This window comes from Spirillospora sp. NPDC048911, assembly GCF_043198015.1.
GTDB lineage: Bacteria > Actinomycetota > Actinomycetes > Streptosporangiales > Streptosporangiaceae > Spirillospora.
Map to the genome: position 1 here is coordinate 112,834 of NZ_JBICUD010000009.1, position 56,977 is coordinate 169,810.

Sequence of the window (56,977 nt, forward strand, 5' to 3'; positions counted from 1 at the left end):
GCGGCGTCGTCGAGCTCCTGCTCCCAGATGCCGACGTCGATCTCGGTGAGGTAGTCGACGCCGGTGTCCGCGCTGGTGTAGAAGAACATCCCCCAGTCGTCGAAGACCGGGTGTCGCTCGCGCAGCCGGGTGATGATGCCGTGCCAGTGCACCCGGACCTCGGGCAGGTCGGTGTAGGCGATCGCGGCGTCCTCGCAGTGCCACGACATCGGCGCGACCTGCCCGTCCACGGTCCGCCCGTGCAGCGGCGTCGCGTACCGGTCGTGCCTGGCGGCCCAGTCGCCCTGGGAGATCTCGTCGCCGAGGTAGCGCGCGCCCGCGTCGCGCGCGACGCGCATCAGCCGCTTGCCGCCCGCGCGCACCTCGTCCTCGTTGCCGTACGCGGCGGCGCAGACGAGCGCCCGCACGTCGGCGGGCTGCGGGATGTACGCCTCGTCGTCGCGGCGCAGGTAGTCGACCTTCCACTCGTCGAACAGGACGGCGCCCGCGAACGTCGCCACCCCGGCGCGGGCGAGCTTCCCGACGCAGGCGTAGGCGGAGTCGAAGTCGGCGAACGCCCAGAACGGCGAGAACTCCGCCTCCGGCTTGGGATACAGCTTCAACGTCGCCTCGGTCGCGATGCCCAGCGTGCCCTGGTGGCCCATGAACAGGTGCTTGAGCTGGTAGCCGCTGGAGCTCTTGGACACCTTGCGCCCGCCGCCGTCGCCGACCCGGATCACCCGCCCGGTCGGGAGCACCATCTCGAAGCTCAGCACCAGGTCCCGGGTGTGCCCGTACCGGGAGCCGACGAGCGACCAGCCGCTGGTGCCGATCCGCCCGCCGACGAGCGAGCACGGGTAGGAGGCCGGGTCGTCGGGGTAGATCAGGCCGTGCCGGGCCAGGACCTCGTTGAGCTTGAGCATGTTGATGCCGGGCCCGACCGTGCAGGTCCGGTTGTCGAGGTCGATCTCCTTGATCTCGTTCATCCGCTTGACGTCCACGACGATGCCGCGCCGCTCGGGCACCGCCCCGTCGGTGAGCCCGGTGCCGCCGTCCCTCGGCACGATGGGGATCCGGTGCGCGTTCGCGATGCGCACCACCTCGGCGACCTCCGCGGTGGTGGCCGGCATGACGACCAGGTCCGGGATCCGCTCGCGCCACCGGTGCACGGGGAACGGCGCGGGCACGCGGGCCCGGTTCATCCGCGCGGTCTTGGACGTCAGCACGTACTCGCCGCCCAGGGCGTCGACCAGCTCGCCGAGCACCTGGTCGCTCAGCTGCGCGGTCTGCTGCCCGGTCATCGGCCCGTGCTCCCGTCCGCTCGGCCCGTGCTCCCGCCCACCTCGATGCCGCAGGACTCGGCGAGCAGCTCGTGCAGGTCGACGACGTCGATGGCGCGTGCCTCGCCCGCCTCGGCGAGCGGCCGCTCCGACCACGGGCAGGCCGAGACGAGCGTGTCGACCTCGAGCTCAGCGGCCTTCTCCAGCCGGGCGGCGCTGATCTTCGCGGTGAGCTCCGGCTTCTCGACCGGGAGCCCGCCCCCGCCGCCGGAGCAGTAGGACCACTGGGTGACGCGGTCGACGTCGTGGAAGGTCAGCCCGGGGATCGCGCGCAGGATCCGCCGCGGCTCCTGCCAGACGCCCTTGCGCTTGTTGAGCCGGCACGGGTCGTGGTAAGTGATCGTGCGCTCGATCGGCACGGTCGGCGTCAGCCTGCCCTCGTCGAGGAACCGCGCGAGCAGCTCGACGACGAGCACGATCTCGATGTCGAAGCCGGCGCCGAAGTAGCCCGGATAGTCCTCGGTGAACGTGATGTAGTCGTGCGGGTCGAGCACCAGCACCCGCCGGACGCCGCTCGCGCGCCAGTCGGCGAGGTTGTGCTCGGCGAAGCGCCGCGCCTGGTCGCGGTAGCCCATCTCGGCCGCGGGCCCGCCGCAGCACCACTGCTCGCGCATGAGGCCGAAGTCGTGGCCCGCGCGCTGGAGCAGCTGGGCGACCGCGCGCGGCACCGAGGTCCGGTGGAACGCGGCCTCGCAGTCGACGAACAGGATCGTCTCCCCGCCGATCGGGAGGCCGAGGCCGTCCGCCCAGTCGCGGACGCGGTCCTGGCTGACCGGGACCTCGCCGAGCACGGGTTCGTGGGAGCGCTCGTCGGTGCGCTCGTTCCAGCTCCGGTAACCGGGCTGGTGGACGTCGTTGTCGACGGCCAGCGCGCGCATCTGCTTGACGAGGTCGACGGTGCGGGTGCGGAAGCGGTAGAAGTCGCCGGTGAACAGGGTGTTGGGGCAGCGCAGCTCGCAGGCGCCGCACTGGGTGCAGTTGACGTAGTCCTCGGCCACGTCCTCGACGGTCAGCTCGCCCTGCTCCATCGCGACGACGTTGGCGTGGAAGGCGGTCGGCGTCCACGACTCGTTGCGGGTCACCTGCATGACCGGGCAGACCTCGCGGCAGAACTTGTGGCCGGACGAGAAGCAGTTGTAGGCCGCGTCGCGCCAGCCGGACAGGAACTCCATGGTCACCGGCGCGTGATCCGAGGTGGGGGGCTCGGTTTCCGTCATGTGTTTCCTCCACATGTGACCCTGGTCACGGTAAACTTAACCTATGACTTCATATTTCAAATGACAAGACCCGGCGGCCCGCGGGCTAGGCTCCGCGTGAGCCCCTGAGGAGGAGACACGCGTGACGGACGTCGGTGCTCGGCATGTCGTCTTCGCGCCGCTGCAGGACGGCGGCCGGGTGGAGGTCGTCGCCCGGCGGATCAGCGAGGCCATCGGCCTGGGCCTGATCGCCGACGGCGAGCAGCTGCCGAGCGAGGTGGAGCTGGCCGCCGCCCTGAACGTCTCGACCGTGACCCTCCGCGAAGCGCTGATGCTGCTCCGCCAGCGCGGCCTGGTCGAGACACGGCGCGGGCGCGGCGGCGGCTCGTTCGTCCGCGCGCCCGTCGACGCGTCGGTGTCCCGCCTCCGCACCACGCTGCGGGAGACCGGCGTCCACGAGCTGCGCGAGATCGGCGACCACCTGCTGGCGGTGTCCGCCACCGCCGCCCAGCTGGCCGCCTCGCGCGCGTCCGCCGACCAGATCGCCGTCCTCGCCGGGCTGGTCGACCAGCTGGCCACCGCGGGGACGGCGGGCGAACGGCGTCGCGCCGACGGCCGCTTCCACATCGAGCTCGCCGCCGCCGCCCAGTCCACCCGCCTGACCCGCCAGTCGATCGACCTGCAGGGCGAGGTGGGCGAGCTGCTGTGGATCCCGCTGGGCGAGGCCGTCGAGCGCGACGAGCGGGTGGCCCAGCACCGGGCCGTCGTCGCCGCGATCGAGGCGAGGGACGGCCGGCGCGCGCGCCTGCTGGTCGAGGAGCACGTGGAACTGGCCGTCTCCAGGCTGATCGAGTTCCACCTGCAGCTGGTGCATTAGATTGACGTCCTCCCCCTCGTGGACGAGGGGGATTCCAACCCGCGTCTCTCAGCAGAGGAGGGCAGGTTGAGGTTCGCGGTTCGTTCGTCCCGGCGATCCGGGGCGTCCCCGCGCAGCGACCGCCCGTCCGGCGGCCGTTCCGCACGCGAGCGTGCGGATGTTGATCGCGGCGTTCACATCAGCGTGCCCGCTGAAAGTGCAGGACCGGCACCGGAAGACCGCTTGGCTCTCACGCGCCCTCCGATCCCCGGCCCCACACCGCGAACACGTCTGACTCGTGTACGCCGCCCGTACCTTGACCACCCGCCCAGGTGCCTTGTGCTCCAGCCCGGCCACCACCGACAAAACCCTGAGACCACCATGCAGCATCGCGCCGCGTCTCCTCCTCGCCCGGAAGAACGGGCCATCCACGCTTAAGGTGTTCGGTGAGGCCCGACGTCGACCGTGGAGCAGCCATGGAAGCGATCACGTATGCCCCGGTGGAAGCCCTGGTCCGGGAGACGTTCGACGGCCTGGACACGCTCCGGTCACTGATCGTCGACGTCCACCGCCGGGCCGTGACCGAGGGCCGCGCCCCGACCACCTCGGACCTGGCGTCCATCCGCCCCACGGTGCTCGAGCACCTGGCGAGCCGGCGCCTGTGCGCGGGCACCGGCGTGATCGCGGCGCCCGGAACGCTGGCCGACCAGCCGAGATGGCTCGAATGGTGGCGCCGGCCCACCACGGCCGGCGACCTGTGCCCCCTCGCGGTCGACCTCGACCCGGACAGCATCGGCAGCTACGAGTACCCGCTGGCGCCATGGTTCGACGTCCCCTACCGCACCGGCCGCCGCGCCGTCGTCGGCCCGTACGTCGACTACGCGGGCACCGACGAGTACATCCTCACGTTCTCCGCCCCGATCACGTGCGACGAGGGCTTCTTCGGCGTCGCGGCGGCCGACATCCGCGCGACCGACTTCGAACGCCTGATGCTCCCCCTCCTCAACACCGAGGGCCCGGCCACCCTCCTGATCAACTCGACGGGCCGCGTCCTGGCCTCGAACACCCCCGCCACCATCGTGGGCTCGATCATCCGCCCCGACGGCCGTCCCCGCCGCGAACTCCCGCACGGCCCCCACTGGGCCGACTACGTGGGCCTCCCGTGGTTCCTCGTCCGTACCTGACCCGCTCACGGCACCAGCAGCCACCGGCCGCGCTGGCCGCCGCCGGCGACCTTGCCGTAGGCCGTCGCGGCCTCGGTCAGCGGTACCCGGCCGGCCACCCGTAGCTCCAGGACGCCGGAGGCGGCGAGGCCGAGCAACTCGGCGAGCCTGGCACCGTCGGGCTCGACACTCACGATGCCGATCTCGATGCCCCGCTCCGGCGTGGCGGGAAACTCCGCGGGTACTCCAGCGAACGCGCCGCCGTCGCGGATGGAGACCAGGGCGGCCGCGTGCAGCACGGCTCCGTCGACGACGGCGTCGAACGACGGTCCGGGCAGCTTCGTGACGAGCTCACGAGCCCCGGCTCTCAGCACGAAGTCGCGGTCGGACTCGCGTGCCAGTCCGGTCACGTTCCAGCCGGCGTGGGCGGCCAGCGCGACGGCGTAGCCGCCGACGGCGCCGGCGGCTCCGGTGACCAGCAGGGTGCGCCCGTCGGCCGGGCCGAGCCGGTCCAGCAGCTGTGCCGCGGTCAAGGCGTTGAGCGGGAGGGACGCCGCGTCGACCGGGTCGAGACCGCGGGGCAGCAGCGCGGCGGCCGCAGCCGGCACGACGGTCTCCTCGGCATGCGCGCGGACCGGTGCCGTGAGGTCGCCATGCAGGGCGGCGACCGGGTCCCCGACCGAGAAGCCGGTGACCTGGGCGCCGCCGACCTCAGCGACCACACCGGTGAGGGACAGGCCGAGACCGACCGTGCCGGTGAGCCCGAAGATCGCCCGAGCCGGTCCGCCGGCGACGAGGGTGTCGATGAGATCGACTGAGGCGGCCGTCACCCGGACGCGGAGGTCGCCGGGCCCCAGCGGGGGCGGCGCCACCTCTTCGAGGGTGACAGCGGAATTGTCGGCCTTGGATACGAGCGCGAGCGGCATGGCATTCCTTCTGATATGTGGACTGCACCACCATCGGTGACTTACTCTCCTTTCGGAAGTAGGCACTTTGAAGTGGCGACGGCACCCCGAGGTATGCCATGGACGTGACCGGGTCGGCGCGGTTCGACGCGTTCGCCGTCTCCTGCCCCAGCAGGCGGCTGCTCGACACGATCGGCAACAAGTGGGTGAGCCTCGTGGTCGTGGCGCTGGGCCTGGAGGGTCCGATGCGCTACTCCGAGCTCGCCGCGCGGATCGACGGGGTGAGCCAGAAGATGCTGACCCAGACGTTGCGGGGCCTCGAACGAGACGGACTGCTGACCCGCACGGTCACCCCATCGGTCCCCGTCCGCGTCGACTACGAACTCACGCCGCTGGGCCTGTCCCTGCTCGACACCATCCGCCACCTCAAGGAGTGGGCCGAAACGCACATGCCCGAGGTGGACAGAGCGCGCGAGAAATACGACGAGAGAAGCACCTGACCTCTCATTCGCTGCGGAGGGCGGTGGCGGTTTTGAGGCTGCCGGCCCAGCCTGCGGGGATCATGGCGCCGAAGGCGCCGATGGCCGCGCCGGCTGAGATCAGGACCGCTGTTGCGAGCGGGCCGTATACCTGGAGGTAGGCGTCGGGGAGGTGGACGCCCGCGCCTCCGGCGGTGATCGGCATGACGATGCGGTGGGCCAGCCAGCCCAGGGGGAGGCCGATCAGGCCGCCGAGCAGGCCCAGGGCCACCATCGAGGTGACCACCATGGCCACGATCTGCTTGGGGGTCGAGCCCAGGGACTTGATGATGCCGAAGTCGCGGATGCGGTCGCGGGTGTTGAGCACCACGGTGTTGAAGACGCCCAGGGCCGCGACGATCGTCAGGCCGGCGGTGAGCAGGGCGATGAGCCCCGTCACGACCAGCGGGATGCCCTGGTCGCCGGACTCGATGGCGAGCCGGCCGCCGAGCGCCCGCGTCAGACCGTCGACGTAGGTGCCGAGATCCACGTCCCGCACCTTGATCTCGAAGTAGCTCACCCGGAGGCCGGGTTCGAGTGTCGCCAGCGTTCCCCAGCCGGTGATGATCTGATCGTCCTCGCCGACCGCCTCGCCGACGATCCGCAGCGTCGCCTTGCGGTCGCCGGACTCGGCCGTCACGGTGTCGCCGATCTTTTTTCCCGACTTGCTGAGGAACGCGCTGGGCACCACGGCCTCGTCGCCCCCGCGTAGCCATCGGCCGCTGACCAGGTCGTAGCCGTGCCGGGACAGGCCGTCCTGGTAGGCCTTGAGGTTCGTGGGGCCGCTGACGCCGGCCATCCGCACGGCCACGAGCGAGCCGGAGACCACCTTCCCGGTGCCCGGGAGCGCCTTGATCGCGGCCAAGGCCCGATCACCGGTGAGCGCGGGCTCCCTTTCGCCGGGGGGGATGGGTCCGTCTTCCGGAGTGGTGTTGACGCCCACCGACATGACGTCCGCCCGGCCTTCACCCAGTTGGTAGGCGTGAAGCGTCCACAGCAGGCCGCAGGCGAAGGTCACCGCCGCGACCCCGAACGCGATCCCGGCCAGGGTGAGCGCGCTCCGGCCGGGCCGCGCGAACGGCAGGCCCAGGCCGAGGCTGACCGGGCGCGGCAGCGCGGACCTGGACAGGACGCGCTGGATCCGCAGGGCCCTGCCCCGGCGCGGCGCGGCCCCGGCGCTGATCGCCTGGGCGGCGGACAGCCGGCCGGCGCGCAGGGCGGGCGCCAGGGCGGTGATCGCGACCACGGCGAGCACTCCGAGGAAGGCCGTCACGTCCACCCAGAGGGCGAAGCCGTCGGGTGCGGGCAGGTCGAGCGACTCGCCCAGGCTTGTCATGATCAGCTTGGCGAGCAGGTTCCCGGCGACCACCCCGAGCGTGCAGCCGGCCAGTCCGGGCGCCGCGATCATCACGACGTAGGCCGCGGTGACCTGCGCCGGGGTGAACCCGAGGGTCTTCAGCACCCCGATGTGACGGAAGCCGGAGACGACCGCGCCGCTCACCACGTTCCCGATGATCAGCATCGCGGCGAGCAGCCCGAGCACGCCGAAGGTCATCAGGAAGGGGACCGTCGTCCTGGCGTTGTCCGTCGCGTCGGCCCGGGCCACCTGGTAGGACCGGCTGCCCGTCACCGCGTCCCGCGGCAGGCCCGAGGTGACGGCGGCGGCCCCGGTCGAGGAGTCGGCGAACCGGTACAGCATCTGGTAGCCCGCCGGCCGGAGGGCGGCGATCTGGGCCGGGTCGACCCAGGCGTCCGCGGTGTCGGTCACCGAGCGGGCCATGCCGACGACGGTGAGGGTCAGGCCGCCCGTGACCTTGATGGTGGAGCCGACGGCGCCGCAGTCGCCGCCGAGGCAGTGCACACGGGGATCCTTCCTGATCACGATCTCGCCGGGCCTGGCGTGCCAGCGGCCCTCGGTCAGGACGAGCCGGTCGACGGGACCGTCCTGCCCGGCCCGGCCGACCACGGTGAGCGGGCCGGGCGGCAGGCTCCTGACCTGCGCGTCGTTCAGGACCGCGGTGGCGAAGGGGCCGGCCGCGGCGGTGACGCCGGGACGGCGCGCGGTGGCGCTCAGCTGCTCCGCCGTGACCTTCCCGGCGTCGTACGACACGGTCAGATGCGCTCCCCGCACCCGGTCGAAGGCCTGGTCGAACGGTCTGTCCACGGTCGCGAGGATGCCGGTGGCGAGCACGACCGTGGCCGTGCAGACCAGCACGACCACGCCGATGATCAGTGTCTGGAGCTTGCGCCGTCCGGCCGCCGCGGCGGCCACCCGCCAGGTCGCCCTCATCGCACGGCCTCGGTGACGCGGCCGTCCTCGAACTCGATGACGCGGTCGGCGCAGCGGGCCGCCAGGCGCTGGTCGTGGGTGACCATCAGCAGTGTCTGGCCGATCTGGTTGAGGTCCTGCAGGAGATCCATCACCTGCTCGCCGGAGCGGCGGTCCAGGGCCCCGGTGGGCTCGTCGGCGAGCAGCAGCGCGGGACGGTTCATCAGCGCGCGGGCGACGCCGACCCGCTGCCGCTCACCCCCGCTCAGCACGGCGGGATAGGCGTTGCGGCGATCGGCGATGTCGAGTTCCTCCAGCAGGTCCATGGCCCTGGCCCGGGCCTGCTTGCGGGGGGTTCCGATCAGCTGCGCGGAGAGGAGCACGTTCTCCAGGACGGGCAGGTCGTCGAGCAGGTAGAAGAACTGGAACACCATGCCGATCCTGCGGCGGCGGAACTTCGCCAGCGCCGCCTCGTTCAGCCTGGACAGGTCCTCGCCCTGGACGACGATCGATCCCGAGGTGGGCCGGTCCAGGCCCGCCACCATGTTCAGCAGGGTCGACTTGCCGCTGCCGGAAGGCCCCATCACCGCGACGGCCTCGCCCTGCCCGATGTCCAGGGTGACGCCGGCCAGCGCGGCCGTCTCCCCGTACTCCTTGCGGACGTCTGTGAGCTGTACCAGATGTTCCATGCCGCGACGCTAGTTCTCCGCGCGCCGCCGGGACATCGGGCTCCGGATGTAATGCGGGCGGGCGGTCATCCGCGGGATGTACGGGAGTCGCCCGCTGGGTGGAGGCACTCCGCCCGCGCCTGCGGCCAGAATGGACGGATGCTGATACGCCTGGCCTGGCTTCTCGCGGTCTCAGGCGCCTCGGTGTCCCTCGCCGTCGTGGGCGGCACGCTGCCGCTGCCCGCCTGGACGGTCCCTTGGATCCTCGCGGCGATCCTCGCCCCGGCGTGGTTCGCGGCCAGGATCCGCCGGACGCGCGACCGGGAGCTGGGCGAACGTACCTGGCTGCTGGAGAAGGAACGCGAGACGGCCGCCAGGCTCGCCGTCGAAGGCGAGCGGACCAGGGTCGCGCGGGAGCTCCACGACATCGTGAGCCACAGCGTCAGCGTGATGCTCATCCAGGCCGGGGCCGCGCGCCACGCCGTGGAGGAGGGCGAGACCGCCGACGCGCTCGCCGCCGTCGAGAAGACCGGGCGGGACGCGATGACCGAGCTCAGGCATCTGCTGGGAGTGCTCGCCCCCGACGCCGAGGGCCAGGACGCGCTGGCCCCGCAGCCCGGACTGTCCAGGCTCGGCACGCTGGTGGACCGGATCGCCTTCGCCGGGCTCCCGGTCGACGTCGCGATCCACGGGGAGCCCAGGCCGCTGCCCAACGGGATCGACGTCACCGCGTACCGGGTCGTGCAGGAGGCGCTCACCAACGCGCTCAAGCACGCCCCGGGCTCCCGGGCCGAGGTCATGGTCGGGTACGGCACGCGGAACCTGCGGCTGGAGATCCTCAACACCGCGTCCCCGTCCGGTGCGCAGCCGCGGGCCCGGGACGGCCGCGGCCTGGTCGGCCTCCGCGAGCGCGTCGCCCTGTACGGCGGCGACCTGGACGCGCGGCGCCGGTTCGGCGGCGGCTACCGGGTCCGGGTCCGGATCCCGCTGGAGCGCCCATGACGTGTTCATCGCCGCGCCTTCGGCGCGGTGGGTCATGGCGCTTTGTCGCCTGGTCTTCCCTCGTCGGTCGTTCCTCCCTCCTCAGTCCAGACCAGGCGGCGCCATGACGTGTTCGTTGCCGCGCCTTCGGCGCGGTGGGTCATGGCGCTTTGTCGCCTGGTCTTCCCTCGTCGGTCGTTCCTCCCTCCTCAGTCCAGACCAGGCGGCGCCATGACCCGGGTGATGATCGTCGACGACCAGACGCTGGTGCGGTCCGGGTTCCGGATGATCCTCACCAGGGGCGGCATCGAGGTCGTCGGCGAGGCCGCGGACGGGGCCGAGGCCGTCGCGCTGGCCCGGCGGCTCGGCCCGGACGTCGTGCTGATGGACGTCCGGATGCCGGAGATGGACGGGCTGGAGGCCACCCGCAGGATCCTGGCGGCCGACCCGTCCTGCCGGGTGCTCATGCTGACCACGTTCGACCTGGACAAGTACGTCTACGCGGCGCTGTCCGCCGGGGCCAGCGGATTTCTGCTGAAGGACGTCACGGCCGAGCACCTCATCGCCTCGGTGCGGCTGGTCGCGACCGGGGACGCGCTGCTGGCCCCGTCGATCACCCGCCGGCTGGTGGAACGCTTCGCCCGCGCCGACCCGAACCCCGAGGTCCACCACGACCTCGCCGCGCTCACCCCTCGCGAGCTCGAGGTCCTGCGGCTCCTCGGACGAGGGATGTCCAACACCGAGCTGGCGAGAGAGCTGCACCTCAGCGAGGCCACCGTGAAGACCCACGTGGCCAGGATCTTCGCCAAGCTGAACCTGCGGGACCGGGCCCAGGCCGTCGTCGTGGCCTACGAGACCGGCCTTGTCGCTCCCAGAGGCACGGGAGACTAGCCGGAGGCGATCGGTCGTGCCGCCATGTGATCCATGCGCGGCTCCTCGTGCGTACACCCCGTTGAACGCGTTGACGGTTGAGGAGTCGTGGAGTGACCACCGCTGAAGCGGGCCCGCCCCGGGTCGATCGCCGCCGGGGTGGCGACGCGAGCGGCGATCCCAAGGGCCGCCGGTTCGACTCGCCCGTCGGCCTGGCCATGGTGCTGCTGCTGGTGGTCGCGGCGCAGGGGCCGATCCGCCGGGAGTTGTCGGCGCCGGTGATGCAGAGCTGGATGACCGTGTTCGTCGCCGTGGTCGTCCAGGCCCTGCCCTTCCTCGTTCTCGGCGTGCTGCTGTCGGCGGTCATCGCGGTGTTCGTCCCGACCTCGTTCTTCGCAAAGGCGCTGCCGAGACGGCCCGCCTTGGCGGTGCCGGCGGCGGGGATGGCGGGGGTGGTGCTACCTGGTTGTGAGTGCGCCTCCGTTCCGGTGGCCGGGGCGCTGGTGCGCCGGGGCGTCACCCCCGCGGCGGCGCTGGCGTTCCTGCTGTCCGCTCCGGCGATCAATCCGATCGTGCTGACCGCCACCGCCGTCGCGTTCCCGGGGGAGCCGCGGATGGTGCTCGCCCGGTTCGTGGCGAGCCTGCTGGTGGCGTGCGTGATGGGCTGGCTGTGGCAGCGGCTGGGACGCGCCGATTGGCTGCGCCCATCGGCCCGCCCGTCGTTCGACGGGCTGGGCAAGGGCGCGGCGTTCTGGGGATCGGTGCGGCATGACGTGATGCACGCCGGCGGTTTCCTCGCCGTCGGCGCGATGGCCGCGGCCACCCTGCGGGCCGTGGTGCCGGCGAGCTGGCTGCACACCGCGGCCGGCGACCCGGTGGTGTCGGTCCTCACCCTGGCGATCCTGGCGGTGCTGCTGTCGATCTGCTCCGAGGCCGACGCGTTCGTGGCCGCGTCGCTGTCGGAGTTCTCCCTCACCGCCCGGCTGGCGTTCCTCGTCGTCGGGCCGATGATCGACCTGAAACTGTTCGCCATGCAGGCCGGCACGTTCGGCCGCGGCTTCGCGCTGCGGTTCGCCCCCGCCACCTTCATCCTGGCCGTCCTGGTGTCGGCCCTGGCCGGGAAGGTTCTGCTGTGAACCGGCAAGCGCAGGCGATCGTCCTGTTCCTCATCGGGGTGGCGGTGCTGCATGCGGGCTTCACCGACATCTACCTGCGTTACGTCAAGGCCGGGCTGCGCCCGCTGCTGCTCATGGCCGGCATCGCCCTGATCGTCACGGCCGTCGCCACCGTCTGGTACGAATGGCGACGCTCTCGCGAGCCCCGTGACGACCGGCCTGATCACCACCACGAGCCACGAATCTCCTGGCTTCTGGTGCTGCCCTTCATGGCGCTCATCCTGGTCGCCCCTCCCGCGCTCGGCTCCTACAGCGCCGACCGCACCGGCACGGCCCTGCGATCGCCTCCGGGTTTCACCGAACTCCCCGCCGGTGACCCCCTCCAGCTCAGCGTCATCGACTACGCCGGCCGAGCGGTCTACGACCACGGACGTTCGCTCGGCGATCGGCGCGTCAGAATCACCGGCTTCGTCACCCTCGACCGCGGCGGGGCGTCCTACCTCACCCGCATGACCCTCAACTGCTGCGCGGCCGACGCCCAGCCCATCAAGGTCGGCATGGCCGGACGGGTCCCGCCCGTCCTGCAGCCCGACGCCTGGCTCGAAGTCGTGGGCACCTACACCGGCCGGCAGACGAGAGACCCCATCAACAGCGGCGTCATCCCGTTCATCGACATCACCCAGGCGAAACCCGTCCAGGCTCCGGCCGACCCGTACGAAGACTGAGGCCCCTCGCCCACGCCGTCAGGCATCGGGGGTTTGCCTCGTGCTCACGATCTGGGTCATGCCCTCGTCCTGGATCGCCTGCGGGGCGGGTTTGCGAGCGTCATTGCTCATCCGGACCAGGATGGCGATCAGGATCCAGTTCGCCATCAGCGAGGAGCCGCCCTGCGACAGGAACGGTGTCGTCAGGCCCGTGAGCGGGATGAGCCTGGTGACGCCTCCGACGATGACGAACACCTGGAGCGCCAGGACGAGCGACACGCCGCCCGCGAACAGTTTCAGGAACGGATCTCGTGCCGTGATGGCGGTCTTGATCCCGCGTTGCGTGATTAACGCGTATATCAGGAGCACCGCCATCAACCCGGTGAGCCCGAGTTCCTCCCCGAGCGAGTCGAAGATGAAGTCGCTGAAGGACAGGGGAGTGCGCCAGGGTTCGCCCTGGCCGAGGCCCGTGCCCAGTACCCCGCCCTGGCCGAGCGAGAACAGGCCCTTCATCAGCTGCGCGCTGTCGGAGTACTCGCCCTTCAGTTGCTTGCAGGCGCGGGGCCCCGCGCCGAGCGTCCTGCCGGAACGGGCGGCCTCCTGCTTGAAGAGGTCGGTGTCGGGGTTGACCGGCACGACCTTGCCGTTGACCAGGCAGCCGCCGTCGAAGTACGGGCCGGGGTCGCGCCAGATGTCGATCCGCTGGTTGACGTGTTCCATGCCGGGCAGCAGCGTGGCGAGGAAGATGCCCGCGGCCAGCAGGCCGACGCCGATCATGACCCAGGAGACCCGCTGGGTGGCGATGTAGAGCATCGACACGAACAGGCCGAAGTACAGCAGCGCGGTGCCGAGGTCCTTCTGGACGAACAGCACGCCCAGCGCGAAGATCCAGATCACCATGATCGGGCCGAGGTCGCGGCCGCGCGGCACGCTCAAGCGCCCGATCTTTCTGCCGATCAGCGACATCGCCTGCCGCTTGTTGACCAGATAGCCGGCGAAGAAGACGACCAGCATCAGCTTGGCGAACTCGCCCGGCTGCACCGAGACGTTGCCGATCCGGATCCACACCCGGGCGCCGTTGATCGATCTGCCGATGACCGGCGCGATCGGCAGCAGCAGCAGGATGATCGCGCCGAGACCGAACAGGTAGGTGTAGCGCTGCGCGATCTTGGGAGTGAACGACAGCCGGGCGTCCTCGTCGTCGGTGTCCCGCATGATGAACACGGCCGCGACGAAGAGGGCAATCCCGACGAACGTCCACATCAGCTGGTCGGACGCCTCGGCGGCGTCCTTGGCCGCCTCGCCGGTGCTCAGCGCCGCCTGCTTGTCCTTGCTGGTGTCCAGGTCCAGCCGGTAGATCATCGCCAGGCCGACCCCGTTCAGCGCCACCGCCAGCGGCAGCAGCAACGGGTCGGCGTACGGGGCGAATCTGGCCTGCGCCACGTAGGCGATCAGGGCGAACACGACCAGCCCGCCGCCGTAGAGCGGCAGGCCGAGCGGGAGCCGCCCGTCGCGCGCCAGCCCGACCTCGGCGAAGCCCGCGAGGGTCAGCGCCATCGCGAAGATGAGCAAGGTCAGCGACGCGGCGTTGCGTCTCTCGAACGGCAGTTGCGCCCTGATCTGCTCCCCGATGTTGTTCACCGACGACCGTCCTCCCCGAGGCCCCCGTAGCATTCTGCGCCGCCCGCCGGCCTGCCCCGAAGAATTGCCCGAAATAGGCCTAGATCACCCGTAAGGGGACATGGTCGCGCTCGCGGTTGGGCCCGCGCCGCGCGGCCCGCCGGCGATTCCGGATGTAGATGTGGACATACCGAAAGGCCACACTTAATTAGCCCGAACTCCTCTAAGCCGCCGAATACGCTAAGTTCACGAGATCGTTGAATACGAGTGCGGCGCCGGAGGCCTCGCACTGTCATGGCCGCTGGCGGGGAGTTGAGGCGATCGTGGCCGAGTTCGCTGTGCGCCGGAGGGGCAACCTGGCCCTCCGGCCGACCGCTCTTGTCGGCCGGCGGGCCGAGCTGACCGAGCTCCGGCGGCTGTGCCGGCCGGGGCGCATGGTGACGGTGACGGGCGTCGGCGGCGTCGGCAAGACACGGCTGGCCCTGGAGGCCGCGCGGGAGATCCAGGACGACTTCCCCGACGGCGTCTGGGTGGTCGACCTGTCCGCCCTGCGGGACGCCGCGCTGGTGGGCCACGCGATCGCCCGCACGCTGCGGGTCGTCGACCAGACCGCGCGCCCGCAGCTCGACGTCCTGGCCGATCATCTGGCCGGCCGGCGGCTGCTGCTGGTGCTCGACACGTGCGAGCACCTCCGGGAGACCGCCGCCGGGGTGGCCGAGGTGCTGCTCGCGGCCGCTCCCGGGCTGTGCGTTCTGGCCACCAGCCGGCAGGCTCTCGGCCTCGGCCGCGAGCAGGTGCTCCCGGTCGCTCCGCTGGCCACGGCGGACCCCGGGACGGCTCCCTTCGACACGGCCGCCCGGCCCCCGGCGTTCGACCTGTTCGAGCAGCGCGCCGCGACCGTCCTGGGCGGCTTCGAGCTCGACGCGCGAAACTGGCACACCGTGGCACGCCTGTGCCGGCGCTTGGAAGGGCTCCCGCTGGCGTTGGAGCTCGCCGCCGGGCAACTGCGGCATCTTCCCCTGGACGACCTGCTGGAACGGCTGGACGACCGGTTCCAGGTGCTGGTCGACGAGGACATGGCGACCACCCCCGCCGACACGTCCCGCCACGACGCGCTGCGTACGACCGTCGGCTGGAGCCACGAACTCTGCACGCGGCAGGAGCGGCTGCTGTGGGCCCGGCTGTCGGTGTTCGCCGGCGACTTCACCCCGGAGACCGCCGCGCACGTCTGCAGCGACAGCGTGCTGCTGGTGGGCGACGTGACCACGACCCTGGCGAGGCTGGCCGACAAGTCGATCCTGACGCGCACCGAGGACGAATCGGGCACCCGCTACCGGCTGCTGGACACCCTGCGCGAGTACGGCGCGGAATGGCTCCGCGAACTGGGCGAGAAGGACGACCTGCGGCGCCGACACCGCGACTGGTGCCTGGAGCTGGTCGAACGGCGCGCGCGGGAATGGTTCGGCCCCGGGCAGGCGGAGATCTTCCAGCACCTGCGCAGCGTCCACGCCGACCTGAGCGCCGCGCTCGAATACTGCCTCACCACTCCGGGCCAGGCGCAGACCGGGCTGCGCATGGCCGGCGCGATGTTCTTCTACTGGGTGGGCTGCGGCTTCCTCGACGAGGGACGCACCTGGCTGGACCGGGCGCTCGCGCTCGACCCCGAGCCCACCCCGGCACGGGCCGCGGCGCTCTGGATCAACGGCTACATCGCCATCAAGCAGGGCGACACCGACAGGGCCTCCGCGCTACTGGAGGCGAGCCAGGCCCAGGCGCAGCGGACCGGCGACCGGGTGGCGCTGGCGAACGCCATCCACCGGCTGGGCTGCGTCGCCCTGGTGACCGACGACCACGCTCGGGCCGCCGTGCTGTTCAAGGACGCGCTCGCCCGGTACGAGTCCCTCGGCGAGCTGAACACCACCGTGATCATGGCCCGGGTCGAGTTCGCCATGACGAACGCGTTCCAGGGCGACCTGCCGTTCGCCGTCGAGCTGTGCGAGAGCGTCCGCGCCATCTGCGAGGAGCACGGCGAGGGGTGGGTCAAGGCCTACGCGCTCTACGTCCTGGCCTTCGCGCGCTGGACCGAGGGCCGGACCGAGGAGGCGACCGCCCTCGCGCGGGAGAGCCTGACGCTCAGCCGCACCTTCCACGACCTGGTGTGCGCGGTCCTGGCCATCGAGCTGCTCGCCCTCTTCCAGACGGCCGGCGGCAGTGCCGAGGACGCCTCGGCGCTGCAGGGCGCGGCCAAGCGGATCTGGCGGACCGTCGGGCTCCCGCTCTTCGGCTCCGCGTACTTCAACGCCCCGCACATCCAGGGCGAGGCGCTCGCCCGCCGGTCACTGGGCGACGCGGCCTACGACCAGTTCTTCGAGGACGGCACGCACCTCGATCTCGATCAGGCGGTCGCCTTCGCCATGGGCGCCCGCACCGGTCACGTGCCGTCCCCCGACAGCTCCCACCACCGTTGACACCCATGGAACGAGCGTTCCGCACCCGCCCGGACTGTGAGGGAGCACCGTGAACGAGGGAGCACTGTGAACGAGTCCCGCGAGCATGCCATCGTCATCGGCGGAAGCATGGCCGGGCTGCTGGCGGCCAGGGTTCTGGGCGACCACTTCGACCGCGTCACGGTGGTCGAGCGGGACAGGTTCCCGGACGCGGCCGCCTTCCGGCCGGGCCTCGGCCAGGCCCGGCACCTGCACGTGCTCTGGAGCCGCGGCCTGGAGATCGCCGAGCAGCTGTTCCCGGGCCTCGAGGACGAGCTGCGCACCGCCGGCGTGCCCGACATCCGGGTCCCCGCCGACCTGCTGTGGCTGACGCCGGCGGGATGGCGCCGCCGGTTCGAGTCGACCCGCCTGCTGACGTTCAGCCGCGACCTGCTCGACTGGACCATCCGGTCCCGGCTGGCCAAGAACGGCGACCTCCAGGTGCTCGACGGCAAGGAGGCCATCGGCCTGGTCGCCGACAACGGGACCGTCACCGGGCTCAGGGTGCGCGAGCGCGGGACCACCGAACCGGGCGAGCCGCTGACCGCCGATCTGATCATCGACGCCACCGGGCGGAGCTCGAAGACTCCCGAATGGCTGGAGGATCTCGGCTACCCCGCCCCCCGGCGAACCCTGATCGATCCTCAGCTGGGGTACGCGAGCCGCAACTATGCGATCCCGGCGGGGTTCGACCCCGGCTGGAAGGCGCTCTATCTCCAGGCCAGGGCCCCGGGCACGCGCACCGGGGCGCTGTTCCCCCAGGAAGGGGGACGCTGGATCGTCAGCCTGTTCGGGTGCGGACGCGACTTCCCGCCCACCGACGAGGACGGCTTCCTGGAGTTCGCCAAGAGCCTGCGCAGCCCGCTGCTCTACGAGGCGATCCGCGAGGCCGAGCCGCTCACGCCGATCGTCAGCTACCGGCGCACCTCCAACGTCCGCCATCACTACGAGCGGATGTCGCGCTGGCCGGAGCGCTTCATGACCATGGGCGACTCGCTGTGCGCCTTCAACCCGCTCTACGGCCAGGGGATGAGCGTCGCGGCCAAGTCCGCGCTGACGCTGGACGCGTGCCTGCGCGACGCGGGCGACCTCGACGGGCTGGCACGGCGCTTCCACCGGCGCGTGGTCAAGAACGCCGCGGGCCCCTGGCTGGTGGCCACCGGCGAGGATCTCCGCTACGACACCACGCAGGGCGCGTCGGCCGGGCTCCAGACCCGGATCCTCAACCGTTACGTCGACCGCGTCCAGGCCCTCGCCAACGTCGACCAGCGCGTGTGCGACCGGCTCATCAGCGTGCTGTCGCTGCACGCGCAACCCCAGTCACTGTTCATGCCGGACGTGCTCTGGCGCGCCGCCACCATGCGCGCCCGGCAGCCCGCCGGCCCCGACGCGCTCTCGCCTTGAGCGGGGGTGCCGGCCGATGAGGGAAAGTGATGCCGCCGCACGTGCCCGGGGAGGTGGGAGATGACCGTTGAACGGCCCGGTTCGGGCTCGACGGTGCTCCGCATGCTCCTCGGGGCACAGCTGCGCCGGCTGCGCGAGGCCGCCGGGCTGACGCGCCAGCAGGCCGGCTACACCATCCGGTCGTCCGAGTCGAAGATCAGCCGGCTGGAGCTGGGCCGCGTCAGCTTCAAGGAGCGCGACGTGGCCGACCTGCTCACGCTCTACGCCGTCACCGACGAGGGACAGCGGGAACTGCTGCTGAGGTGGGCGCGCGAGGCCAACACGCCCGGCTGGTGGCACAGCTACAACGACGTGCTGCCCAGCTGGTTCCAGAACTACCTGGGCCTGGAGGAATCGGCGTCCCTCATCCGGACGTACGAGATCCAGTTCATTCCCGGGCTGCTGCAGACCCCCGAGTACGCCCGCGCGATCATCGAGCTCGGGAAGCCCGGCGCCACCGCCGCGGAGCTGGACCACCGGGTCGAGCTGCGGCTGCAGCGCCAGGAGCGGCTCGCCGGTCCCGGGGTGCCGCTGCTGTGGGCCGTCATCGACGAGGCGGCGCTGCGCCGCCCGATCGGCGGTCCCGAGGTGATGCGCGGCCAGATCGAGCACCTCATCGCCCTGTGCCGCAGGCCCCGCACCACGATCCAGGTGATGCCGTTCCGCTCGGGAGGCCACCGCGCGGAGGCCGGCGCGTTCACCATCCTGCGCTTTCCCGAAGGCGACGTGCCCGACGTGGTCTACCTGGAGAACCTCACCGGCGCGCTGTATCTGGACAGGTCCGACGAGGTCGACCGCTACCTCAGGGTGATGGAGCAGCTGTGCGTGCAGAGCACGACACCGGAGTCCACCCCTGACACCCTCCTGGAGATCCTCCGCGAGGACTACGGCACGAAGCCGGTCGCGGCGGCGCCCGGCCCTCGAACCGAGGCGCCCGACCCCCGGGGCACTGAGGCCGGCCCTCGGGCGGCCCGCACCGAGGTCCGCCGGCTCCTGCCGACGGCCCAGGCCGAGGGCGACTTTCACGCGGTCGTGCCGACGCCTTACGGGACCCGGATCCTGGTCGGCGACGTCCTCGGGGCGGCGGGGCCGGACGGAGAGACGGCGTCCGGCGTGCTCGAGGCGTTCCGGCAGCTGGCGGTCCACGAGCGGACCCTGTCGGGAGTGGCCGAGCGGATGAACGCGGCGCTCGCCCCGAAGGCGAAGGCCGAGGAGTTCGTCACCGCCGTCCTGATCGCGCTCCACGAGGAGGACGAGCGCGCCGAGGTGGTGTGCTGCGGGAACCCTCCACCCCTTCTGCTGCGTGAGAACGGGGCGTTCCCCGTCGAGTCCCTGCCGGAATACCCGCCGCTGAGCCTGCTCGACCTCACCGGGCACTGGTGCGAGACGACCACCGTTCCATTCCATCCCGGCGACCGGCTCCTGCTGTGCACTCACGGCGCGAGCGAGGCGGGCGGCAAGCGGGGGTATCCGCTCACGGAACGGATCTCCGCCCTGAAGGCGGACGAGCCCGCGGCGATACTGGACGGCATCCAGAGCGACCTGCTCAGGCACGCCGGTGACAACGTCCCGCTCCAGACGACGTTCCTGCTGGCGCACCTCGATCGCGTCCCCGCCCGCACCACCACGGGCCAGGCCCGCACATGACCGGCTGATACCGGAACCCGCCGGTGTGGGGTTTTCGGCAGAGGCCCCACACCGGCGGGCGATGGTGTCAGGAGGTGCAGGCCGCGCCGTTCAGGGTGAAAAGGTCGGGCACCGGGTTGGCGCCGGGGGCGCTCGTCCCGTTGAACCCGAGGGTCACCGTCTTTCCGGGAGCGATCTTCTTGTTCCACGAGAGGTTCTTCGCCGTCACGGTCGCACCCACCTGGGACAGATCCGCGTTCCAGCCGTGGCCGGCTTTCTGACCGCCGAGGAAGGACCAGCGCAGTGACCAGCCGTCGACTGCCTTGGTGCCGGTGTTCTTCACCGTGATCTGGGCGGTGAATCCGTCCCGCCAAGAGCCGTGCACGGTGTAGGCGACCTCGCAGCGGCCCGCCGTGGGGGCGGTGCCGTCACCCTGGTCGGCGATGAACGCCGACGCCCAGGCCAGCGGCGCGTTCCAGTTGATGGTCAGCTCGTTGGTCGACCACGACTCGATGTCGTCGATGTAGCAGAACTGCGGCTTGCAGTCTCGGAGCTTCGCCTGGGCGATGGGATCCTGGATGCCGGAGTTCGGGCCGCCGGACAGGGTCCCGGCCGGTGGGTTGGGCAGGTCGGCGTCGAGCTGGTGGGCGTACCAGCGGCTGTGCTGGTTGTGCGAGTTCACCTCGCCGTAGCCCGTCACGTAGGACATGTTGAGGGCGTTGCGGCCGAACAGGTAGTCGGCACCTTGCAGCACGCCGTCGCGGTACTTCGCCGCACCCGAGATGTCATAGGCGGCGCCCAGCACGACCATGTTGTTGGCCACCTGGCTGTTGGAGCCCCATTCGTAGGTCGAGGGGTTGTACGGCGAGCCGTAGGCGAAGCCGGCGATGATGCCCAGGTACTTGTCGGCGCCGTCCAGCACCGACTGTCGCACCGCGTCGCGACCGGGCAGGGCGTTGGGAACGGTCGCCAGGTCGAGCCGGCCGAGGGCGGCCACCGAACCCCAGTTGAAGCCGCGCTCGTTGAAGACGTCGTCGGTGTGCGTGGACGAGGTGAGCACACTCTCCTTGAACTCCGTTTCTCCGGTGGAGATGTAGAGCTCGGCGGCGGCCCAGTAGAACTCGTCGGTGACGTTGTCGTCGGAGTAGGTGCCCCCGCCGGTGCCGTCGTTGGGCGAGGCGTACACGGCGGGGTTGGCCTTCGCGGCCTTCCAGGCCTTGCGCGCCGCGGCGAGGTTCTTGGCCGCGAACGCCGCGTCGTACGGGGCGAACACCCGGGCGGCCTGCGCGGCGGTGGCCGCGAGGTTCAGCGTGGCGGCCGTGGAGACCGGATGCAGCTCGCGCTTCTGCGGGTCGAGGTGGGGCAGGAGCGGGAGGCCGGTCCAGTTCTCGTCGTGGATCTTGTGATGGGCCATCCCGTCCGGCCGTTGCATCTTGAGCAGGAACTCCTGTTCCCAGCGCGCCTCGTTCAGGATGTCGGGAACGTGGTCGGCGCTCTCGGGGATCGCCAGGGCGGGTGCCGGCTTGGCGGTGGCGGCGTTCTTTGTCCGCTCGAACTCGCTCATCAGCTGGGCCACGGAGATGCCGCCGTTGACGACGTACTTGCCGTGGTCGCCGGCGTCGTACCATCCGCCGGAGACGTCCAAGGAGTAGTCACAGACGCCGGGCTGGCACGGCACGTTCGTGTCGCCCTGGTTGGGGCCGACCCCGACATGGCCGGCGGGCCTGGCGTACCCGGGCCGCAGCGCGCCGTCGATGGCCGTGCCGCTCCGCTGGGGATAGAAGAACTTCAGCGCGTCGGCCTTCAGCGCCGTGTACGCCGAGGCGGAGATGTCGAACGGGCGGCTGGTCTCGCCGTCGGCGGTCAGCGTCAGGCCGCTCCCGGCTCGGCGGTACGAGCCGAAGTCGATGGTGTGCACGTTCTGCCCGGACGTGGCGTCCACGCCGCGCGGGGTCGTGGTTCCTTCGCGGACGACGGAGTCGCCGTCCTTGAGCGTCCACGGCAGCGGGGTCGTCGAGTCGGTGACCAGGGTGGCGTTCTTCGGACCCTTCGGCAGGTAGGCGACCTGGTTCACGCGCACGCGCGGGCCGGTGTCGGGTTCGTAGACGTCCGGCTTCGCGCCGCCCTTGAGGGAGACGTCGTCCATGCAGAACCGCCACGCGGTCGCACTGCCGCCGAGTTGGAAGGCGACCTGCGCGTTCGGGATGTCCACCGGCGAGGTGAACGTGTAGCGGTAGGTGTTGCCCGAGACGCTGAGCTCCGGGGTGGCGGACAGGTACTGGGTCCAGGGGTCCACCGGGAGCTGGATCAGCGCTTTGGCCACCTTCCCCGGGGAGGCGGTCGCGAAGAAGCTGAACGCGTAGGTCTCGTCCTTCTTCAGCGGGATGCCGTCGAGCCCGATGATGGCGTCCCAGGGCTGGGCCGTCCCGGCGGGCACGTCGGAGCAGAGCCGCCCACTGGAGATGTCGAAGCCCAGGTTGCCGGTGTGCCACCACGGGTCGGCGGTGGTGTCGAAGGTGCCGTTGCCGATCTGTTCCGGCCCCTCGGCCCGGGCCGTCCCCGGGATGACGATCGTTCCTGCGAGGAGGGCGATCGCGAACACGCTCAGTCGTCTGCTCACTGGACTCCTGCTCTCCGGATCCGAGGGTTGGGAGCGCTCCCATATGCGTCGCGGGCCTCCGATGGTTCCCCGCATCCCGCCGCGCGTCAACGAGTCGGTGGCGCCGCCCGCCTTCTTTCATGACGCGGATCCATCGCGGAAGGGATCCTGCCGCGATCGCTGCCACGGTGGGGGCTCAGGGCGCTCGTCGCGTCTTCATCAGCCATTACGGAGGACCTCATGACCATTCTCGTGACCGGAGCGACCGGCGCCATCGGACGTCTCGTCGTCGAGCAGCTCGTCGACCGGCAGGTGCCCGTCCGTGCTCTGTCGCGTTCGCCCCACAAGGCGGCCCTGCCCGCGGCGGTGGACGTCGTGGCCGGTGACCTGGCCGACCCCGGCTCGCTGACCGGCCCGCTGTTCGACCAGGTGAGCGGCGTGTTCGTGTTCCCCGCCGAGACCGGCGTCGAAGCGCTGGCCGAACGTGCCGCCCGGGCAGGAGCCGACCACCTGGTCGTGCTGTCCTCGTTGGCCGCCGCCGGCGAACATGCCCGTGATCTCCGCTCACCCAGTTACGCGCACCATCGGGCCGTGGAAGAGTCCGTCAGCGCCAGCGGGATCCCCGCGACGGTCCTACGGCCTGGTCCCTTCGCCAACAACCTTCTCGCCTGGTCCCACGCGATCCGTTCCGGCGACACCGTTCAGGGCCCGTACGCCAAGTCCGCGCAAGCTCCCATCCACGAGGCCGACATAGCGGCGGTCGCCGTCGAGGCGCTGACCACCGACACGTACCGCGGAGCCACCCTGCACCTGACCGGGCCTGAAGCGCTGACCCGCGCGGAGCAACTGCGGACCATCGGCAACGCCCTCGGCCGCACGCTGACCTACCAGGAGATCTCGCCCGGGGAATTCCGGTCGGCCATGAGCCGGTTCATGCCCGAGCCGATCATCACGATGCTGCTCGACCACTGGTCCGACACCGTCGACCGGCCCGACACCGCCCTGAACACCGTCCAGGACGTCACCGGCCGCCCCGCCCGGACCCTCGCCCAATGGGCGGCCGACCACGCCGCCGACTTCGGCGGCTGACCGTCAAGCGTCGCGGACGGCCGCCCGGCACCGGTCCGACAGCCTCCGCAACGCTTCGATCAGCTCTGGCGGCCCGCCGACCTCGTAGTCCGCGTCGAGCATCGCGATGTGGGCGGCGAGCAGGTGCGGGGTGTCCGCACCGGCGTGCACCAGGCAGGTCCGGTCGTCGAGCGGCTCGACGACGACGGCTTCGGGCAGCCTTGGGACGATCCGGCTCGCGGGGGCGTGCACGGTCACGCGGGCGCGGTGCCGGAAGAGCGCGGTGTCCAACCCGCGTTCGACGAACGCCGCCACGTCCTGGGGCGGTCTCCGAGGGGTGAAACGGGGGCCGGTGGGGGACCGCAGCCGCATCCGGTCGACGCGGAACGTTCGCCAGTCCGCCCGGTCGCTGTCCCAAGCGAGGAGGTACCAGCGGCGCCGGGTGTGGACCAGGCGGTGGGGTTCGGCACAGCGCACGCCGCCCGTTCCCTCATGGGTGCGGTAGTCGAAGCGGATCCGCCGCCGGTCGCGGCAGGCGGCGGCGATGGCGGCGAGGGCCTCGGGCTCGACGCCGGGTCCGCCGGCCGGCGGCACGACCGTGTAGGCGTGCAGGGCGTCGACGCGTTCGCGCACGCGGGAGGGCAGCAGCGGATCGAGCTTGGCCAGGGTGCGCGCGGAGGTCTCCTCGATCCCGGCCACGGTGCCGCCCGCCGCCGTGCGCAGGCCCACCGCGACGGCCACGGCCTCGTCGTCGTCCAGCAGCAGCGGTGGCAGCGCCGCGCCCGCGCCCAGCCGGTATCCACCGGCCACACCCGGGGTGGCGTGCACCGGGTAGCCGAGGCCGCGAAGCTTGTCCACGTCGCTGCGGATCGTGCGCGTGCTGACGCCGAGCCGCTCGGCGAGCGCCGGCCCCGTCCAGTCCGAACGGGCCTGCAGCAACCCCAGCAGGCGCAGCAGACGCGCCGAAGTCTCCAGCATGACCCGAGTGTCCCAGCGATCGCGGAAGCCCTCCTTCCGCGATCGCGTACACCATGGCCGCCTGAGGCCAACCCGCTCCCGGACCGGCGCCTTATTGCGGCTCGGGCTTGCCGTGTGTGGTGGTGGCTCGTACGGCCAGGTAGACGGCGCGGACCGCCAGGGTGCGCTCGATCCTGTCGATGATCGGTGCGAAGAATCGCTTCCTGTGGTCGGTGTCGCTCATCGAGGTCACCGCGAAGTACATGCTGCCGAACCCGGCGAAGAGCGTGGCGGTGCGCAGCATCGCGACCGGCACCTCGGGCACCAGGACGGTGTGCACGGGGGCGGAGCCGATCCACTGCTCGGCGGTGTCGGGGGTGACGACGAGCAGTCCCAGGACGAGGAAGAACGCGAACAGCGCCAGGCCGACCACGGCCGCCTGTACGAGCTGGCGGGTGGCGAGCATCAGGAGCAGGTTGCGGACCTGACGTCCGTTCAGCGGGACCGCGCGCAGGGGGCCGTCGCGGGTCAGGTCCTCGATCGGCGCGTCGGCCAAGGGCGTGCGCCGGCACGCTGAGGTGAGCCGGTCTGGGCTGAGGTCCTGCTCGACCCGGCCGATCTCCTCGCGCAGCCGGGCCGCCGCGGCGAGCACGGTGATCGCTGCGAACAACCCGACGACCAGTCCGATGCGCAACCAGCTCAGGCGGTTCATGGCCTGCCACAGCTCGCCGGTGAAGAACAGGAAGAGCGTGAGGAACAGCAGCGTGGGCAGTGCCCGGCCCAGCAGCTGCGTGCTGTTGCGCATGTCGGCGAGGAAGCGGCGGAGCGCCCGGCGTACCAGCGTCACGACGCCGTAGGTGGTGGCCAGGAGCGTCGCGGCGAAGGCGGCGGCGAAGAAGATGACGAAGCCGAGCAGCCCGACCACGCCGCCTCCGGGCGGGGTGACGGTCCCGTCGACGGCCAGCTGGATCAATGGCACGGCGATCGGCATCGCCGCGTACCCCGCCAGGGTCACGGCGGTGGTCGCGCGCGAGAAGCGCAGCCGTGGGACGAGCAGGCGGATCGTCACCCGCGCGGCCACCGTCACCGCCACCACCGCGCCGAGCAGGATCCAGCGGGCCGAACCCGAGTTCTCGACCGGCACGAGCCAGGCGAGGCTGGCCAGCGCGACGAACGCCAGCGACGGCACCATCCGGGGCAGGACGTGGCTGACGAAGCCGTACCCCTCGATCATCGTGGGCGTACCCCGCCGCACGAACCAGCGTTCGGTCTGGTGGACGAGAGCCTGCGATGCGGTGGGCGGCACGGATCGATCCTGCCCTATCGACGCAGGGTCACAGGGGACCGCGGTGCCAGGGGCCGCGGATCGCGTACGTGCGGCCCGGGGGAGTGACGTCCACGGTGTTGCCGAGGTTGTTGGCGAAGAGGGTGGACCCGTCGGGGCTGAAGCAGGCGCCGGCGAACTCGCTGTCGTCGCTGATATTGACGGCGAACTCGAACGGGGCGCCGCCGGGGTCCAGGCCGATCAGCCGGTTCACGTTGGTGAGGCCGGGCGCGAGCGGATGGGTGTCGGCGTCGGCGGACGAGGCGTCGTCCTCGCACAGGACGATGCCGCCGCGGGGAGTGAACGTGAGGTTGTCGGGCGAGTCGAGCACTTTGCGGCCGGGCGACTCGTAGACGAGGACGAGGGCACCGCCGTCGCGGCGGCCGGGAACGTGGCGCCAGACCTGGCCGTAGCCCTCGCGGTAGCCGTCGGCACCGGGCGCGTCGCCGTTCTTGGCGTCGCCGCCGCTCGTGGAGTTGAAGTAGATGCTGCCGGCGCCGTACCAGCAGCCTTCGAGACGGTTGAACTTGGCGCCGCCGGCGGCCAGCCCCTGCTGGGTGCAGGTGAGCGCGCCGTTCTCCAGGTCGGGGTCGGGGTCCTCGATGCGGACCCATTCGACCGGCAGCCGGGCGCCCATGCGCTGGCCTTCGCGGGTGTCGTATCCGGGACGGTCCTTGATCTTGAGCATCTCCAGCACGCCGCCGGCCGAGAGATCGTCCGGGTCGCGGGGCCGGAACCGGTAGAAGCCGTCGGGCTTGCCCGAGTCGTCCTCGGTCTCGTAGACGTAGCCGGTCCGCGGGTCGACGGCGACGGCCTCGTGCGAGAAGCGGCCCATCGCCTTGAACGGCTGGGACGCGGCGGGCCGGCCGGGGCGCGGGCCGCGCAGCGGCACCGCGAAGATGTAGCCGTGTTTCCGCTGCCAGCCCTGGGCGGGCCCGGCGGTGGTCTCCTCGCAGGTGAGCCATCCCCGGCGGCGGTACATCATGCCGCCGGCGCAGTTGATGATGGTGCCGTTGAGGCTGACGAAGCTCCGCAGCACGCGGCCGGTGCGCGGGTCGACGTCGGTCGTGGTCGTTCCGCCGACCCCGAGCTCGTCGTAGCGCGCCGACCCGGGAACGTGGACGCGGCCGATCGGGCTGCCCGGCGGCGTGCGGACCTCGTGGTTGCGGATCAGCCGGACCGCTCCGGGCAGCGGGCTGGGGAAGGCGGCCATCCCGTCGTGCGCGATGGGCGTGGCCACGCCGTCGCTCATGGGCGTGCCGGTGAAGCCGAAGACCGTGTAGGAGAACCCGGCGGGAAGGGCCAGCAGCTCCTCGCCGGTGTTCGTGGCGCGGGTCCGGCGCAGCGGCCCGTAGCCGGCGCCTTCCTGGGCCGGACGTCCGGCCGCGGCCCAGGCGGCGTGCGAGCCCAGGGTCCGCATCGCCATGCCCGCGGCGACGGTTCCGCCTGCGGTCGCCAGGAATCCCCTGCGGTTGAGTTGCGTCATCGCGTCCGTGCCTCCCAGATTCGCCGGTTGAGACAGATGCCGATCGTGGAACGCATGTCGTTCGGTTGCCGCCAGAAAACACCGTTTTGGGTGCATTACGGCACGACACCGGCTCACTGGCAAGAGGCAACCGGCGCGGGACGCGTGCGGAAGGGGAGCGGCCCTCTTCGCCGCTCCCCTTCTTTGCCGTGCTCAGAGCTTGTGCTCAGAGCTTGCCGATGGCGAAGTCGGCGGCCTCGTTCGCGTTGCCGCCGTAGCTCAGGTGCGCTAGGACGTTGACGCCGTTTCCGCAAACAGGGTCACCGGCCGCGCAGAAGTCTTTGGCCCGGTCCCAGTAAGGGGTGCTGAGGGGAGTCGTGATCTTCTTTCCGATGAGGTGGCTCGGGTCGCCGAACACCATGACGGCGGCGATGCGGGATTGGAGCCCGGACGGAATCGTGGTGTTGGCGTCACCGAGGCTCTTCAGTCCGATCGCGTTGTCGACGACGAAGGCGCCCTGTGAGTAGCCGACGAGCACGAACTTCTGGCCGGGGCAGCTCTGGGCCTGCTGCTTGACGTGATCGACCAGGTCGATAGTGCCCTTGGAGGGGCCGCTGAGGTCGATGCCGGCCGGATACTTGACCGAGTACAGGCTCGTGGACCTGAGGGGCTGCAGCTTGCGCTTCATGGTGTTGAACACCTGGTCGCCGACGATGAGACCGGCGGTCCCGGGCTCGAACGTTCCGCGCGCGGAGACGACCTCGACGGTCGTGCATTCGGCCGCCTGCGCGCGCGTCGCCGTGGCGACCGTGAATCCGCCGATCGTCATCGCGGACGCGGTCAGAATCCGCGTACTCACTTGGTGATGATTTCTGGGCCAGGAAATGCCCATCGAGCTTTCACCTCTTCGCTTGCGGGGGCAGGAATGGAAAGCAAGCGCGAGACTATTCACCCGGAAAAAGCAAAGAACGGGACGCTCAACAAAGTTGCGCCCGGTTTTTGTCAGGCGGCTGAGTGGACCAGATCTGATGCGGCGTGGCCGGTTGATCGTGCCAGGTCAGCGGCCGAGGGCCCGGCGGGCCACTGATCGTGGTCGGCCGCCGGGCGGGACGGTCAAGCCGGCGGCTCGCCCTGGAATTTGGCGATGATCCGATCGGCGGTGTGCTCGGTCGAGGCGATCCGGCGGCGTATCCTGGCCCGTCCCGGAGAAGTGAGGGGCCGGTGCTCAGGTACGGCGATCGCGAAATCACCGGCGGCGTTCTCGGCGAGCCTGCCCAGCCGGGTGGCGGCCCAGGCGAGCTGAGCGAACAGCTGCCGCTCGGCGGATTCGGTCGGAGCGGTCAGCGCGGACGAGAACAGAGCCTCGACCTCCGCCACCTGTGCTCCGAGTGCCAGGACGTCGTGAGTCGTTTCCTCTCGGTTCCCCATCGAGCACCCTCCCCAGGAGTTACTCGTGCCCCCGCCCGTTGAGCGACGCGGTCAGTGCCATGAAATGTCGAAAAGCGTCCGCTGAGATCTTATTCAAGATCATCAGCGTGGTCGCCTCCCGGTCATCTGGATATTCGAAACACTGACGTATTCAGGTTCCCAATGCCCGATCGCTCGCGCAACCGGATTTGCCGGGTGGGAAGCGACCGCCGATGTGAGCGCTTCTGAGTTCCGGCGGGGTGCGTATTACTCAGGACGTACCGGCTTTGCGTGCGAGGACCAGCCGGCCTCGGGGAGTGCCGTCGTCGCACTGGCCCAGGGCCGTCAAGGGGGTCGTCGTCACGGTGAATCCCGCCGCCGTCAGGTCGTCGCGGAGGGCGGACAGCGGGCAGGTGCGGTAGTACATGACGAACGGCGGGCGCCACACGGCGTTGCGGACCCGCATGGCCAGGTCGAATCCGAGCAGCGCCCAGTACAGGCCCGAAGTGATGGGCTGTGGCGCGGCGACAGGGAAGGCGAACAGGCCGCCGGGCCGCAGCGCGCGATGGACCCCGGCGAAGAGCTCCGGCCGTTCGGCGGGCAGGAAATGCCCGAGCGCTCCGAAACTGACCGCCAGGTCGAAGTCTCCGGCGAAGGGCAGGGCCCGGACGTCGGCCCGCACCCATTCGGCATCCGGGTGTGCTTCGCGTGCCTGCGCGAGCATTCCGGTACTGAAGTCGACGCCCGTGACCTTTCCGCCGCACAGGGGGTCGAGGACGCGCATGCCCGCGCCGGTGCCGCAGCACACGTCCAATGCCCGCCCGAACGGCCCGAGCGGACGCAGCGCGTCGGCGGTCGCGTCAAGAACTCTGTCGGGCGTGCGGAAAGGCGTCTGGTCGAACTTCGGGGCGAGCAGGTCGTAGCCGCCCTCGACCGACGACAGCGCCTGGATCGCCAGTTCACGCAGAGACGGACCTTGAGACGAGAACATCGGCCAAGGCTACTTCTCAGGCCGGCCCCGGGATCAGATCTTGGTGAGGTGGAGGAAGTCGGTGGCGCCGATGAGCCCGAGGAGGTGCCGGACCCCCGGCGGCATGCCGCCACGGCCCGGGTCGTGGACGATCTTCGGGTCGCCGGCCGGACGGATCTTTCCCCGCAGCTCCAGCTCGCAGCCGCCGGCCGCGATGACGTTCTTCACCCAGTCACGGTCGGGACCATAGGGGAGCGCGACGATGTACCCGCCGGGCCGCGGGAAGATGTTGACGGGAGTGCGGTAGGGGCGGCCGGACCTGCGGCCCTTGTGGCGAACGACCGCGAAGCCTGGAAGACGCCCCGCGAACGGCCTGGCCACGCGGTTGGTGGCGATGCGGTTGAAGCGGGCCACGGCATCGGGAACCGGCATCGGCGACATCCTTCGAGCCTGGTCAGGATTGCGGGCAGTCAAGGTCTCCGGGCGATCAGGGTTTGCGGACGATCAGGGTTTGCGGGCGAGGGCGGCCACGGCGAGGTTGAGCACGGGGTCGTCGGACGGGCGGTCGTCCGGGTCGGGATGCCAGTCGGGGACGCGCACCACGCCCGGCGGGACGAGGTCGAGGCCGGCGAGGAAGGCGGCGACCTGATCGGGAGTCCGGAACGTGCCGCGGCCGATGCCCTTGCGCAGGGCGGCTTCGGCGTCCTCCTCACCCGGGGTGCCGGCCTTCACCAGGTGGTGGACGAACACGTGGCTGCCGGAGGGCAGCTGTGCCATCAGGCGGGCGATGATGCCGCCGGGGTCCTCCTTGTCGTCCAGATAGTGCAGGATGCCGCACAGCAGCAGCCCGACGGGCCGGTCGAAATCGACCATGGCGCGCAGCGCCGGCTGCTCGAGGAGCTCTTCGGGCCGGAGCAGGTCGCCGTCCACCACCGTGGTCGTGAGGCTGCTCGCCAGGAGGGCCCGGGCGTGGGTCAGCACGACCGGGTCGTTGTCGGTGTAGACGACGCGGACCTCCGGGTCGATCGCGTGCGCGACCTCGTGGACGTTGCCCGCCGTGGGAAGCCCGGAGCCGATGTCGACCAGCTGGCGGACGTCCGCCTCGACGACCAGGTAGCGGATCGCGCGGCGCAGCACCGCGCGCTGCGCCTGCACCCCGAGGTGGACCTGGGGGAGCACGAGCTTGATCTGGTCGCCGACCACTCTGTCGGCGGCGAAGTTGTCCTTGCCGCCGAGAAGGAAGTCGTAGACGCGGGCGATGTTGGGCTTGGAGGTGTCGAGCTCCAGAGGCGCCTGCCCGCCGGCGTCCGCCGCGGACTGGTCGTTGGCCGGGCCTGTCACTTCGTCATCTCCTGGTGTCGCCGCGGCGACCTGCGCGGATCAGTGCGGAGTACGCGAAATATTTGATCAAGTCGTTCTTTATCCGGATGAATTTCCTCAGCGTAATCACTGTCGGTGCCATGATGTCCGTAAACGCCGGGATCGTATGCGGGATCGGCGAAAGAGGAGCTGGCCGGTGAAGTTCACGATGAACGGGCGCCCCGTGACGGTGGACGGCGCCACCGCTGAGACCGCGGTCGGTTTCATCCGCGAGACCGCGGGACTGACGGGGGCGAAGCCCGCCTGCGGCACCGGGGCGTGCGGCGCGTGCACCATCCTGCTGGACGGGACGGCGGTGGCCGGCTGCCTGACGCTGTGCTCCGACCTCGACGGACGCGAGGTCACCACGGTGGAGGGGCTGGGCGGCACGCATCCCGTCCAGCGCGCCTTCGCGGCGCACGACGCGCTGCAGTGCGGCTACTGCACGCCGGGCTTCGTCGTGGCGGCGGCCGCGTTCGTCGACGGATGGCGGGCCGAGCACGGTGACGTCGCGCCGGACCGGGAGCGGATCGCCGAGGCACTGGCCGGGAATCTGTGCCGGTGCGGCGCCTACCCGGGCATCTACGCGGCGGTCGAGGCCGCCTGCGCCGGCGAGCACGACGACGAACGTCCCGGGGAACCGCCCGCGCGGGTGGAGGCTCTGGAGAAGATCACCGGTGCGGCCCGCTACACCACCGATGTACGGCTGGCCGGGCAGTCGGAAGGCGTGCTCATCCGATCCGGGCACGCGCACGCCGAGGTGACCTCGATCAGCGGCCAGGGAGCTCGGCTCGTCGAGCTGCTCGGCGCGGACCGGGTCGCGCGCTATGCCGGGCAGCCCATCGCGGCGGTCGCCGCACCGACCCGGGCCGAGGCGCTCGCCGCCGCCGCGCGGGTCCAGGTGGACTACCGGCCGCTGCCCGCCGCCCTGTCGTTCGATCCGGAGGGGGCGCCCGGCGCCCCGGCCGTCTACCCGTCCAAGGACGGCAGGCGAGGCGCGCCGCGGTCCAGCGAGGGCCCGCCCAGCCCGGCGGGCTGGCGCGGCAACCTGCGGGGCCCCTCCGGGCTCGGCAAGCGGCCCCGCACCGCGGTCCGGCGCATCGAGCAGGCCCGGGAACGCAACGACGAGCGGTTGTTCTCGGCGACCTTCACCACCGCCGTGCAGGCGCACACCGCCCTGGAGCCGCACGCCTGCCTGGCCCGCTGGGACGCGGACGGCGACCTGCACCTTCATGTGTCCACGCAGGCGGTCGACAGGCTCGCCGGGCAGGTGGCCAAGCGGTGGAAGCTGCGGCCCGAGCAGGTTCACCTGGTCGCCGAGCACGTGGGCGGCGGCTTCGGTGCCAAGGTGAACCTGACCAGCGAGGTCGTCGCCGCGGTCGAGCTGGCCAGGCTGACCGGCACGCCGGTCAGGGTGATCCTCGACCGGGGCGAGGAACTCGTCGACGGCGGCTGCCGCCCGGGCACCCGGACCGAGCTGGCCATGGTCGCCGACGCCGAGGGCGAGCTGGCCGCCTTGACCATGGACGTCCACGGCGACGGCGGAATCGCGGTGGCGAACAACGCCGCCTCCCTTGCCCGTTACATCTACGGCAACGCGCCCCGGCGGCTGCGGGACTTCGACGTCGTCACCAACCGTCCGCCCGCCGCCCCGTTCCGCGGTCCGGGCCATCCGCCGATGTTGTGGGCGCTGGAGCAGGCGGTCGACGAGATGGCTCTCCGGCTGGGCACCGATCCCATCGAGCTGCGGCGCCGATGGGACGGCAATCCCAAGCGCCAGGCCCTCTACGACTGGGCGGCGGACCTCACCGCCTGGCGTGACCGGCCTCCCGGCGGCGGCGAGCAAGGGAGACACCGCCGCGGTGTCGGCGTCGCCGTGGCCAACTACCTGTACTTCCTCGATCCCGGCACCAAGGTCGAGCTGACCGTCGAGCGGGGCGTCGTCGTGGCCCGTACCGCCACCCAGGACGTGGGCACCGGCAGCCGTTCGGTGATCAGCGAGGTCGTCCGGGAGACCCTCGGCGTCACGGCGGACCGCGTCCGGGTCGAGATCGGCCGCACCGGAACGGTGCACGGCCCGGCGGCGGCCAGCAGCTGCTCGACGCCGTCGATCGGCCCCGCCGCCCACGACGCCGCCCGCCGGTTGCACAAGGCGCTCGGCGGCCGTTCCCTGGACGACGCGGACGGGCTGCGGGTGACAGGCCGCCGCCCCCGCGACCGCTGGGGCTACGTCACGCCCTTCCCGATCGGCGACTTCGCGATCGGACGCGGCTTCACCGGCGCCGTCTACGTGACCGAGGTGGAGGTCGACACCCACTTCGGAGGCGTCCGCGTCACCCGGGCGTGGTGCGGCATCGCCGCCGGTCGCGTCTATTCGCCCCGGCTGGCCCGCAGCCAGTGCCACGGCGGCGTCATCCAGGGCATCGGGTACGCCCTGCACGAGCAGCGCCAGACCGATCCGGCCACGGGCGTGGTGATGACCGACAGCCTGGGCGACTACCGCATTCCCGGCATCGCCGACACCCCGGAGATCACCGTGCACTTCCACGAGGACGGCTGGGACCACGTCAGCGGCCGCGGCACCGGCCTGGGCGAGGTGTCCACCATGGGCGTCGCCGCCTCGATCGGCAACGCCGTCCGCGATGCGACCGGCTGGCGCCCGCTCGATCTGCCCATCCGTCCCGACCGCCTCCTGCAAGGACTCGCCGAATGATCCCCGCCGGCCTCGACCAGACCCTGGAGGCCCTCCGCGCGGGCGCCCTGCCGCGCGCGGGCGGCACCGACCTCCTCGCCCGCCCGCACACCGCGCGGACGTTCGCCGACCTGCGCGACGTGGCCGAACTGGCGGGCATCGACCACCTCCCCGACGGCTCGGCCCGGATCGGCGCCACGACCACGATCGCTCGCCTCGCAGGCGATGAGCGGCTGTCGACCAGGCACCCGGCGCTCGTCGCGGCCGCCCGTGCCCTCGCCACCCCGCAGATCCGGGCGACCGCCACCGTCGGCGGGAACCTGCTGCAACGCAATCGCTGCCCGTACCTGCGCAACTCCGCCTTCACCTGCCATCAGACGGGCGGCGACGGCTGCCCGGCCCGCGACGGCTGGCACTCCTGGGCGGTGGCCATCGACGACAGCGCCTGCATCGCGCCGCACCCCTCATCGCTGGCGGTCCCGCTGCTCGCCTACGACGCCCGCGCCGAACTTCACCCGGGCGGCACCGTCCCGCTGACGGACCTCTACGGCAGCGACCCCACCCGCGACCACCTGCTCACCGCCGAACAGCTCCTGACCGCCGTTCACATCCCGGCCCCACTCGAAGGCGAACGCGCCGTCCACCAACGCACCACTTCCCACGGCAGCACAGACTGGCCGCTCGTAGAAGCCACCGCCCGCCTGCTCATCACCGGCGGCACCATCGAAGCCGCCGTCGTCGCGGTCGGCGGCATCGCCCGCACACCGCGACGCCTCACCGCCGTCGAGGCCGCCCTGATCGGCCACCCGGCCACCACCGACACAGCCGACGCCGCCGCCCATGCGACCGACGCCTGCACGCCCCTCCCGCAGACCGGCTACAAGACCCGGCTCCTGCACCACACCGTTCTCGACACCCTCCAGAGGGCCCTCGCCGATCCTGCCTGAACCGGACGGTCACGCCGGGGGATGGGCGTTGAGCCAGGCCGTGGCCCGGCGGGCCGACGCGCGTGACAGCCAGGCGTCCTGAACGACCTCCGCGAGTTCGTCGCGGGTGAGCTCCCCGACACGACTCGCCCGCAGCAGCACCGACAGGTGGCCGTTGAAATGCGCGGTGGTGAAAAATGGCGACGCATCGTCCTGGACCAGCGCCTGCTTGTCCTCTTCGGACGCCACCCAGAAAACGATGACGTCTTGATAGCGTTCACCGGTTTCGGGATCGACCGCGTCCGGCCGCGGATTGCGGAAGAAGACGAACGACTTTCCGCCCACCTGGTAGATCGGATTGTCGTCGGTTCCGGGGTAAACGGTGACATGCGGCATCGCCAGGGCGAGCTCGTGCACATCCTCGACCGTGGCGGGCCGGCTCTCGTCTTCGGTCATGACCGCAGCGTAGGCATAAGGCCGAGCGCGTCAGTGGCCGCGGCGGGAAACGCGATCAGCGATGGCCGGCTGAAGCCGGGCCTGGGGAAGGGACGATTCGGCGGCCTGAGATCCGGTGGCAGGAGATGCGGATGAAGTGGTCTCGCGGGCCGGGCAGCCAGGGGCGCAGTGGCAGGCGGGACAGCCGGGCGAGTTCCGCGGGGTCGCGGACGGCCTGGGCCTGGCCGATCACGGTGACGGACCAGCCGGTGCCGGCCGTGGCGTCGAAGTCGTCGGTCTCGAAGGCGACGACGGCGCCGCGGGTGGCCGCGGCGAACTTCGTGCCGGGCGGGGTGCGGATGACGACGGCGTCGCCGTCGAGGACGAAGCCGACCGGCTGGACGGCGGGCAGCGCCTGCTCGGTGAACACCACGCGTCCGATCGGCGCCGAGCGCATCAGGGCGAGGCACTCGGCGTCGCCGAGCACCTCCAGCCCGTTCCGATCGATCTTCATTCCTCCAGGATCGGTGGAGGAGGGGCGCGGACGGCAGAGGCGAAGGTCCTCGATGGGGGTGCGTTTCGCGGGCGGACGTCCCGCACATGACGGACCTTCGGTCCTAACGGCCGGGGGCGGGGGGTGGTGGGCTGGGACCGTCCGATGACGGCGATGCGAGGACGAGTGTCATGACCCGAGCCACGTTGGGCTCTACCGAGCTTCGGCTGATCGATGCCTACTGGAGGGCCGCCAACTATCTGTCGGCGGCGCAGATCTATCTGCTGGCCAATCCGATGTTGCGGGAGCCGCTGCGGCCTGAGCACATCAAGCCGCGGTTGCTCGGGCACTGGGGGACGACGCCCGGCCTGAACTTCTGCTACGCCCATCTCAACAGGCTCATCCGGGCCCGCGACCTGAACATGATCTACGTCATGGGGCCCGGCCATGGTGGGCCGGCGGCGGTGGCGAACGCGTGGCTGGAGGGCACCTACAGCGAGGTCTATCCGGAGGTGCCGCAGGACGAGGCCGGAATGGCGCGGTTGTTCCGGCAGTTCTCGTTCCCGGGAGGCGTGCCCAGCCATGTCGCGCCGGAGACGCCGGGGTCGATCCATGAGGGCGGTGAGCTCGGTTATTCGCTGGCGCATGCCTACGGTGCGGCGTTCGACAACCCGGATCTGACGGTGGCGTGCATCGTCGGGGACGGCGAGGCCGAGACCGGTCCGCTGGCCGCGTCCTGGCACGCCAACAAGTTCCTCGACCCGGTGCGGGACGGCGCGGTGCTGCCCATCCTGCACCTCAACGGGTACAAGATCGCCAACCCGGCGGTGCTGGCGCGGATCCCCGAGGAGGAGCTGGTCCAGCTCTTCGACGGATACGGCTACACCCCCTATCTGGTCACCGGCGACGACCCTGCCAAGACGCACCAGGGCATGGCCGCCGCGCTGGACCGTGCGTTCGATGAGATCGCCGCGATCCAGCAGGGCGCTCGCGGCGGCAAGAGTCACGAGCGCCGCCGCTGGCCGATGATCATCCTGCGCACGCCCAAGGGCTGGACGGGGCCGAAAGAGGTGGACGGCGTCCCGGTGGAGGGCACGTGGCGTTCGCATCAGGTGCCGTTGCCGGGCGTGCGCGAGAACCCCGAGCATCTCGCGCAGTTGGAGAGCTGGCTGCGGTCCTACCGGCCCGAGCGGCTCTTCGACGACGAGGGCCGGCCGCCGGCCGAGCTGCGCGCGCTGGCCCCGGCGGGCGACCGCCGGATGAGCGCCAACCCGCACGCCAACGGTGGTCTGCTGTTGCGTCCCCTCGTCCTGCCCGACTTCCGCGGTTACGCGGTGCCGGTCGACAAGCCCGGCACGACCTCCACCGAACCGACCAGGCGGCTGGGGGCGTTCCTGCGCGACGTCATCACCGCCAATCCCGACAACTTCCGGATCATGGGGCCGGACGAGACGGCCTCCAACCGGCTCGGCGACGTCTTCGAGGTCACCGACCGCGTCTTCACCGGCGAACGTTACGACACCGACGAGCATCTGGCCTCCAGCGGTCGTGTCATGGAGGTCCTGTCGGAGCATCTGTGCCAGGGCTGGCTGGAGGGGTACCTGCTGACGGGGCGGCACGGTCTGTTCAACAGCTACGAGGCGTTTATCCACATCGTCGACTCGATGTTCAACCAGCACGCCAAATGGCTGAAGGTCACCCGGCACCTGCCATGGCGGCGCCCGATCGCCTCGCTCAACTATCTGCTGTCCTCGCACGTGTGGCGGCAGGACCACAACGGCTTCACGCACCAGGATCCAGGGTTCCTGGACGTGGTCATGAACAAGAAGGCCGAGATCGTCCGGGTCTACCTGCCGCCGGACGCCAACACGCTGCTGTCGGTCGGCGATCATTGCCTGCGCTCACGCGACCACATCAACGTCGTCGTCGCGGGCAAGCAGCCCGCGCTCAACTGGCTGCCGATGGACGCCGCCGTCCTGCACTGCACGCGCGGCATCGGGATCTGGGAGTGGGCGAGCACCGACAGCGGCGCCGATCCGGACGTCGTGCTGGCCTGCGCCGGTGACATCCCCACGCTGGAGACCCTCGCGGCCGTCGACCTGCTCCGCCGGAACGTGCCCGACCTGCGCGTCCGGGTGGTGAACGTGGTCGACCTGATGAGGTTGCAGCCGTCGGGCGAGCACCCGAACGGGCTGACCGACGCCGAGTACGACGCGCTGTTCACCACCGACAAGCCCGTCATATTCGCCTTCCACGGCTACCCCTACCTCATCCACCGCCTCACCTACCGGCGCACCGGCCACCAGAACCTCCACGTCCGGGGCTACAAGGAGGAGGGCACCACCACGACCCCGTTCGACATGGTCATGCTCAACGACCTCGACCGTTATCACCTGGTCATGGACGTCATCGACCGCGTTCCGCATCTGGGCGGACGGGTCGCCCACCTGCGGCAGCGCATGGTCGATCAGCGCCTCGCGCTGCGCGCCCACACCCGCGAGCACGGCGAAGACGCGGCCGAAGTCCGCGACTGGACCTGGCCTTACTAGATAAAGGAGCCGGGTCCTGATGCGAATCCCGGCGCGGGTTCAGCGGGGGAGCGGGGAAGGAACGCGGCGACCGGAGAGCAGTTCGGGACGGATCCGGATGAAGTGATCGCGCGCGTTCGGAACCCAGGAGCGCAGCGGCAGCCGCCGGAGCGCGGCGAGCTCCCGCGGGTCGGTGACGGTCCTGGCCGGACCGATGGCGACCACCGACCAGCCGGTCCGGGCGATGGTGTCGAAGTCGTCGACCTCGAACGCGACGATGGCGCCGCGTGCGGCGGCGGCCAGCTTCGAGCCAGCGCCGGTGCGGATGATCACGTCTCCATCGGAGAGCACGAAGTTGACCGGCTGGACGGCCGGCAGCGCCCGGTCGGTGAAGACGACGCGGCCGAGGACCGCCGAGCGGAGGAGCGACCGGCACTCCTCCGCTTCGAGGATCTCCAGGCCGCCTTGGTCGAGAGGCATGAGGTCATGATGCCGACGAGCGGCGGAGATCATTAGGGACCAAGGTCCCTCGTCTTCTCAGCCGGCGGGGTCGTGCCCGGTCTTGGGCGCCGACGCCTTCAGCCGGGCCGCGTAGGCGGCGGCCTGAGTCCGGCGGCTCATGTTGAGCTTGGAGAACAGGCTGGAGACGTAGTTCTTGACGGTCTTCTCGGCGAGGTACATGCGTTCGCCGATCTGCCGGTTGGTCAGGCCTTCGCCGATGAGCTCCAGGACCTGCCGTTCTTGGTCGGACAGGCCCGCGAGGGGGTCTTTGCGTTCCTGGCGGTCGCGCAGCCGCTGGAGCATCTTGGCCGTGCTGCGCGGGTCGAGCAGCGACTGCCCGGAGGCGACGGTGCGGACGGCGCCGACCAGGTCGGATCCGTGGATCTGTTTGAGGACGTAGCCGGACGCGCCCGCCATGACGGCGTCGAACAGGGCGTCCTCGTCGTCGAAGGACGTCAGCATGAGACACGCCACTTCGGGCATGGTGGAGCGGATCTCGCGGCAGACGGTGACGCCGTCGCCGTCGGGGAGCCGGACGTCCAGGACGGCGACGTCGGGCCGGGCGGCGGGGATGCGGGCGAGCGCGTGGTCGGCCGAGCCCGCCTCGCCGGCGATCTCGATGTCGTCCTCGGCGGAGAGCAGGGCGGCCACGCCACGGCGGACGACCTCGTGATCGTCCACGAGGAACACCCGGATCGCGGCGCGTTCTTGCGTGTTCTCGCTGGTCATGACCTTGAATCCTCGTAGGGAACGTGTTCCCCTCGAACGTAGGCCACGCCGTCCGGTTTCGGAAAGGGACCGAGGAACCCGTGATCAGGGACCAAGGTCCTTTTCCTGGCGGCCGGTGCCGGGCGGGCGCATACTGGCGGCATGGCGCCGGGATCTGGAGCGGGCGAGGATCGCGCGAGGCTGATGCTTCCGCAGTTGCGGCTGGATGATCTGCTGACCGAGTTGCAGGCCCGGCTGGAGGCGGTGCGCGGTACGCGTGATCGTGTGCACGCGTTGCTGGAAGCGGTCGTGTCGATCGGCAGCGAGCTGAATCTCGCGACGGTGCTGCGGCGGATCATCGAGGCGGCCACCACGCTGGTCGACGCCCAGTACGGCGCGCTGGGCGTGATCAGCGAAGAGGGCGAGCACCTGGTGGAGTTCATCACCGTCGGGGTCTCGGCGGAGGAGATCGAGGCGATCGGGCACTGGCCGCACGGCCATGGCATCCTCGGCCTGCTGATCAAGGAGCCGCAGCCGCTGCGGTTGCCGGACCTGTCGGCGCATCCCGAGTCGTATGGCTTTCCCGCGAACCATCCGCCGATGCGGCGGTTCCTGGGGGTGCCGATCCGGGTGCGCGACGAGGTGTTCGGCAACCTGTACCTCACCGAGAAGCGCGGCGGCGCGGAGTTCGACGAGGACGACGAGATCGTCGTGACCGCGCTGGCGACCGCCGCCGGTGTGGCGATCGAGAACGCGCGCCTGTACGAGGAGACGCGGCGCCGGGAGCAGTGGACGGAGGCGTCGGCGGAGATCTCCACGGCGCTGCTGTCGGGAGCCGGCCAGGACCAGGTGCTGGAACTGGTGGCCCGGCGGGCGCGTGAGATCTCCGGGGCGTCGCACGCCGTGGTCACGCTGATCGACGAGGGCGCCGGCGAGTTCGTGCTCACCGCCGCCGACGGCGAGTTCGCCGGCGATGTGCGCGGGCTGCGCCTGGACGACGAGCTGCTCGAACGGGTGGCGCGCAGCGGGAGCCCGCTGTCGGTGCCCGATGCCCGGCGGGCGGCCCGCGCCGGTATCGCCGATCATGTGCCGATCGGGCCGGCGCTGCTGGTGCCGCTCGGCGTCGGCGAGGGAGCTCGCGGTGTGCTGGCGGTGGGGAGCCCCCCGGACGCGCCGCCGTTCGGGGCGTCGGTCCAGAAGCTGCTGGAGGCCTATGCCGGTCAGGCCGCGATCGCGCTGGAGCTGGCCGAGCGGCGCCGTGACACCGAACGGCTGGCGATGCTGGAGGACCGCGACCGGATCGCCAAGGATCTGCATGACACGGTGATCCAGCGGCTGTTCGCCACCGCGATGACGCTGATGAGCGCCATCAAGATCGCGGAGAAGCGGGACGTGGCGGTCCGGCTGCAGCGGTCGGTGGACGATCTGGACGACACCATCCGGCAGATCCGCTCCACCATCTTCGCGTTGCAGGCGGTGCCGGGCGAGCAGAGCCTGCGGCACCGGCTGCACGCCGTCATCGACACCGCCACGCAGAACCTGGGGTTCGCCCCCTCGGTGCGCCTGGACGGGCTGCTCGACACCTCCGTCGGCGACGCCCTCGGCGAGCACCTGCTGGCCGTGGTGACCGAGGCGTTGTCCAACGTCGCCCGGCACGCCAAGGCCACCCGCGTCACGGTGTCGATCGAGGTCGGCGACGACGAGGTCTTCCTGCGCGTGGAGGACGACGGCGTCGGCATCCCCGAGAACGTCGGCCGCCGCAGCGGCCTGCGCAACATGGCCGACCGGGCGAACGATCTCGGCGGCTCGTTCCGGACACGACCACGCGCGGGCGGTGGCACCCTCCTGCGGTGGCAGGTCCCCCTCGACGACGAATCACCATCCTGACCGCGGCGGAGGCCTCTCCGGGGTTGTGATCATGGCCGGATCCGTCAGGCCGGTGTCCTTGCCCGGCCGGGACGGATCGCCAAGCATGGCAGCGTGCTCTCAGTGACAGACGCCGATCCCCGGGCCGTGGTCATCCTCGTGTTCCCGGGAGTCCTGGCCCTGGACTTCACCGGCCCCTCGAGGTCTTCTCGCTCGCCAACCGTTTCGGCGCCGCTCCCGCGTACGCGACGTCGGTCGTCTCGATGGCCGGGGGAACGATCCCCGCCTCGTCCGGGCTGGCCATCGGCACCGAGCCGGCGTGGCGCGTGGACCTCGCGCTGGCCCTCGTCGAGGCCGATCACGGTTCCGAGCTGGCCCTGACCGTGGCCCGCGAGCTGGTCATGTTCGTCCAGCGGCCGGGTGGATTCCCGCAGATCAGCGCGCAGCTCGGGGTGCGCCGGCCTGGCCGGAGTGGCGCTGGCGTCCCATGCCGGATGGGACATCGTCCATTACCGGCGCGATCAGGTCGTGCCCCGGTCTTTGGCGGAGTTCTGCGTATTGCTGGACGTGCCACTGGGAGCCGGAGCGGTCATTCTCGCGATCGTGGATTGACTGATCGGATCGGCGGCGAGACGATCTGTCGGCCATCGAGCCCATCGCGGAGGATCAGAAATGAAGATCGAATTCGTGGCCAGCGTCGCCGTCGTGACGCCGCACCCGCCGTTAAGCCGGAAGTTGTTCGTGGACGCGATCGGCCTGCCGCTCACCAAGCACGCCGACGACGAGTACTACTTCAGCGAGGCGGTTCCGGGCACCAAGCATTTCGGTGTCTGGCCATTGTCGCAGGCCGCCGAGGCGTGCTTCGGCACCAAGGAATGGCCGGCGGACCGGGTGGTCCCGCAGGCGTGCTTCGAATTCGAGGTCGCGAGCGAGGCCGCGGTCGCCGAAGGCGGCGCGGAACTCGAGGCCGGCGGCTACACGCTGCTGCACCCCGCGCGCACCGAGCCCTGGGGCCAGACGGTGGTCCGGGTGCTGAGCCCCGAGGGCGTGATCGTGGGCATCTCCTACCAGCCCTGGATGCATGAGAGCGAGTGACCTCCGGGGTCCTATTGCTTCACTGCTCTCGGGTGCGCGATCCCTCTCACTGCCCAGGCTTTCGCGGTGAGCGCGATGGAACCGCCGGGGTTGCGGGAGAGGCGTGTGCGGAGGAGGTCTTGTAGCGCGTCGCGTTTCTCTCGAGTCAGTGACATGACGTATCCAGGGGCCGGGCCCTGGCCGCCTAGGAACGGGTTCCAGTAGTCGCCGAAATCGGCGAATACGGTTGGTACCTCGATCGCCTTTACTGTCACCTCGCCCATTCCGGCGTCGGTCCATAGCCGGGCCAGGGGTTCTGGGCGACACAGGGGGAAGCGGCGGCCTTCGTCCAGTTCGGCTGCGGCAGGGTCGAGGGTGGCTGCGGCGTCCCAGAAGTAGCGCAGCATGGCCATGCCCTCGGCGTAGTCCCAGAGATATGCGGAGGCCAGGCCGCCCGGTGCGGTGACTCGGGTGAGCTCTGCCACGGCACGGTACGGATCGGGGACGAAGTTGAGCGCAAGGCCGCTGACGACCGCGTCGAAGGACTGGTCGGAGAAGGGCAGCGACTGTGCGTCCGCGACGGCGAAGGTGGCGCGTGTGTCGGTGATCTGGGCACCGGCCTGCGCCAGGAAGGCTCCGGAGGTGTCGACACCGGTGATCTGAGCGGGCTCCGCCTTGGCCAGGACGGTCGCCGTCAGCGCCCCGGTGCCGCACCCCACGTCCAGCCATCGGAGACCGGCCGGCACGTTCAGCCAGTGCAGGAAAGCGTCCGCGACACGGCGGCTCCAACGGCCGATGTACGCCTCGTAGGCGTCGCCGACGGCCCACACGTCGGATCCCATGTGGCGACCCTACGTTCGTTCCGCCTGCTTTTTGGAGACCATCAGGCTCGTGGTGGTGGTGATCGCGAGGACGAGGACGATGAAGGCGAGGGAGAAGGGGACGCTGATCTCCGGAACGTGCACCCCCGACTCGTGCAGGGCGTGCAGCACGAGCTTGACGCCGATGAAGCCCAGGATGATCGACAGCCCGTAGGACAGGTGCACCAGCCGGCTCAGCAGGCCGCCGATGAGGAAGTACAGCTGGCGCAGGCCCATCAGCGCGAAGGCGTTGGCGGTGAAGACGATGTACGGGTCCTCGGTCAGGCCGTAGATCGCCGGGATGGAGTCCAGGGCGAACAGCACGTCGGTGGAGCCGATCGCCAGCATGACGACCATCATCGGCGTCATCACGCGCTTGCCGTTCTCCCGCACGAACAGGTTGGTGCCGTGGTAGCGGTCCGCCACGCCGAAGCGGCGCTCGACCGCCTTGAGCAGCTTGTTCTCCTCGTAGTCGTCGTGGTGCCCCTCGTTGCGGGCGTCCTGGACGAGCTTCCACGCCGTCCAGATCAGGAAGGCGCCGAAGATGTAGAAGACCCACGAGAACGTCGAGATGATCGCGGCGCCCGCGGCGATGAAGCCCGCGCGCATGACGAGCGCCATGAGGACGCCGATCATCAGGACCCGCGCCTGGTAGTGGGACGGCACCGCGAACTTCGCCATGATCAGCACGAACACGAACAGGTTGTCGACGCTGAGGGACTTCTCGGTGATGAACCCCGCGAAGAACTCGCCGGCCGGCTGCCCTCCCTCGAAGGCCAGCAGGCCGAGCCCGAACGCGACGGCCAGGGCGACCCAGACGGCCGACCAGATGCCGGCCTCTTTGATCGACACCTCGTGCGGCTTGCGGCCGATGGCGAAATCAATGCCGATGAGGACGCACAACGCGGCGACCGTCAGCGCCCACATGCCTAGGGATACGTCCACTGTTCCTCCGGAGACAGGTGGGAACAATATTGCCACCACTACGGATAGTGACAACGTGGTGGCTGTTAATGGAGTTCCCTTGGAGGCTTTACTTTCTGGGCGCCATCGCACGCGGGGACGACGCCCTCGTTGAGGGGTTCCAGCCCGGTGATGGAGACGACCTCCTCACCGGTGAGGCCGAGGGCGTCGGCGCTCTGGCCGTCCGTGAACTCCAGTGGCAGCACGCCCATGCCGACGAGGTTGGAGCGGTGGATGCGCTCGTAGGACTCGGCGATGACGGCCTTGACGCCGAGGAGGGCCGGGCCTTTGGCCGCCCAGTCCCGGGAGGAGGCGGTGCCGTAGGCGGCCCCGGCGATGACCACCGTGGGCACGCCCGCGCGCCGGCAGGCGGTGGCGGCCTCATAGATCGAGGTGATTCTGCCGCCGTCGAGGAAGTCGCGGGTGAAGCCGCCCTCCGTCCCGGGAGCGATCCGGACGTTGGCGAACGCGCCGCGCATCATGACCTCGTGATCGCCGCGGCGGGAGGCGTAGGTGTTGAAGCGGTTCCGGGGCACGCCGCGATCGGCGAGGTAACGCCCGGCGGGGCTGTCCGGCGGGATGGCCCCCGGGGGTGACATGTGGTCGGTGGTCACCATGTCACCGAGCTTGACCAGCACCCGGGCGCCGATGACGTCGGCGACGGGCGGCGGCCGGAGTTCCACGCCGTCCAGGTAGGGCGGGCGGCGCAGATAGGTGGACGACTCGTCCCAGGCGAAGGTGTCGCCTCCGGGCGCGTCCAGGAGCCGCCACCGGTCGTCGCCCCGGAACACGTCGGCGTAGGCGCGCCGGAACATGTCCGGCTCCAGGGACGCGGCGACGACGTCGCGTATTTCGTCATCGCCGGGCCAGACGTCGCGCAGGTAGACCGGCTCGCCGCCGGAACCGGTGCCGAGCGGTTCGGCCAGCAGGTCGATGTCCATGGTCCCGGCCATCGCGTAGGCGGCCACGAGCGGCGGCGAGGCGAGGTGGTTCAGCGCGACCTCGGGCTGGATGCGTCCCTCGAAGTTGCGGTTGCCCGACAGGACGGCGGCCACGTGCAGGCCGTGTTCGCGGACCGCCCGGGAGACCTCCTCCACCAGGGGCCCGGACGCGCCGATGCAGGTCATGCAGCCGAAGCCGGTCAGGTGGAAGCCGAGCGCCTCCAGATGGCGGGTGAGATCGGCCTTGGCGTAGTAGTCCATGACGACCCGGGAGCCGGGGGAGAGGGTCGTCTTGACCAGGGCTTCCGGGTCAGCCCCTTGGCGACCGCGTTCCTGGCCAGCAGCGCGGCGGCGATCATCACCGACGGGGTCGTGCCAGAGTCCCTGTTCCTTGGCGTAGGCCTCGACGAGCGCGATCTGGTCGTTGTCGCGGCCGGTGAAGCGCAGGTACCGGAGGGTCTCCGCGTCGATGGGGAACAGGCGCAGGTGGAGCCGTACTCGGGGCTCATGTTGGCGATGGTGACGCGGTCGGCGAGGGGCAGCGCGGTGACGCCCGGGCCGTGGAACTCCACGAACTTGGCGACCACCCCGTGCCCGCGCAGCAGCTCGGTGATGGTCAGCACCAGGTCGGTCGCGGTGGCGCCCGGCGGCAGTGCCCCGTCCAGGTGCACGCCGACCACGTCCGGCAAGGGCATGGCGATCGACTGCCCGAGCATCGCGGCTTCGGCCTCGATGCCGCCGATGCCCCATCCGAGGACGCCCAGCCCGTTGACCATCGTGGTGTGGGAGTCGGTGCCCAGGCAGACGTCGGGGAACGCCCAGCCGTCGCGGACCATCACCACCCGCGCGAGATACTCGACGTTGACCTGGTGCATGATGCCCGTGCCGGGCGAGACGACGGCGAAGTTCCGCAGGGCTTTCTGCCCCCACTTCAGGAACCGGTAGCGCTCCCGGTTGCGCTTGTACTCCAGCTCGGTGTTGAGCGCCGGCGCGTCCGGCCGGCCGAACACGTCGGCGATCACCGAGTGGTCCGCCACCAGCTCGGACGGCAGGAGCGGGTTCACCGCGGCCGGGTCACCGCCCAGGGCGGCCATGGCGTCCCGCATGGCGGCCAGATCCGCAGGACCGGCACGCCGTTGGTGTCATGCAGGAAGATCCGGGCGGGACGCAGTTGCACCACCTGCCGAGCGGGCCGTTCCGGGCGCCAGTCCAGGAGCGCCCGGACGCGGTCGGTGGAGGCGTCGCCGTCCTGGTGGCGCAGCAGGTTCTCCAGCACGATCTTCAGGCTGTACGGCAGGTGGGCCGGGGCGATGCCGGCGAGGCGATGGATGTGCAGCCGCCTGTCGCCGACGCGCAGTGTCGTGCGGGTGCCGAAAGCGTCATGGCCGGAGGCGACCGGTGAGGCGCTCATGAATCCGCCTCGCTGAGGCCGAGCGTCTCGGCCGCGTCGTCGATCCCGCACTCGCGGGCCAGACGGCCCAGATCACGCCGGGTCCTGGCCGGAAGGGCGACGCCGGTGTGCTCGGCGGAACGGGCGTTGCGGTCCTCGATCTCACCCGGATAGAAGACCTCGTCGAGGTGGCCGCGCAGCAGCAGCCACAGGCGGGCGGTCTCCTCCAATTCCTCGATGATGTCGGCGGCGCCCGCCAGGTCGGCACCGGCCACCACCGGGCCGTGATTGGCCAGCAGGAAGGCGTGGGAGGTGGCGGCCGTCCGTTCGGCGAGCGGCTCCAGCGCCGGATCACCCGGAGCGTGGTACGGCAGGACGGGCAACCGGCCGACCCGCATCGCGTAGTAGGCCGTCAGCGGGGGCAGCGCGTCATGGGCGTCGACCTCGGCGTGGCACGAGACGGCGACCGAGTGGGTGCCGTGCAGGTGGATCACGGCACCCGCGCCAGGCCGGGCACGGTAGACGGCGGCGTGCAGGGACGCCTCCTTGGACGGGCGCGGCCCGGACAGCCGGGGCCCGTCCAGGCCGACCAGGGACAGCCTGTCTGAAGTCAGCGACCCCAGCGACCTGCCGGTCGGCGTGCAGAGGAACCCCTCGTCCACGCGGACGCTGAGGTTGCCGGTGCGGCCGTGCGTCAGCCCCCGCGCGAACTGGAGTCGGCCAGCTCCAGGGCGTCGGGAATATGGACGCGCACTCCTTCCGTCTATAACGCTCGTTATAATCGCAGGCCACGAGAGGGTATAACGCACGTCATAACCAGGGGGGATAAGGGTGGCGCAGAGCGCGGGCACGTCCCGGCAGCGGATCGTCGTCGGTGCCGCCGATCTGATCAGGCGGCGAGGGCTGGCGGGCAGCACGGTCCGCGAGCTCGCCGCGCATTCGGGGGCGCCGCTGGGGTCGACCTACCACTACTTCCCGCGGGGGAAGCAGCAGCTGGCCGCCGAGGCGGTGCGCTTCGCGGGCGATCTGGTGTCGACGACGCTGGAACGCGAGCTGGCGGCAGGGCCGGTCGCCGGGTTGCGCGCGTTCCTGGCGCTCTGGCGGCGGACGGTCATCGACAGCGACTTCCAGGCGGGCTGCCCGGTACTGGCGGTCGCGGTGGAGGAGCCGCCCGCCGAGGGCGCCGCCGAGGCCGTCGACGCCGCCGCCGACGTCTTCACAGCCTGGGAAAGGCTTCTGGCGGGCTCGCTATGTGAGCACGGCGTGGACGCCCCTGCCGCCGCCGAACTGGCGACGTTGATCGTGGCCTCGGTCGAAGGAACGGTCGCGATGTGCCGGGCCAAACGCGACATCGCACCTCTCGACCACGTCGCCACCCGGCTGGAGCACATCATCGAGAACGCGACACGGAGGGACGGCGGTACCGATGCGTGAGCTGGTGTTCGTGCGCAGCGGACGGCTGGCGTGGCGGGAACGCCAAGACGCGGTGCTGGCCGACCCCGGGGACGCGATCGTGCGGCCCTTCGTCGCCGGTCGCTGCGACGGTGACTCCCTGCCGATCCACCGGCCCGTGTCGCGGGCGATGCAGGCCGGGATGATGCTCGGAGCGATCGATCCCGTCGTGGCGGGCATCTGCGGCAACGTCCCGTTCAAGGGCCCCTTCGCCATCGGGCATGAATGCGTCGCCCAGGTCGTCGCCGTCGGCTCGCAGGTCAGTGGCGTGCGCGTCGGGCAGACGGTCGTCGTGCCATGGGCGGTCTCCTGCGGCTCGTGCCATCGTTGCGAACGCGGGCTGACCTCCACCTGCGCCACCACGACGGCCCTCAGCGGCGGGCGAACGCTGGCGGCGTTCGGGTTCGGGACGGCGAGCGGCCCGTGGGGCGGCATGATCGCCGATCGGCTCCGCGTGCCGTTCGCCGACCACATGCTCGTGCCCGTCCCGTCCGGTGTCCCGCCGCTGCGGGTCGCGGCGGCCGCCGACAACCTCGCCGACGCCTGGCGCAGTGTCGTGCCGCCGCTCCGCGAGAGGGAGGGCGGATCGGTGCTGATTCTGGGCGGCGGCGCCAAGAGCATCGGCCTGTACGCCGCCGGCCTGGCCGTCGAGCACGGGGCGAGCGTCGTCGATTACCTGGACGACGACCCCGGACGCAGGGAGATCGCCGCGTCCCTCGGTGCCCGTGCTCGTCCCCTCTCGGCGCCGGGCCGCAGGTACGACATCGCCGTGGAGGCCACGTCCCGCGCCCGGGGGTTGCGTCGCGCCGTGAGCGCGCTGGCGCCAGGCGGGCTGTGCACCGCGGTCGGCTACTACGTGGGCTCCTGCACCGGTGTTCCGCTGATGCGCATGTACGCCACCGGCGCCACCCTCCGCCTGGGCGTCTCCCACGTCCGCGCGGTCCTGCCCGACCTGCTGGCCTTTGTCGAACGCACCGGTTTCCCCGCCGAACGGGTCACCACCCTGGCCGCCGACTGGAACGACGCCCCCACCGCCTACGCCGCCCGCACGACCAAGGTCGTGCTGCATCGCGATCCCGTCAACTGAGACGGTCCGTCTCGTTGGGGCTATGCTCGGCGTATGTCCGATGAGAGGGCGCCGGACCGTTCCCGGCGCAGCGAGCGGTCCCGGCAGGCGATCCTCGAGGCGACCCGCGCGCTGATCTCCGAGGTCGGATACCGGAAGGTCGCGATCGAGGCCATCGCCGCCAGGGCCGGCGTCGGCAAGCAGACGATCTACCGGTGGTGGCCGTCCAAGGGGGCGGTGATCTTCGATTCCTTTCTGGCGCTCAGCGAGAACGCCGGGGGAGCGGGCATCACGCTGCCCGACACCGGTGACGTCGAGGCCGACCTCAAGCACGTCATGCGCGCGACGGCCGCCGAGTTCGCCGATCCGGCCTTCGAGAAGCCGATCCGCGCGCTCAACGCCGAGATCGTCGACGATCCCGACCTCGCCGCCCAGTACCGCGAGCGGCTGGCCCGGCCCGTGGACGAGGCGAAGAAGGAGCGCCTGCGCAGCGCGCAGCGGGCGGGCCAGCTCGCCGCGGACGCCGACCTCGATCTGGTCCTCGAAGTGCTCTACGCACCGCTGTTCCAGCGGTGGCTGCACCGCACCGGTCCTCTCACCGCCGAGTACGCCGACTCTCTCGTCGACATCACCCTCAGAGCGTTCCGCCCTTGAGACGGAAGGCGTCGGCGGTGGACTCGTCGATGGTCGCCAGCTGGGCGTGGGTCTGGTCGACGGCGGAAGAACCGAGATCGTCGAACAGGACATGGGCGTCGTCCCACTGCTCACGGGCGGCCGCGTGGTCTCCCGCGAGATGGTGGCAGGCGCCGAGGTGGGCGAGCGTGCTGGCCTCGGCGTACGGGTCGTCGAACTCCCGGAACAGGTCCAGGGCCTGGCGGTAGCAGGGGGCCGCCCCCGAGTGGTCGCCCATCTGGAGGCGGGTGTCGGCCAAGCATGACCAGGCGTGCGCCTCGTGGGCGCGGTTGCCGAGCTTCTGGTGCAGGACCAGCGCCCGCTCGCACAACTCCAGTGCCCGGCCGTGGTCTCCCAGACGGCCGTGATACCAGCCCACGTCCGTGAGCGCGATGGCCTGCCCGGCCTCGTCGCCCAGCCGCTCGAACAGGTCGTGGGCCTGGCGGGCGGCGTCGAGCGCGTCGGCCTCCCGGCCCTGGAGGGCGTACACGATGTCGCGGCGGTAGTGCGTCCACGCCTGGCCGGCGAGGTCGTCGCGTGATCGTTCCAGGGCGAGGCCGAGGTTGCGGTGGGCCTCGTCGAAATGGCCCAGGTCGGCAAGAGCGAAGGCCAGATTGCGGTACGCGCGGGACTGTTCCATCGCGTCGCCCAGCCGTTCGGCGGCTGCCACTGCCGCACGCTGGGTCTCGGCCCGGTCGTGCCAGTGGCCCCGCCCATGCAGGAACACGAACAGCGCCCGTGCCAAGCGGCAGACCTGCCGGTCAAGGCCCAGGTCCGCGGCGAGCACCAGGGCGGCGAGCAGGGAGGGGCGCTCGGCCGTGAACCAGGCCATGGCCTCGTCGCGTCCGGCGAAGTCGTCGACATGGACGCCGGGGCTTGGCGGGGCGGGGGCGGCCGATTCGATGTCGCCGTCCGCTTCTCCGCCGAGCCGCTGTTGCGCCGCATAGGCGGTGTGGACGTAGTGGTCCACGATGCGGTGCCTCGCGGCGTCAGCGTCGGTGTCGTCGGCCTGGCAGAGTTCGGCGGCGTAGGCGCGCAGCAGGTCGTGGCAGGCATAGCGGCCCGGAGCATGCTCGGTGAGCAGGTTGGCGCGGGTCAGTTCGGCCAGCGGTGCCCGTACCCGCGAGATCGGGACGCCCGCCAGGCTGGCGGCGGTGGCGAGCGTGCCGTCGGGACCGGGGTGCAGCCCGGCGACCAGCCGGAACAGCCGCGCCGCCGCCGCCCCGAGCGTCCGGTAGGACCACGAGAAGATCGCCCGCACGTCGGCGGTGCCCTCCAGCGCGCCGAGGGCGTCGCCGAGCTCGGCCGCGAGCGCGCCGAGCGGATGTGCCGGCTGGATCGCGGCACGGGCGGCGACGATCGCCAGCGCCAGCGGCAGCCCGGCGCAGCGCCGGACGATCTCCTCGGCGGCCGCGGGGGCGGCGGCGATCCGGTCGTGGCCGAGACGCGCGGCCAGCAACCCCATGGCCTCGGCCGGCGGCAGCAGGCCGAGCGTCAGCGGCCGCGCGCCGTAGGTCATCACCAGCCCGGCCAGGTGATCGCGGCTGGTGATGACCACCAGGCAGCCGGGGGCGCCCGGCAGCAGCGGAGCGACCTGGCCGGCGTCCCGGGCGTTGTCCAGCACCACCAGCATGCGCCGGCCGGCCAGCAGAGTGCGGTAGAGCCCGGCCTGCGCGGCCTGGCCGTCCGGGATCTCGTGCGGCGGGACGCGCAGCGCGCCGAGGAACTCGCGGATGGCGGCCGACGGCGTCACGGGCGCCGCCGCCGGGTCGTATCCGCGCAGATCGATGCAGAGCTGGCCGTCCGGGAAGCGGTCGGCGGCCCCGTGCGCCCAGTGCACGGCGAGCGTGGTCTTCCCGACTCCGGCCGTGCCCGCGATCACCGCGATCATCGGCGACCGGGACTCCGTCGTGTCAGATGGGCCGAGCAACGCCTCCAGCGCCGCCAGCTCGGCCTCCCGCCCGGCGAAACCGCTGGCGGCGGCGGGCAACTGCCTTGGCACGACGCGTTCGCCGGGCGGCGAGCCGCCGGTGAGCAGTTCGACGTGAACCTGCCGGAGTTCGGGACCTGGATCGGTGCCCAGTTCCTCGGCGAGCCGGCGCCGGATCGTCTCGTACCGCTCCAGCGCCTCGGCGGGCCGGCCGGCCGATTCCAGGAGCCGCAGCAGGCGCAGCCAGAGCGATTCCCGCAGCGGATGCCGCTCGGACAGATCGGACAGGGTGGACAACTCGGCCGGACCGGGTCGTGCTCGTCCTGAAAGGTCCAGGTCGATCCGCCGCTCCAGCGCTGTCAGGTACCGCTCCTGCAGCGCGGGGGCCACGGACCGCTCCAGCCAGTCCGAACGGATCCCGTCGAAGGGGTCGCCGCGCCACAGCGCCAGCGCTGCGGCGAGCGTGGACCGCTCGGCCGCCCGGTCCGACGCCGCGGCGGCCTCATCGAGCAGGCGGCCGAAGCGGAGCGCGTCCACGCCGTCCGGCTCGGCGGCCAGCAGGTAGCCGCCGGGCCGGGCCACGATCAGCCGCTCCCCGGCGGCTCCCAGGGCGCGGCGCAGCCGTTTGACGTTCGTCCGGACGTTCGCCCGCGGGTCGCCGCCCGCGTCCGTGCCCCACACCGCCGTCGCCAGCCTGTCGGTGAGGACGGCATGACCTGCCGACATCGCGAGCACGGCCAGCAGGGCGCGCAGCCGTCCGGCCGGCAGCTCGACCGGCCGCCCAGACACCGCGACGCGCAGCGGCCCGAGCAGATCGACGGTCAGCACGCGGACGCCCCCTTCTTTCACCGGACTGACACAACTCTGCCACCGCCCGTTCGCCAAGCTGGCGGACATCGATATCACAGGAGGTCACAGTGGCTAAGACGGTGCTCGACATGTCCATGTCGGTCGACGGGTACATCGCCGATCCCGACGACTACCTCGGCGGCGAGGACGGCGAGCGGCTGCACAAGTGGGCCGACGCGGACAAGGAGCCGGTCAGGCACTTCGTCGCCGAATGGACAGCGGCCGGCGCGGTCGTCGCGGGACGGCGGACCGCCGAGCTCATGGACCACTGGGGCGGCGATCACGACGGTCTCCCGATCTTCGTGCCCAGTCACCGGCCGCCCGGCCCGGCCGCCCGCTGGGGCTATCCGCTGGTGACGTACGTGAGCGACGGCATCGAGAGCGCGATGGCACAGGCGAAGGACGCCGCGCAAGGCCGGGACGTGCAGGTGCGCGGCGCCTACACGGGACGACGGGCGCTCGAGGCGGGGGTGCTGGACGAGATCCAGATCCACGTGGTCCCGGTGCTGCTCGGCCGCGGCCACCGGCTGTTCGACGTTCTGCCCTCGGAGCTGGAGCTGGAGATCGTCCGGGTCATCGACACGCCGGAGGCCACCCACATCCGCTACCTCGTCCGCTACTGAGGGGTAGATCTGTGATTGATCGGAACTTTTGCGTAACTACCTGTGCGCACGAGCGTTATGGTGCATCCTTAACACGCCTTATTCCGTTATGGGCGCCGTGCGACGGATCGGGGGGTCCTGCGCGCCGGTAGCCAACGTTCACAAGGACACGATGGATGGCAGCACAAGCAGGTCGGCCGGGCGTCGAGCGCCGCGCGCTGGAACGCGCGCTCTGGATCTGGCTGGCCGTGGCGATCGTCGTCGGCGGCGCCTGGCTGGGAACGCTCCTGGCGGTGGACGAGGGGTCGCGCACGCTGGTCGCCGTGGGCGGTGGCGCGGCCGTGCTGGCCGTCAGCCTGGCCATCGGGGCCGCGGCCTACTACGCCCAGTGCGCCAAGGGATTCCGTAGCCGGCTGTCCCGGGTGGAGAACGAGAGCGGCCGGCTGGAGCGCAGGCTTCAGGAGCTGCTCGACGGCCCGCTCCCCGCGCTGATCGCACGGCTCCACGACGGGGCGGCGCCGGACGTCGAGTCCCTGGCCACCAGGGCCGCGCCCGACCACCTGCTGGGCCGGCTGGTGCACGTGGTGGCGGAGGGCGTCGCCGCGAGCGAGCGCCGCGCGGCCCAGACCAGGGCCGAGCTGAACGTCCTGGAAGGCGAGATCGAGCGGCTTGCCGACGCGACGCTGCCCACCATGACCAAGCGCATCCGCGGCGACCGCGCGTCGGCGGCGGCCGTGCTGGCCGAGGTCGCGACGCCCTCGCACCCGGCGGTGGAACGGCTGCTGCGCGACCTCGCCGACGACCTCGCCGCGGGCGAGCGCACCCGGGCGTCGGCCATGGCGGCCAGCGCGAGCGCGGCGGCGCGGATCCAGGCGCAGACCACCCGCATGCTCGCCCAGCTGCGGGAACTGGAGGACCAGTACAACGAGGACGAGGTCTTCGGCGACCTGCTCGACCTCGACCACCACGTCTCCCAGATGGGCCGCCTGGCCGACAGCATCGCGCTGCTCAGCGGCGGGCGCACGGGACGGCGCTGGACCAAGCCCATCGGGCTGGAGAGCATCATCCGCGGCGCCATGGGCCGGATCGCCTCCTACCAGCGCGTCCAGTACCACTCGACCAGCACCGCCGCCGTCGCGGGGTTCGCGGCAGAAGGCGTCATGCACGTGCTCGCCGAGCTGATGGACAACGCCGCCAACTTCTCCCCGCACGGCACCGCCGTGCACGTCTACGCCGAGGAAGAGGGCGCCGGGATCGTCGTCACGATCGAGGACAGCGGCCTGGGGATGCGGCAGCGCGAACGCGAGCGCGCCGAGCGGCTGGTCTCCGAGGCCGCCGACCTGACGTCGCTTCCAGGGACCCGGCTGGGGCTGGCAGTGGTCGGCCGGCTGGCGGGCAAGCACGGCCTGAGCGTCAACTTCCGGCCGTCCTCGCGCGGCGGCGTCGGCGTGGTCGTCCTGATCCCGCGCCCGCTCATCAGCCACTCCTCCGACGACGCGGCCAGAGGGACCCTGTCGGAGTCCCTCCAGAGCGCGCCCAGGGGCATCCCGTTGCCCGCCCGCGAACCCGCCACGGCCGGTGCGGCGGCGGCGCCGGACGCGGGCGACTCCGACGAGTCGTACCTGCCCAAACGCCGCCGCGGCGCCACGCTCACCGGGACGGTCGGGCAGCAGGCGGCGCCCGCTCCCAAGCCCCGCGATCCGGGGGCGCGGTTCGCGGCGTTCCGCGAGTCCGCCTCGGGGCGCCGGCAGCCGGCCGGCGACGACGCGAGCAGTGCCCCGGCCGATCCCGCGGCCGGTTCCGAACCCAGTACGTCCGCCAAAGACCCCGATCAGTAGGGCCCATGGCCTGGCGGCCCGTCCGGCGGACGGGCCGCGGCGCGACCGGTCCCGGCATCCTCGTCCGGACCGCAGGATCGACAGATAGGAGGCAGGGGCGCGCAGCCGCGGCGGGCGCCGCCCCGTGATCTCGATGAGCACCGATGAGCGCCAACTCGATTGGCTCCTGGCATCCCTCGTGGAGCGGGCCCCCGGCATCCAGCACGTCCTCGTGCTGTCGCGGGACGGTCTGCAGATCTGCCACACCCCCCAGCTGGACGACGACAAGGCCGACCAGCTCGCGGCCATCGCCTCGGGAATCCAGAGCCTGTCCCTGACCGCCTCCCACGAGTTCGGCAGCGGCGTCGGCGCCGGCCAGTCGATGGTGGAGTTCGCGGGCGGGCTGCTGCTCATCATCCCGGCCGGCGAGGGGGCGCACCTGGCGGTCGTGGCCCACGAGGACGCCGACGTCGGCCTGGTCGGGCACAGCATGAGCGAGCTGGTGGAGCAGATCGGCGGCTATCTGACCGCCGCGCCGCGCACCGCCACGCCGACATGAACCTGCGCGCCCTCGGCAACGAGGAGCCCGACCGGCTCTACACCGTGACCGGTGGCCGCAGCCGGATCGACGACGCCGGCCTCGACCTCGTCACGCTGGTCATCGCCGAGAACGACCCGGCGCCCGGCATGCAGTCCGAGCACGTCACGATCCTGCGGCTGTGCCGCCGTGAGCCGGTGGCGGTGGTCGAGCTGTCCTCCCATCTGAGGCTGCCGGTGAGCGTGGTGAAGATCCTGCTGCTCGACCTGCGCGACACCGGTCACATCACCGTCCGCCATCCGACCTCGGCCACCGCGACGACCCACCTGGCCGACCTGGAAACGTTGAAGCAGGTGCTCGTTGGACTCGAAGACCTCTGACCGGGCGGCGGCACCCGGAGCCGCCGGCGCGCCGGCCGGTGCCGCGGGCGGCGTGCCGCTCCGCGCCACCGTCCGGGACGCGCTGAAGATCGTGGTCGTGGGCGGATTCGGCGTCGGGAAGACCACCATGGTCGGCTCGGTCTCCGAGATCCGCCCGCTGAGCACCGAGGAGGTCATGACGAAGGCAGGGGTCGGCATCGACGACCCCAGCCGCGTCGCCGACAAGCGGACCACCACGGTCGCGTTCGACTTCGGCCGGATCTCGCTGGACGAGCACCGCGTGCTGTACCTGTTCGGCGCGCCCGGCCAGGAGCGGTTCTGGTTCATCTGGGACCAGCTGTTCTCCGGCAGCCTGGGCGCGGTGGTGCTGGTCGACACGCGCCGCCTGGCCGACTCGTTCTACCCGCTCGACCGGCTGGAGCACCACAAGATGCCGTTCGTGGTGGCGGTCAACCGGTTCGACGGCCCGGAGCCGCAGCCGTCGCTGGACCGGGTCCGCGACGCGCTGTCGCTGCCCGCGGACGTCCCGCTGGTCGACTGCGACGCCCGGCTCAAGGACTCCTGCAAGAACGTGCTGATCACGCTCGTCCGGCACCTCACCACGCTCCATGATCCCGCCGCACTCCATGACTCCGCCGCACTCGAGGAGGCCGCGCAGTGACCGACGAGAACGTCCGGCCGCCCGTGGACGAGGACGCCGTCCGCTTGTACGGGGAAGAGTTCGACCAGCGGCCGAAGGACTTCTTCCAGCGGATGCGGAGCGAGCACGGGCCCGTCGTGCCCGTCCTCCTCGAAGGCGACATCCCCGCCTGGTACGTGATCGGGTACCGGGAGGTCAACCACGTCACCGGCAACCCCGGCATGTTCGCCCGCGACACCCGCCGCTGGAACGCCTGGGACATGGTCCCCGAGAACTGGCCGCTGCTGCCGTTCGTCGGCTGGAACCCGTCGGTGCTGCTCGCCGAGGGGGAGGAGCACCAGCGGCGCAGCGCGGCGATCAGCGACGCGCTGGACGCCGTGGACCGCACCGAACTGGGCAACGGCTGCGAGCGCATCGCCGACGAGCTGATCGACGGGTTCGCCGGGGCCGGTGAGGCCGATCTGATCAGCCAGTTCGCGGACCGGCTCCCACCGCTGGTGATGGCGAAGCTCTTCGGCGTTCCCGACGCCGAGGTGCCCGACATGATCCGGGACATCCAGTACGTGGCGGGCTCGGACGAGAACGCCATCCCGGCGCATCAGCGGCTCCAGGAGATGACGCGCAGGCTGGCCGAGGCCCGCAGGTCGCGGCCCGGGCCGGACGTCACGTCCCGGCTGCTGGAGCATCCCGCGAACTACAGCGTGGACGACCTGGTCAACGACCTGCTGATCATGATGAGCGCCGGGCACCTGCCGACCGGCCACTG

At 71.2% G+C, this 56,977-nt stretch carries 48 protein-coding genes and 3 pseudogenes (2 of these 51 running past the window's edge); 26 read left to right on the forward strand and 25 right to left on the reverse strand.

The genetic code is table 11. The features are described from left to right. On the reverse strand, nucleotides 1-1,280 hold the 5' portion of the coding sequence (locus ACGFNU_RS35370; protein ID WP_392600886.1) for an FAD-binding oxidoreductase. The gene continues 253 nt to the left of window position 1, outside the view; only the first 1,280 of its 1,533 coding nucleotides appear in the window; it begins with the start codon at nucleotides 1,278-1,280; its stop codon lies off the left edge, out of view. After that, on the reverse strand, nucleotides 1,277-2,536 hold the full coding sequence (locus tag ACGFNU_RS35375) for a (Fe-S)-binding protein (protein ID WP_392600888.1): 1,260 nt from the start codon (nucleotides 2,534-2,536) through the stop codon (nucleotides 1,277-1,279). The genes ACGFNU_RS35370 and ACGFNU_RS35375 overlap by 4 nt, the downstream gene beginning before the upstream one ends. Nucleotides 2,537-2,657: 121 nt before the next feature. Here ACGFNU_RS35375 and ACGFNU_RS35380 point away from each other — a divergent pair, with 121 nt between their 5' ends. Further along, complete coding sequence (locus ACGFNU_RS35380; protein WP_392600890.1) at nucleotides 2,658-3,392, forward strand: FadR/GntR family transcriptional regulator; 735 nt, start codon at nucleotides 2,658-2,660, stop codon at nucleotides 3,390-3,392. Between the two features lie 48 nt (nucleotides 3,393-3,440). Here ACGFNU_RS35380 and ACGFNU_RS35385 read toward each other — a convergent pair whose 3' ends face one another. Beyond that, a complete protein-coding gene (locus tag ACGFNU_RS35385; protein WP_392600892.1) occupies nucleotides 3,441-3,761 on the reverse strand; it encodes a zinc ribbon domain-containing protein in 321 nt (106 codons plus the stop codon). 86 nt (nucleotides 3,762-3,847) lie between these two features. Here ACGFNU_RS35385 and ACGFNU_RS35390 point away from each other — a divergent pair, with 86 nt between their 5' ends. Beyond that, a complete protein-coding gene (locus ACGFNU_RS35390) occupies nucleotides 3,848-4,555 on the forward strand; it encodes a cache domain-containing protein (protein WP_392600894.1) in 708 nt (235 codons plus the stop codon). Nucleotides 4,556-4,560: 5 nt separating this feature from the next. Here the strand turns inward: ACGFNU_RS35390 and ACGFNU_RS35395 are convergent, their stop codons facing one another. Next, a complete protein-coding gene (locus tag ACGFNU_RS35395; protein ID WP_392600895.1) occupies nucleotides 4,561-5,460 on the reverse strand; it encodes a zinc-binding dehydrogenase in 900 nt (299 codons plus the stop codon). A 98-nt stretch (nucleotides 5,461-5,558) separates the two neighbouring features. On the opposite strand from ACGFNU_RS35395, the gene ACGFNU_RS35400 reads away from it, so the two are divergent. Then, nucleotides 5,559-5,939, forward strand: a complete 381-nt coding sequence (locus tag ACGFNU_RS35400) for a winged helix-turn-helix transcriptional regulator (protein WP_392600897.1) — start codon at nucleotides 5,559-5,561, stop codon at nucleotides 5,937-5,939. A gap of 4 nt (nucleotides 5,940-5,943) precedes the next feature. Here ACGFNU_RS35400 and ACGFNU_RS35405 read toward each other — a convergent pair whose 3' ends face one another. Together ACGFNU_RS35405 and ACGFNU_RS35410 are read right to left on the reverse strand one after the other, a co-directional pair. Further along, a complete protein-coding gene (locus ACGFNU_RS35405; protein ID WP_392600899.1) occupies nucleotides 5,944-8,247 on the reverse strand; it encodes an FtsX-like permease family protein in 2,304 nt (767 codons plus the stop codon). After that, nucleotides 8,244-8,915, reverse strand: a complete 672-nt coding sequence (locus ACGFNU_RS35410) for an ABC transporter ATP-binding protein (protein WP_392600901.1) — start codon at nucleotides 8,913-8,915, stop codon at nucleotides 8,244-8,246. Before ACGFNU_RS35410 ends, ACGFNU_RS35405 begins: the two co-directional genes overlap by 4 nt. Nucleotides 8,916-9,053: 138 nt before the next feature. On the opposite strand from ACGFNU_RS35410, the gene ACGFNU_RS35415 reads away from it, so the two are divergent. The 4 genes from ACGFNU_RS35415 to ACGFNU_RS35430 all read left to right on the forward strand — a co-directional run bounded on the left by ACGFNU_RS35415 (nucleotide 9,054) and on the right by ACGFNU_RS35430 (nucleotide 12,585). Continuing rightward, entirely contained in the window at nucleotides 9,054-9,896 is an 843-nt protein-coding gene (locus tag ACGFNU_RS35415; protein ID WP_392600903.1) for a sensor histidine kinase, read from the forward strand. A gap of 210 nt (nucleotides 9,897-10,106) precedes the next feature. Next, nucleotides 10,107-10,766: a response regulator gene (locus ACGFNU_RS35420; RefSeq protein ID WP_392600905.1), complete on the forward strand. Its 660-nt coding sequence runs from the start codon at nucleotides 10,107-10,109 to the stop codon at nucleotides 10,764-10,766. Between the two features lie 92 nt (nucleotides 10,767-10,858). Further along, nucleotides 10,859-11,881, forward strand: coding sequence for a permease (locus ACGFNU_RS35425; RefSeq protein ID WP_392600907.1), 1,023 nt, complete (start codon nucleotides 10,859-10,861; stop codon nucleotides 11,879-11,881). After that, nucleotides 11,878-12,585: a TIGR03943 family putative permease subunit gene (locus ACGFNU_RS35430; protein WP_392600909.1), complete on the forward strand. Its 708-nt coding sequence runs from the start codon at nucleotides 11,878-11,880 to the stop codon at nucleotides 12,583-12,585. Before ACGFNU_RS35425 ends, ACGFNU_RS35430 begins: the two co-directional genes overlap by 4 nt. 18 nt (nucleotides 12,586-12,603) lie before the next feature. On the opposite strand, the gene ACGFNU_RS35435 is transcribed toward ACGFNU_RS35430, so the two are convergent. Beyond that, complete coding sequence (locus ACGFNU_RS35435; RefSeq protein WP_392600911.1) at nucleotides 12,604-14,205, reverse strand: FtsW/RodA/SpoVE family cell cycle protein; 1,602 nt, start codon at nucleotides 14,203-14,205, stop codon at nucleotides 12,604-12,606. A 302-nt stretch (nucleotides 14,206-14,507) separates the two neighbouring features. Between ACGFNU_RS35435 and ACGFNU_RS35440 the strand changes: the two genes are divergently transcribed. The 4 genes and pseudogenes from ACGFNU_RS35440 to ACGFNU_RS35455 form a co-directional block, all read left to right on the forward strand. Then, a complete protein-coding gene (locus ACGFNU_RS35440) occupies nucleotides 14,508-16,652 on the forward strand; it encodes an ATP-binding protein (RefSeq protein WP_392600913.1) in 2,145 nt (714 codons plus the stop codon). A 66-nt stretch (nucleotides 16,653-16,718) separates the two neighbouring features. After that, nucleotides 16,719-18,074 carry an FAD-dependent oxidoreductase gene (locus ACGFNU_RS35445; RefSeq protein ID WP_392600915.1) on the forward strand — a complete coding sequence of 452 codons (1,356 nt, stop codon included), beginning with the start codon at nucleotides 16,719-16,721 and terminating at the stop codon, nucleotides 18,072-18,074. 60 nt (nucleotides 18,075-18,134) lie between these two features. Beyond that, nucleotides 18,135-18,995: pseudogene (locus tag ACGFNU_RS35450) on the forward strand (helix-turn-helix domain-containing protein); the annotation flags it as partial. Between the two features lie 177 nt (nucleotides 18,996-19,172). Continuing rightward, nucleotides 19,173-19,760: pseudogene (locus ACGFNU_RS35455) on the forward strand (PP2C family protein-serine/threonine phosphatase); the annotation flags it as partial. Nucleotides 19,761-19,827: 67 nt separating this feature from the next. Here ACGFNU_RS35455 and ACGFNU_RS35460 read toward each other — a convergent pair. Next, a complete protein-coding gene (locus tag ACGFNU_RS35460) occupies nucleotides 19,828-22,359 on the reverse strand; it encodes a glycoside hydrolase family 9 protein (RefSeq protein ID WP_392600917.1) in 2,532 nt (843 codons plus the stop codon). 219 nt (nucleotides 22,360-22,578) lie between these two features. On the opposite strand from ACGFNU_RS35460, the gene ACGFNU_RS35465 reads away from it, so the two are divergent. After that, complete coding sequence (locus ACGFNU_RS35465; RefSeq protein ID WP_392600919.1) at nucleotides 22,579-23,427, forward strand: SDR family oxidoreductase; 849 nt, start codon at nucleotides 22,579-22,581, stop codon at nucleotides 23,425-23,427. A gap of 3 nt (nucleotides 23,428-23,430) precedes the next feature. On the opposite strand, the gene ACGFNU_RS35470 is transcribed toward ACGFNU_RS35465, so the two are convergent. The 8 genes from ACGFNU_RS35470 to ACGFNU_RS35505 form a co-directional block, all read right to left on the reverse strand. Continuing rightward, nucleotides 23,431-24,384, reverse strand: coding sequence for a helix-turn-helix transcriptional regulator (locus tag ACGFNU_RS35470; protein ID WP_392600921.1), 954 nt, complete (start codon nucleotides 24,382-24,384; stop codon nucleotides 23,431-23,433). A gap of 91 nt (nucleotides 24,385-24,475) precedes the next feature. Beyond that, the gene (locus tag ACGFNU_RS35475; protein ID WP_392600923.1) at nucleotides 24,476-25,669 is read right to left on the reverse strand and encodes a hypothetical protein; all 1,194 of its coding nucleotides are present in this window, start codon (nucleotides 25,667-25,669) and stop codon (nucleotides 24,476-24,478) included. A gap of 28 nt (nucleotides 25,670-25,697) precedes the next feature. Then, on the reverse strand, nucleotides 25,698-27,173 hold the full coding sequence (locus ACGFNU_RS35480) for a PhoX family protein (protein ID WP_392600925.1): 1,476 nt from the start codon (nucleotides 27,171-27,173) through the stop codon (nucleotides 25,698-25,700). A gap of 205 nt (nucleotides 27,174-27,378) precedes the next feature. Beyond that, nucleotides 27,379-28,011, reverse strand: coding sequence for a cutinase family protein (locus ACGFNU_RS35485; RefSeq protein WP_392600927.1), 633 nt, complete (start codon nucleotides 28,009-28,011; stop codon nucleotides 27,379-27,381). Between the two features lie 254 nt (nucleotides 28,012-28,265). Then, complete coding sequence (locus tag ACGFNU_RS35490) at nucleotides 28,266-28,580, reverse strand: hypothetical protein (RefSeq protein WP_392600929.1); 315 nt, start codon at nucleotides 28,578-28,580, stop codon at nucleotides 28,266-28,268. 250 nt (nucleotides 28,581-28,830) lie between these two features. Further along, the gene (locus ACGFNU_RS35495) at nucleotides 28,831-29,550 is read right to left on the reverse strand and encodes a class I SAM-dependent methyltransferase (RefSeq protein ID WP_392600931.1); all 720 of its coding nucleotides are present in this window, start codon (nucleotides 29,548-29,550) and stop codon (nucleotides 28,831-28,833) included. A gap of 33 nt (nucleotides 29,551-29,583) precedes the next feature. Next, nucleotides 29,584-29,961, reverse strand: coding sequence for a nitroreductase family deazaflavin-dependent oxidoreductase (locus ACGFNU_RS35500; protein WP_392600932.1), 378 nt, complete (start codon nucleotides 29,959-29,961; stop codon nucleotides 29,584-29,586). Between the two features lie 72 nt (nucleotides 29,962-30,033). Next, nucleotides 30,034-30,870, reverse strand: a complete 837-nt coding sequence (locus ACGFNU_RS35505) for an SAM-dependent methyltransferase (protein WP_392600934.1) — start codon at nucleotides 30,868-30,870, stop codon at nucleotides 30,034-30,036. A 175-nt stretch (nucleotides 30,871-31,045) separates the two neighbouring features. Here ACGFNU_RS35505 and ACGFNU_RS35510 point away from each other — a divergent pair, with 175 nt between their 5' ends. Together ACGFNU_RS35510 and ACGFNU_RS35515 are read left to right on the forward strand one after the other, a co-directional pair. Then, the gene (locus ACGFNU_RS35510) at nucleotides 31,046-33,601 is read left to right on the forward strand and encodes a molybdopterin-dependent oxidoreductase (RefSeq protein WP_392600936.1); all 2,556 of its coding nucleotides are present in this window, start codon (nucleotides 31,046-31,048) and stop codon (nucleotides 33,599-33,601) included. Beyond that, nucleotides 33,598-34,527, forward strand: coding sequence for an FAD binding domain-containing protein (locus ACGFNU_RS35515; RefSeq protein ID WP_392600938.1), 930 nt, complete (start codon nucleotides 33,598-33,600; stop codon nucleotides 34,525-34,527). The genes ACGFNU_RS35510 and ACGFNU_RS35515 overlap by 4 nt, the downstream gene beginning before the upstream one ends. Nucleotides 34,528-34,536: 9 nt before the next feature. Here the strand turns inward: ACGFNU_RS35515 and ACGFNU_RS35520 are convergent, their stop codons facing one another. After that, nucleotides 34,537-34,962 (reverse strand): MmcQ/YjbR family DNA-binding protein, encoded by a 426-nt coding sequence (locus ACGFNU_RS35520; protein WP_392600940.1) that lies wholly within the window; start codon nucleotides 34,960-34,962, stop codon nucleotides 34,537-34,539. A 55-nt stretch (nucleotides 34,963-35,017) separates the two neighbouring features. Continuing rightward, nucleotides 35,018-35,455 (reverse strand): pyridoxamine 5'-phosphate oxidase family protein, encoded by a 438-nt coding sequence (locus tag ACGFNU_RS35525; RefSeq protein ID WP_392600942.1) that lies wholly within the window; start codon nucleotides 35,453-35,455, stop codon nucleotides 35,018-35,020. 170 nt (nucleotides 35,456-35,625) lie between these two features. Between ACGFNU_RS35525 and ACGFNU_RS35530 the strand changes: the two genes are divergently transcribed. After that, nucleotides 35,626-37,983: a phosphoketolase gene (locus ACGFNU_RS35530; protein ID WP_392600943.1), complete on the forward strand. Its 2,358-nt coding sequence runs from the start codon at nucleotides 35,626-35,628 to the stop codon at nucleotides 37,981-37,983. Between the two features lie 39 nt (nucleotides 37,984-38,022). On the opposite strand, the gene ACGFNU_RS35535 is transcribed toward ACGFNU_RS35530, so the two are convergent. Then, on the reverse strand, nucleotides 38,023-38,442 hold the full coding sequence (locus ACGFNU_RS35535; RefSeq protein ID WP_392600945.1) for a pyridoxamine 5'-phosphate oxidase family protein: 420 nt from the start codon (nucleotides 38,440-38,442) through the stop codon (nucleotides 38,023-38,025). 57 nt (nucleotides 38,443-38,499) lie between these two features. Continuing rightward, nucleotides 38,500-39,192 (reverse strand): response regulator, encoded by a 693-nt coding sequence (locus tag ACGFNU_RS35540; protein WP_392600947.1) that lies wholly within the window; start codon nucleotides 39,190-39,192, stop codon nucleotides 38,500-38,502. A gap of 141 nt (nucleotides 39,193-39,333) precedes the next feature. Between ACGFNU_RS35540 and ACGFNU_RS35545 the strand changes: the two genes are divergently transcribed. Both ACGFNU_RS35545 and ACGFNU_RS35550 read left to right on the forward strand, forming a co-directional pair. Beyond that, nucleotides 39,334-41,058 (forward strand): GAF domain-containing protein, encoded by a 1,725-nt coding sequence (locus ACGFNU_RS35545; protein ID WP_392600949.1) that lies wholly within the window; start codon nucleotides 39,334-39,336, stop codon nucleotides 41,056-41,058. Between the two features lie 651 nt (nucleotides 41,059-41,709). Continuing rightward, complete coding sequence (locus tag ACGFNU_RS35550; protein ID WP_392600951.1) at nucleotides 41,710-42,132, forward strand: hypothetical protein; 423 nt, start codon at nucleotides 41,710-41,712, stop codon at nucleotides 42,130-42,132. Between the two features lie 11 nt (nucleotides 42,133-42,143). Here ACGFNU_RS35550 and ACGFNU_RS35555 read toward each other — a convergent pair whose 3' ends face one another. From ACGFNU_RS35555 to ACGFNU_RS35570, 4 genes and pseudogenes are all read right to left on the reverse strand, one after another. Further along, nucleotides 42,144-42,953 (reverse strand): class I SAM-dependent methyltransferase, encoded by an 810-nt coding sequence (locus tag ACGFNU_RS35555; protein WP_392600953.1) that lies wholly within the window; start codon nucleotides 42,951-42,953, stop codon nucleotides 42,144-42,146. A 9-nt stretch (nucleotides 42,954-42,962) separates the two neighbouring features. Further along, the gene (locus tag ACGFNU_RS35560) at nucleotides 42,963-43,916 is read right to left on the reverse strand and encodes a TerC family protein (protein WP_392600955.1); all 954 of its coding nucleotides are present in this window, start codon (nucleotides 43,914-43,916) and stop codon (nucleotides 42,963-42,965) included. A gap of 110 nt (nucleotides 43,917-44,026) precedes the next feature. Further along, nucleotides 44,027-46,286: pseudogene (locus ACGFNU_RS35565) on the reverse strand (aconitate hydratase); the annotation flags it as partial. Then, nucleotides 46,283-47,182, reverse strand: coding sequence for a class II aldolase/adducin family protein (locus tag ACGFNU_RS35570; protein ID WP_392600957.1), 900 nt, complete (start codon nucleotides 47,180-47,182; stop codon nucleotides 46,283-46,285). The gene ACGFNU_RS35570 and the pseudogene ACGFNU_RS35565, both read right to left, overlap by 4 nt. Between ACGFNU_RS35570 and ACGFNU_RS35575 the strand changes: the two genes are divergently transcribed. The 3 genes from ACGFNU_RS35575 to ACGFNU_RS35585 are packed head-to-tail and all read left to right on the forward strand — an operon-like array spanning nucleotide 47,097 to nucleotide 49,437. Next, nucleotides 47,097-47,699 (forward strand): TetR/AcrR family transcriptional regulator, encoded by a 603-nt coding sequence (locus ACGFNU_RS35575; RefSeq protein WP_392600959.1) that lies wholly within the window; start codon nucleotides 47,097-47,099, stop codon nucleotides 47,697-47,699. The genes ACGFNU_RS35570 and ACGFNU_RS35575 overlap by 86 nt on opposite strands. After that, complete coding sequence (locus ACGFNU_RS35580; protein WP_392600961.1) at nucleotides 47,692-48,804, forward strand: alcohol dehydrogenase catalytic domain-containing protein; 1,113 nt, start codon at nucleotides 47,692-47,694, stop codon at nucleotides 48,802-48,804. The genes ACGFNU_RS35575 and ACGFNU_RS35580 overlap by 8 nt, the downstream gene beginning before the upstream one ends. 33 nt (nucleotides 48,805-48,837) lie before the next feature. Further along, the gene (locus ACGFNU_RS35585) at nucleotides 48,838-49,437 is read left to right on the forward strand and encodes a TetR/AcrR family transcriptional regulator (protein ID WP_392600962.1); all 600 of its coding nucleotides are present in this window, start codon (nucleotides 48,838-48,840) and stop codon (nucleotides 49,435-49,437) included. On the opposite strand, the gene ACGFNU_RS35590 is transcribed toward ACGFNU_RS35585, so the two are convergent. Then, the gene (locus tag ACGFNU_RS35590; protein WP_392600963.1) at nucleotides 49,418-52,213 is read right to left on the reverse strand and encodes a BTAD domain-containing putative transcriptional regulator; all 2,796 of its coding nucleotides are present in this window, start codon (nucleotides 52,211-52,213) and stop codon (nucleotides 49,418-49,420) included. The genes ACGFNU_RS35585 and ACGFNU_RS35590 overlap by 20 nt on opposite strands. Before the next feature lie 89 nt (nucleotides 52,214-52,302). Here ACGFNU_RS35590 and ACGFNU_RS35595 point away from each other — a divergent pair, with 89 nt between their 5' ends. From ACGFNU_RS35595 to ACGFNU_RS35620, 6 genes are all read left to right on the forward strand, one after another. After that, complete coding sequence (locus ACGFNU_RS35595) at nucleotides 52,303-52,857, forward strand: dihydrofolate reductase family protein (protein WP_392600965.1); 555 nt, start codon at nucleotides 52,303-52,305, stop codon at nucleotides 52,855-52,857. Nucleotides 52,858-53,012: 155 nt separating this feature from the next. Then, entirely contained in the window at nucleotides 53,013-54,674 is a 1,662-nt protein-coding gene (locus ACGFNU_RS35600; protein WP_392600966.1) for an ATP-binding protein, read from the forward strand. Nucleotides 54,675-54,807: 133 nt separating this feature from the next. Then, entirely contained in the window at nucleotides 54,808-55,212 is a 405-nt protein-coding gene (locus tag ACGFNU_RS35605; RefSeq protein ID WP_392600967.1) for a roadblock/LC7 domain-containing protein, read from the forward strand. Beyond that, on the forward strand, nucleotides 55,209-55,571 hold the full coding sequence (locus ACGFNU_RS35610; RefSeq protein WP_392600968.1) for a DUF742 domain-containing protein: 363 nt from the start codon (nucleotides 55,209-55,211) through the stop codon (nucleotides 55,569-55,571). The genes ACGFNU_RS35605 and ACGFNU_RS35610 overlap by 4 nt, the downstream gene beginning before the upstream one ends. After that, nucleotides 55,552-56,232 (forward strand): ATP/GTP-binding protein, encoded by a 681-nt coding sequence (locus ACGFNU_RS35615; protein WP_392600969.1) that lies wholly within the window; start codon nucleotides 55,552-55,554, stop codon nucleotides 56,230-56,232. The genes ACGFNU_RS35610 and ACGFNU_RS35615 overlap by 20 nt, the downstream gene beginning before the upstream one ends. Beyond that, nucleotides 56,229-56,977: the 5' portion of a cytochrome P450 gene (locus ACGFNU_RS35620; RefSeq protein WP_392600970.1), read on the forward strand. 493 nt of this gene lie beyond the right edge of the window; the window shows 749 of its 1,242 coding nt (coding positions 1-749); the start codon lies at nucleotides 56,229-56,231; its stop codon lies off the right edge, out of view. The genes ACGFNU_RS35615 and ACGFNU_RS35620 overlap by 4 nt, the downstream gene beginning before the upstream one ends.

Bases quoted from the DNA above. Each gene is read 5' to 3' on its own strand.
- ACGFNU_RS35375 (WP_392600888.1), bottom strand. From the start codon at position 2,536: ATGACGGAAACCGAGCCCCCCACCTCGGATCACGCGCCGGTGACCATG.
- ACGFNU_RS35385 (WP_392600892.1), bottom strand. From the start codon at position 3,761: ATGCTGCATGGTGGTCTCAGGGTTTTGTCGGTGGTGGCCGGGCTGGAG.
- ACGFNU_RS35390 (WP_392600894.1), top strand. From the start codon at position 3,848: ATGGAAGCGATCACGTATGCCCCGGTGGAAGCCCTGGTCCGGGAGACG.
- ACGFNU_RS35395 (WP_392600895.1), bottom strand. From the start codon at position 5,460: ATGCCGCTCGCGCTCGTATCCAAGGCCGACAATTCCGCTGTCACCCTC.
- ACGFNU_RS35400 (WP_392600897.1), top strand. From the start codon at position 5,559: ATGGACGTGACCGGGTCGGCGCGGTTCGACGCGTTCGCCGTCTCCTGC.
- ACGFNU_RS35405 (WP_392600899.1), bottom strand. From the start codon at position 8,247: ATGAGGGCGACCTGGCGGGTGGCCGCCGCGGCGGCCGGACGGCGCAAG.
- ACGFNU_RS35410 (WP_392600901.1), bottom strand. From the start codon at position 8,915: ATGGAACATCTGGTACAGCTCACAGACGTCCGCAAGGAGTACGGGGAG.
- ACGFNU_RS35415 (WP_392600903.1), top strand. From the start codon at position 9,054: ATGCTGATACGCCTGGCCTGGCTTCTCGCGGTCTCAGGCGCCTCGGTG.
- ACGFNU_RS35420 (WP_392600905.1), top strand. From the start codon at position 10,107: ATGACCCGGGTGATGATCGTCGACGACCAGACGCTGGTGCGGTCCGGG.
- ACGFNU_RS35465 (WP_392600919.1), top strand. From the start codon at position 22,579: ATGACCATTCTCGTGACCGGAGCGACCGGCGCCATCGGACGTCTCGTC.
- ACGFNU_RS35470 (WP_392600921.1), bottom strand. From the start codon at position 24,384: ATGCTGGAGACTTCGGCGCGTCTGCTGCGCCTGCTGGGGTTGCTGCAG.
- ACGFNU_RS35480 (WP_392600925.1), bottom strand. From the start codon at position 27,173: ATGACGCAACTCAACCGCAGGGGATTCCTGGCGACCGCAGGCGGAACC.
- ACGFNU_RS35490 (WP_392600929.1), bottom strand. From the start codon at position 28,580: ATGGGGAACCGAGAGGAAACGACTCACGACGTCCTGGCACTCGGAGCA.
- ACGFNU_RS35495 (WP_392600931.1), bottom strand. From the start codon at position 29,550: ATGTTCTCGTCTCAAGGTCCGTCTCTGCGTGAACTGGCGATCCAGGCG.
- ACGFNU_RS35500 (WP_392600932.1), bottom strand. From the start codon at position 29,961: ATGCCGGTTCCCGATGCCGTGGCCCGCTTCAACCGCATCGCCACCAAC.
- ACGFNU_RS35515 (WP_392600938.1), top strand. From the start codon at position 33,598: ATGATCCCCGCCGGCCTCGACCAGACCCTGGAGGCCCTCCGCGCGGGC.
- ACGFNU_RS35520 (WP_392600940.1), bottom strand. From the start codon at position 34,962: ATGACCGAAGACGAGAGCCGGCCCGCCACGGTCGAGGATGTGCACGAG.
- ACGFNU_RS35525 (WP_392600942.1), bottom strand. From the start codon at position 35,455: ATGAAGATCGATCGGAACGGGCTGGAGGTGCTCGGCGACGCCGAGTGC.
- ACGFNU_RS35530 (WP_392600943.1), top strand. From the start codon at position 35,626: ATGACCCGAGCCACGTTGGGCTCTACCGAGCTTCGGCTGATCGATGCC.
- ACGFNU_RS35535 (WP_392600945.1), bottom strand. From the start codon at position 38,442: ATGCCTCTCGACCAAGGCGGCCTGGAGATCCTCGAAGCGGAGGAGTGC.
- ACGFNU_RS35540 (WP_392600947.1), bottom strand. From the start codon at position 39,192: ATGACCAGCGAGAACACGCAAGAACGCGCCGCGATCCGGGTGTTCCTC.
- ACGFNU_RS35545 (WP_392600949.1), top strand. From the start codon at position 39,334: ATGGCGCCGGGATCTGGAGCGGGCGAGGATCGCGCGAGGCTGATGCTT.
- ACGFNU_RS35550 (WP_392600951.1), top strand. From the start codon at position 41,710: ATGAAGATCGAATTCGTGGCCAGCGTCGCCGTCGTGACGCCGCACCCG.
- ACGFNU_RS35555 (WP_392600953.1), bottom strand. From the start codon at position 42,953: ATGGGATCCGACGTGTGGGCCGTCGGCGACGCCTACGAGGCGTACATC.
- ACGFNU_RS35580 (WP_392600961.1), top strand. From the start codon at position 47,692: ATGCGTGAGCTGGTGTTCGTGCGCAGCGGACGGCTGGCGTGGCGGGAA.
- ACGFNU_RS35585 (WP_392600962.1), top strand. From the start codon at position 48,838: ATGTCCGATGAGAGGGCGCCGGACCGTTCCCGGCGCAGCGAGCGGTCC.
- ACGFNU_RS35600 (WP_392600966.1), top strand. From the start codon at position 53,013: ATGGCAGCACAAGCAGGTCGGCCGGGCGTCGAGCGCCGCGCGCTGGAA.
- ACGFNU_RS35605 (WP_392600967.1), top strand. From the start codon at position 54,808: ATGAGCACCGATGAGCGCCAACTCGATTGGCTCCTGGCATCCCTCGTG.
- ACGFNU_RS35610 (WP_392600968.1), top strand. From the start codon at position 55,209: ATGAACCTGCGCGCCCTCGGCAACGAGGAGCCCGACCGGCTCTACACC.